The 57,671-nt window shown below is 62.7% G+C and carries 45 protein-coding genes and 9 pseudogenes (1 of these 54 running past the window's edge); 45 read left to right on the forward strand and 9 right to left on the reverse strand.

The genetic code is table 11. From position 1 onward, the window contains the following. A pseudogene (locus BM222_RS41715) lies at positions 1–214 on the reverse strand (IS110 family transposase); the annotation flags it as partial. Between the two features lie 131 nt (positions 215–345). Between BM222_RS41715 and BM222_RS33535 the strand changes: the two are divergent. The 6 genes from BM222_RS33535 (at position 346) to BM222_RS33560 (ending at position 8,883) form a co-directional block, all read left to right on the forward strand. Next, a complete protein-coding gene (locus tag BM222_RS33535; RefSeq protein ID WP_244547357.1) occupies positions 346–537 on the forward strand; it encodes a hypothetical protein in 192 nt (63 codons plus the stop codon). A 181-nt stretch (positions 538–718) separates the two neighbouring features. Further along, positions 719–5,041, forward strand: a complete 4,323-nt coding sequence (locus tag BM222_RS33540) for a strawberry notch-like NTP hydrolase domain-containing protein (protein ID WP_092238288.1) — start codon at positions 719–721, stop codon at positions 5,039–5,041. Then, entirely contained in the window at positions 5,041–6,102 is a 1,062-nt protein-coding gene (locus BM222_RS33545) for a DUF7146 domain-containing protein (RefSeq protein ID WP_092238291.1), read from the forward strand. Before BM222_RS33540 ends, BM222_RS33545 begins: the two co-directional genes overlap by 1 nt. Positions 6,103–6,472: 370 nt before the next feature. Beyond that, positions 6,473–7,396, forward strand: coding sequence for a DUF2493 domain-containing protein (locus BM222_RS33550; protein ID WP_092238294.1), 924 nt, complete (start codon positions 6,473–6,475; stop codon positions 7,394–7,396). 140 nt (positions 7,397–7,536) lie between these two features. Then, the gene (locus BM222_RS33555) at positions 7,537–7,986 is read left to right on the forward strand and encodes a hypothetical protein (protein WP_092238297.1); all 450 of its coding nucleotides are present in this window, start codon (positions 7,537–7,539) and stop codon (positions 7,984–7,986) included. Between the two features lie 576 nt (positions 7,987–8,562). Further along, positions 8,563–8,883: a DUF736 domain-containing protein gene (locus BM222_RS33560; RefSeq protein ID WP_092238300.1), complete on the forward strand. Its 321-nt coding sequence runs from the start codon at positions 8,563–8,565 to the stop codon at positions 8,881–8,883. A gap of 125 nt (positions 8,884–9,008) precedes the next feature. Here the strand turns inward: BM222_RS33560 and BM222_RS33565 are convergent. After that, a pseudogene (locus tag BM222_RS33565) lies at positions 9,009–9,226 on the reverse strand (helix-turn-helix domain-containing protein). A 145-nt stretch (positions 9,227–9,371) separates the two neighbouring features. On the opposite strand from BM222_RS33565, the gene BM222_RS42470 reads away from it, so the two are divergent. From BM222_RS42470 to BM222_RS33585, 5 genes are all read left to right on the forward strand, one after another. Next, positions 9,372–9,599, forward strand: coding sequence for a DUF2285 domain-containing protein (locus tag BM222_RS42470; protein ID WP_092238305.1), 228 nt, complete (start codon positions 9,372–9,374; stop codon positions 9,597–9,599). A gap of 196 nt (positions 9,600–9,795) precedes the next feature. Further along, positions 9,796–10,239 (forward strand): transcriptional regulator domain-containing protein, encoded by a 444-nt coding sequence (locus tag BM222_RS42475; protein ID WP_244547358.1) that lies wholly within the window; start codon positions 9,796–9,798, stop codon positions 10,237–10,239. 41 nt (positions 10,240–10,280) lie between these two features. Next, positions 10,281–10,466: a DUF2285 domain-containing protein gene (locus BM222_RS42480; protein WP_244547359.1), complete on the forward strand. Its 186-nt coding sequence runs from the start codon at positions 10,281–10,283 to the stop codon at positions 10,464–10,466. 131 nt (positions 10,467–10,597) lie between these two features. Next, positions 10,598–10,879 (forward strand): helix-turn-helix transcriptional regulator, encoded by a 282-nt coding sequence (locus BM222_RS33580; protein WP_036006809.1) that lies wholly within the window; start codon positions 10,598–10,600, stop codon positions 10,877–10,879. Positions 10,880–10,901: 22 nt separating this feature from the next. Further along, a complete protein-coding gene (locus tag BM222_RS33585; protein ID WP_092238308.1) occupies positions 10,902–11,780 on the forward strand; it encodes a replication initiator protein A in 879 nt (292 codons plus the stop codon). Positions 11,781–12,367: 587 nt separating this feature from the next. Here BM222_RS33585 and BM222_RS33590 read toward each other — a convergent pair. Then, positions 12,368–13,417 (reverse strand): IS110 family RNA-guided transposase, encoded by a 1,050-nt coding sequence (locus tag BM222_RS33590; RefSeq protein ID WP_092238311.1) that lies wholly within the window; start codon positions 13,415–13,417, stop codon positions 12,368–12,370. Positions 13,418–13,695: 278 nt separating this feature from the next. Between BM222_RS33590 and BM222_RS33595 the strand changes: the two genes are divergently transcribed. The 19 genes from BM222_RS33595 (at position 13,696) to BM222_RS33690 (ending at position 32,878) form a co-directional block, all read left to right on the forward strand. Continuing rightward, positions 13,696–14,160: a DUF2840 domain-containing protein gene (locus tag BM222_RS33595; protein WP_092238314.1), complete on the forward strand. Its 465-nt coding sequence runs from the start codon at positions 13,696–13,698 to the stop codon at positions 14,158–14,160. Beyond that, positions 14,157–14,669, forward strand: a complete 513-nt coding sequence (locus tag BM222_RS33600) for a S26 family signal peptidase (RefSeq protein WP_092238317.1) — start codon at positions 14,157–14,159, stop codon at positions 14,667–14,669. The genes BM222_RS33595 and BM222_RS33600 overlap by 4 nt, the downstream gene beginning before the upstream one ends. Positions 14,670–14,671: 2 nt before the next feature. After that, positions 14,672–15,502: a lytic transglycosylase domain-containing protein gene (locus BM222_RS33605; protein WP_092238407.1), complete on the forward strand. Its 831-nt coding sequence runs from the start codon at positions 14,672–14,674 to the stop codon at positions 15,500–15,502. A gap of 286 nt (positions 15,503–15,788) precedes the next feature. Continuing rightward, positions 15,789–16,877: an IS110 family RNA-guided transposase gene (locus BM222_RS33610; RefSeq protein WP_092238320.1), complete on the forward strand. Its 1,089-nt coding sequence runs from the start codon at positions 15,789–15,791 to the stop codon at positions 16,875–16,877. 556 nt (positions 16,878–17,433) lie between these two features. Then, positions 17,434–19,197, forward strand: a complete 1,764-nt coding sequence (locus BM222_RS33620) for a relaxase/mobilization nuclease domain-containing protein (protein ID WP_092238410.1) — start codon at positions 17,434–17,436, stop codon at positions 19,195–19,197. Between the two features lie 31 nt (positions 19,198–19,228). Further along, on the forward strand, positions 19,229–21,214 hold the full coding sequence (locus BM222_RS33625) for a conjugal transfer protein TraG (protein WP_092238323.1): 1,986 nt from the start codon (positions 19,229–19,231) through the stop codon (positions 21,212–21,214). Positions 21,215–21,220: 6 nt separating this feature from the next. Continuing rightward, complete coding sequence (locus BM222_RS33630; RefSeq protein WP_092238325.1) at positions 21,221–21,646, forward strand: ribbon-helix-helix domain-containing protein; 426 nt, start codon at positions 21,221–21,223, stop codon at positions 21,644–21,646. Between the two features lie 133 nt (positions 21,647–21,779). After that, positions 21,780–23,108, forward strand: coding sequence for an MFS transporter (locus BM222_RS33635; RefSeq protein ID WP_092238327.1), 1,329 nt, complete (start codon positions 21,780–21,782; stop codon positions 23,106–23,108). 230 nt (positions 23,109–23,338) lie between these two features. Beyond that, a complete protein-coding gene (gene trbB, locus BM222_RS33640) occupies positions 23,339–24,253 on the forward strand; it encodes a P-type conjugative transfer ATPase TrbB (protein WP_177243615.1) in 915 nt (304 codons plus the stop codon). A 1-nt stretch (position 24,254) separates the two neighbouring features. Next, entirely contained in the window at positions 24,255–24,578 is a 324-nt protein-coding gene (locus BM222_RS33645) for a TrbC/VirB2 family type IV secretion system protein (RefSeq protein ID WP_092238333.1), read from the forward strand. After that, positions 24,578–24,841, forward strand: coding sequence for a VirB3 family type IV secretion system protein (locus tag BM222_RS33650; protein WP_092238335.1), 264 nt, complete (start codon positions 24,578–24,580; stop codon positions 24,839–24,841). The genes BM222_RS33645 and BM222_RS33650 overlap by 1 nt, the downstream gene beginning before the upstream one ends. 10 nt (positions 24,842–24,851) lie before the next feature. Beyond that, positions 24,852–27,293, forward strand: a complete 2,442-nt coding sequence (gene trbE, locus BM222_RS33655) for a conjugal transfer protein TrbE (RefSeq protein WP_092238338.1) — start codon at positions 24,852–24,854, stop codon at positions 27,291–27,293. Beyond that, complete coding sequence (gene trbJ / locus BM222_RS33660; RefSeq protein ID WP_092238341.1) at positions 27,290–28,018, forward strand: P-type conjugative transfer protein TrbJ; 729 nt, start codon at positions 27,290–27,292, stop codon at positions 28,016–28,018. The genes trbE and trbJ overlap by 4 nt, the downstream gene beginning before the upstream one ends. Continuing rightward, complete coding sequence (trbK-alt, locus tag BM222_RS33665) at positions 28,018–28,386, forward strand: putative entry exclusion protein TrbK-alt (protein ID WP_092238344.1); 369 nt, start codon at positions 28,018–28,020, stop codon at positions 28,384–28,386. The genes trbJ and trbK-alt overlap by 1 nt, the downstream gene beginning before the upstream one ends. After that, positions 28,383–29,612 carry a P-type conjugative transfer protein TrbL gene (trbL, locus tag BM222_RS33670; protein WP_092238346.1) on the forward strand — a complete coding sequence of 410 codons (1,230 nt, stop codon included), beginning with the start codon at positions 28,383–28,385 and terminating at the stop codon, positions 29,610–29,612. Before trbK-alt ends, trbL begins: the two co-directional genes overlap by 4 nt. A 99-nt stretch (positions 29,613–29,711) precedes the next feature. Continuing rightward, positions 29,712–30,395 carry a conjugal transfer protein TrbF gene (gene trbF, locus BM222_RS33675; RefSeq protein ID WP_092238348.1) on the forward strand — a complete coding sequence of 228 codons (684 nt, stop codon included), beginning with the start codon at positions 29,712–29,714 and terminating at the stop codon, positions 30,393–30,395. Then, positions 30,392–31,426: a P-type conjugative transfer protein TrbG gene (gene trbG, locus BM222_RS33680; protein ID WP_177243616.1), complete on the forward strand. Its 1,035-nt coding sequence runs from the start codon at positions 30,392–30,394 to the stop codon at positions 31,424–31,426. The genes trbF and trbG overlap by 4 nt, the downstream gene beginning before the upstream one ends. Then, positions 31,423–32,634 (forward strand): TraB/TrbI/VirB10 family type IV secretion system protein, encoded by a 1,212-nt coding sequence (locus BM222_RS33685; RefSeq protein WP_092238351.1) that lies wholly within the window; start codon positions 31,423–31,425, stop codon positions 32,632–32,634. Before trbG ends, BM222_RS33685 begins: the two co-directional genes overlap by 4 nt. A 4-nt stretch (positions 32,635–32,638) precedes the next feature. Beyond that, positions 32,639–32,878 (forward strand): DUF2274 domain-containing protein, encoded by a 240-nt coding sequence (locus tag BM222_RS33690; RefSeq protein ID WP_092238354.1) that lies wholly within the window; start codon positions 32,639–32,641, stop codon positions 32,876–32,878. A 169-nt stretch (positions 32,879–33,047) separates the two neighbouring features. Here the strand turns inward: BM222_RS33690 and BM222_RS33695 are convergent, their stop codons facing one another. After that, entirely contained in the window at positions 33,048–33,944 is an 897-nt protein-coding gene (locus BM222_RS33695) for a TauD/TfdA dioxygenase family protein (protein WP_092238357.1), read from the reverse strand. Between the two features lie 1,118 nt (positions 33,945–35,062). Here BM222_RS33695 and BM222_RS33705 point away from each other — a divergent pair. The 8 genes from BM222_RS33705 to BM222_RS33740 all read left to right on the forward strand — a co-directional run bounded on the left by BM222_RS33705 (position 35,063) and on the right by BM222_RS33740 (position 43,923). Beyond that, a complete protein-coding gene (locus BM222_RS33705) occupies positions 35,063–36,268 on the forward strand; it encodes a cytochrome P450 (RefSeq protein ID WP_092238365.1) in 1,206 nt (401 codons plus the stop codon). 93 nt (positions 36,269–36,361) lie between these two features. Continuing rightward, the gene (locus BM222_RS33710; RefSeq protein ID WP_092238368.1) at positions 36,362–37,642 is read left to right on the forward strand and encodes a cytochrome P450; all 1,281 of its coding nucleotides are present in this window, start codon (positions 36,362–36,364) and stop codon (positions 37,640–37,642) included. A gap of 1 nt (position 37,643) precedes the next feature. Beyond that, a complete protein-coding gene (locus tag BM222_RS33715; RefSeq protein WP_092238371.1) occupies positions 37,644–37,916 on the forward strand; it encodes a ferredoxin in 273 nt (90 codons plus the stop codon). Continuing rightward, positions 37,903–38,742, forward strand: coding sequence for an SDR family oxidoreductase (locus BM222_RS33720; RefSeq protein WP_092238374.1), 840 nt, complete (start codon positions 37,903–37,905; stop codon positions 38,740–38,742). The genes BM222_RS33715 and BM222_RS33720 overlap by 14 nt, the downstream gene beginning before the upstream one ends. A 4-nt stretch (positions 38,743–38,746) precedes the next feature. Beyond that, complete coding sequence (locus BM222_RS33725; protein WP_092238377.1) at positions 38,747–40,084, forward strand: cytochrome P450; 1,338 nt, start codon at positions 38,747–38,749, stop codon at positions 40,082–40,084. A gap of 129 nt (positions 40,085–40,213) precedes the next feature. Beyond that, complete coding sequence (locus BM222_RS33730) at positions 40,214–41,203, forward strand: polyprenyl synthetase family protein (protein ID WP_092238416.1); 990 nt, start codon at positions 40,214–40,216, stop codon at positions 41,201–41,203. A gap of 279 nt (positions 41,204–41,482) precedes the next feature. After that, positions 41,483–43,033 carry a hypothetical protein gene (locus BM222_RS33735; RefSeq protein ID WP_092238380.1) on the forward strand — a complete coding sequence of 517 codons (1,551 nt, stop codon included), beginning with the start codon at positions 41,483–41,485 and terminating at the stop codon, positions 43,031–43,033. Further along, positions 43,030–43,923, forward strand: a complete 894-nt coding sequence (locus tag BM222_RS33740; protein ID WP_092238383.1) for a terpene synthase family protein — start codon at positions 43,030–43,032, stop codon at positions 43,921–43,923. The genes BM222_RS33735 and BM222_RS33740 overlap by 4 nt, the downstream gene beginning before the upstream one ends. 548 nt (positions 43,924–44,471) lie before the next feature. Here BM222_RS33740 and BM222_RS33745 read toward each other — a convergent pair. After that, positions 44,472–45,755, reverse strand: coding sequence for an HAD-IC family P-type ATPase (locus BM222_RS33745; protein WP_092238386.1), 1,284 nt, complete (start codon positions 45,753–45,755; stop codon positions 44,472–44,474). Between the two features lie 105 nt (positions 45,756–45,860). Continuing rightward, positions 45,861–46,389, reverse strand: a pseudogene (locus BM222_RS33750) (CBS domain-containing protein). 339 nt (positions 46,390–46,728) lie between these two features. Here BM222_RS33750 and BM222_RS33755 point away from each other — a divergent pair. The 3 genes and pseudogenes from BM222_RS33755 to BM222_RS33765 all read left to right on the forward strand — a co-directional run. Next, positions 46,729–47,749, forward strand: a pseudogene (locus BM222_RS33755) (poly-beta-hydroxybutyrate polymerase N-terminal domain-containing protein); the annotation flags it as partial. 161 nt (positions 47,750–47,910) lie between these two features. After that, positions 47,911–48,366 carry a hypothetical protein gene (locus BM222_RS43145; protein ID WP_349509894.1) on the forward strand — a complete coding sequence of 152 codons (456 nt, stop codon included), beginning with the start codon at positions 47,911–47,913 and terminating at the stop codon, positions 48,364–48,366. Positions 48,367–48,680: 314 nt separating this feature from the next. After that, positions 48,681–51,365 (forward strand): annotated as a pseudogene (locus BM222_RS33765) (bifunctional acetate--CoA ligase family protein/GNAT family N-acetyltransferase). Positions 51,366–51,405: 40 nt separating this feature from the next. On the opposite strand, the pseudogene BM222_RS33770 reads toward BM222_RS33765, so the two are convergent. Further along, a pseudogene (locus BM222_RS33770) lies at positions 51,406–51,902 on the reverse strand (phage holin family protein). Continuing rightward, a complete protein-coding gene (locus BM222_RS33775) occupies positions 51,903–52,178 on the reverse strand; it encodes a hypothetical protein (RefSeq protein WP_092238390.1) in 276 nt (91 codons plus the stop codon). 170 nt (positions 52,179–52,348) lie between these two features. Here BM222_RS33775 and BM222_RS42915 point away from each other — a divergent pair. The 4 genes and pseudogenes from BM222_RS42915 (at position 52,349) to BM222_RS33795 (ending at position 56,244) form a co-directional block, all read left to right on the forward strand. After that, positions 52,349–53,486, forward strand: a pseudogene (locus BM222_RS42915) (ABC transporter permease). Further along, positions 53,486–54,255: pseudogene (locus BM222_RS33785) on the forward strand (ABC transporter ATP-binding protein). Before BM222_RS42915 ends, BM222_RS33785 begins: the two co-directional pseudogenes overlap by 1 nt. A gap of 3 nt (positions 54,256–54,258) precedes the next feature. Next, positions 54,259–55,356 (forward strand): annotated as a pseudogene (locus BM222_RS33790) (ABC-type transport auxiliary lipoprotein family protein). Between the two features lie 192 nt (positions 55,357–55,548). Further along, positions 55,549–56,244 (forward strand): helix-turn-helix domain-containing protein, encoded by a 696-nt coding sequence (locus tag BM222_RS33795; protein ID WP_092238394.1) that lies wholly within the window; start codon positions 55,549–55,551, stop codon positions 56,242–56,244. A 272-nt stretch (positions 56,245–56,516) separates the two neighbouring features. Here the strand turns inward: BM222_RS33795 and hemN are convergent, their stop codons facing one another. Then, on the reverse strand, positions 56,517–57,671 hold the 3' portion of the coding sequence (gene hemN / locus BM222_RS33800; RefSeq protein ID WP_092238419.1) for an oxygen-independent coproporphyrinogen III oxidase. Its footprint extends 198 nt past the window's final position; the window shows 1,155 of its 1,353 coding nt (coding positions 199–1,353); its start codon lies beyond the right edge, outside the window — the gene reads right to left on this strand; its stop codon occupies positions 56,517–56,519.

Raw genomic sequence — 57,671 nt, forward strand, 5'->3', positions numbered from 1 at the left:
TTATCTTCCGGGCGAGCCACTGTGAACCGGCGCAGGATTCCATGCCAACTATGCTTGGTTGTGCGCGAGCAAAAAACTGAAGAAGCGTCTCCCGTCGAAGGCGAACTTTCTGAACAGGTGTGCCGTCGCAGCTTAGGCCAACGACGTGGAACAGGTTCTTGCCAATGTCGATTCCATAGACAGCCGCAGGTCGCGGCAAATTGCGATGGGCCATTATACTCTCCTCTTTTGATCTGACCTTCCTATAATGAGGCAGGAGGACGGGGCGGACCATCCCATTAGTGGTGACGCCCGCAGGGAAGCGGAAAGCTGTCGCCCATCTCGTGGACGCCCACGAAGGCCGATATGGCCAAAGAGGCTGAGCGTCTTCTGGATGGCTCGGGTTGGTTGCCGGAGCCGCTCCGTCTCGTCGCTCCCGATGCGGCGCCAGTGGAGCAGGAGGGCGAGGCGGGCCGTCTGCCCGAATTCCTCGCCGATGAGGAGGATCCCGAAAACGGCAGCGACGAAGATCCGCAACGGCTCGACGCGGCTGAGTGACATCATGGAGCGGGATGGACGGCCGTCCCGCAGTAGCTGGGGACCGGTCTGCAGCGCCGGTCCCCATTTTTATGCCTGAGATCTGAGAGGGAGAGCCGGGCCGGGAAGGGTTTGAGCCGTCGGGGTCAAAGGAGAGTGCCTGATGGTTCGACCTGTTCCTGCTCTCCGAAAGAATCCTGCCATGACCGAATCTCTCGTCGGTGGCGCTGCCGCCGCGCCGCTCTCGATGCGTGCCGCTGCAAGTCTCACCTCCGCGGCCGTCAGGGCCGCGCGACAGCTGCTGATCGAACTCGAACGCGGTCGTCGCATCGATGCCGCTGCCCTGCGTTGCGCCATGGAGGGAGCCTTCGATGCCTCCGAGGCGGCCGGCGCCTGGAACTGGAAGACCGCCTATGACGTCTGCGAGGCGGCTACCGTTCTGTTTCTTCGCAAGTTCGGACCGGCCATGCGGGCCAGGGCTGGCTCGACGGCCGCCATGCTGCCGATGCTGGCGAAAATCGCGAACTGTCTGCCGACCCACACGCGGCGTTCCGAAGACAGTCAGGCACTTCAGCAATTCTCGACGCCGATCCCGCTCGGGCTGGCAGCGTGTACCGCGGCCGGCATTATGCCGGCCGATCACGTTCTGGAGCCTTCCGCGGGGACCGGCTTGCTCGCCGTCTTTGCAGAGCTCGCCGGCGGCGCCTTGGTGTTGAATGAGTTGGCCGGGGCCCGGGCGGGGTTGCTCGAGCATCTATTCGCGGGCGTTAACGTCACGCGGTTCGATGCTGCTCAGATCGATGACCACCTGGACGTGAGTGTTGCGCCGAGTGTCGTTCTGATGAACCCGCCGTTCTCCGCATTGGCGAATGTCGATCGACGGATGACGGATGCGGCTCTCCGTCACATCACTTCAGCGCTCGCGCGTCTCTGCGACGGTGGGCGCCTCGTCGCCATCGCTGGTGCAAGCTTCGCGCCGGATAACCCGACATGGCGAGATGCCTTTGTTCGCATCCAGGAACGCGGGCGCGTGGTGTTTTCCGCCGCCGTCGATGGCGCCGTTTACGCCAAGCACGGTACTCAGACGGACACAAGGCTGCTTGTGATCGACAAGGTGCCCGCTGCCGATCCGACGGCTTTTCCTGCCTCGCCAGGCATGGCGGCCGATGTCGCTACCTTGCTAGGCTGGGTGAATCTGCATGTGCCTCCAAGGCTGCCCGTCGCCACGCCATCGGAGATCGTTGTTGTCGGGCGGCCAACGATGTCGCGATCGGTCAGCGCCGTTGCACCACGCATATCGTCCACTTCGAGAGACGCCGCGCCAGTAAGCGCAGAACTGATCTATGAGACGGTCGAATGGTCCGCGCCGGAAGGCGCCCGGCTCACCGATGCTCTTTATGAGGAATACGGACTACAGTCGATCCGCATTCCCGGATCGTGCGCACATCCGACCAAGCTCGTGCAGTCTGCCGCGATGGCGTCCGTTGCGCCACCGAAGCCATTCTATCGTCCGCACCTGCCGGCCAATGTGATGGCCGACGGAGTTCTGTCGGATGCCCAGCTGGAGAGTGTCATCTATGCCGGCGAGGCGCATTCCGAATTCCTGGCAGGCTCCTGGACGGTCGACACGACCTTTGATGTTGTGGCCGCTGCGCGCGACGACGCAGAGAATGCCGTCCGCTTTCGCCGCGGCTGGTTTTTGGGCGATGGCACCGGGGCGGGCAAGGGGCGGCAAGTCGCCGGGATTCTGCTCGACAATTGGCTCAAGGGCCGTCGTCGTGCGGTCTGGATCAGCAAGTCCGACAAGCTGATCGAGGACGCGCAGCGCGATTGGTCCGCGCTCGGCATGGAGCGCCTGCTCGTTACGCCCTTGTCTCGGTTTCGCCAGGGCGCGCCGATCCGGCTTGCGGAAGGCGTCCTTTTTACCACCTACGCCACGCTACGGACCGACGAGCGCGGCGAGAAGCTTTCGCGTGTCAGGCAAATCGTCGAATGGTTGGGCTCCGACTTCGACGGAGTGATCGTCTTCGATGAGAGCCACGCCATGCAGAATGCGGTCGGGGGCAAGGGCGAGCGGGGTGACCAGGCGGCCTCTCAGCAGGGGCGCGCTGGCCTTAGGCTCCAGCACGCCTTGCCAAATGCCCGCGTGGTGTATGTGTCGGCGACAGGCGCCACCACAGTTCATAACCTCGCTTATGCCCAACGCCTCGGCCTTTGGGGCGGCGCCGACTTTCCATTCGGCACCCGTGCTGAGTTCGTCGAAGCGATCGAGGAAGGCGGGGTCGCGGCGATGGAGGTGCTGGCGCGCGACCTCAAGGCGCTCGGTCTCTACGCCGCTCGCTCGCTCTCTTACGAGGGCGTCGCGTACGATCTCGTCGATCACCAGCTGACGCCGGAGCAGGTTCGCATCTACGACGCCTATGCCGGTGCGTTCAGCGTCATCCATAATAACCTCGATGCGGCGATGCGAGCCGCCAACATAACCGGCGCAACGGGAACGCTGAACGGGCAAGCCAAGTCTGCGGCACGCTCCGCTTTCGAAAGCGCGAAGCAGCGCTTCTTCGGCCACCTCCTGACTTCGATGAAGACCCCGTCGCTGGTCCGATCGATCGAGCGCGACCTTGATGCTGGCCACGCCGCTGTCATCCAGATCGTGTCGACGGGCGAAGCGCTGATGGAGCGCCGGCTCGCCGAGATCCCGACTGAAGAGTGGGGCGACGTCCAGGTCGACATCACGCCGCGCGAGTATGTCCTCGACTATCTCGCCCACTCCTTTCCGGTCCAGCTCTACGAGCCCTTCACCGACCCGGAGGGCAACCTCTGCTCCCGGCCTGCCTATCGCGACGGCCAGCCGGTCGAGAGCGGGGAAGCCGTCGCACGACGCGACCGTCTCATCGAGAAGCTTGCATCACTACCGCCGGTACCGGGCGCGCTGGATCAGGTGGTGCAGCGTTTTGGCACCGACATGGTCGCGGAAGTAACCGGTCGCTCGCGACGCATCGTTCGCAAGGGCGACCGGCTAGTGGTTGAAAATCGCGCGGGCTCGGCGAACCTCGCGGAGACCTCGGCCTTCATGGATGACGTCAAGCGCATTCTCGTTTTCTCCGACGCCGGCGGCACGGGGAGGAGCTACCATGCCGAACTGTCGGCCCGGAATCGCCGCTTGCGGGTCCACTACCTGCTCGAGCCCGGCTGGAAGGCCGACGCCGCAATCCAAGGTCTTGGCCGGACCAACCGGACCAACCAGGCGCAGCCACCGCTGTTCCGCCCCATCGCGACCGACGTGAAGGCCGAAAAGCGCTTTCTCAGCACCATTGCGCGCCGGCTCGATACGCTGGGTGCCATTACGCGAGGCCAGCGCCAGACCGGAGGGCAGGGCCTGTTCCGGCCCGAGGACAATCTCGAAAGCCAGTACGGACGTGATGCGTTGCGCCAGCTCTACACGCTGCTCGCGCGAGGCAAGGTCGACGGCTGCTCGCTCGAACGGTTCGAGGATGCGACCGGTCTGAAGCTCATGGATGCCAATGGGCTCAGGGATGACCTGCCGCCGATCACGACCTTTCTGAACAGGCTATTGGCGCTCTCCATTGACCTGCAGAATGTGCTGTTTACCGCCTTCGAGCAGCTCTTGACCGCTCGGATCGAAGGCGCGGTTGCATCCGGCACCTACGACGTCGGACTGGAAACCCTCCGTGCCGAAAGCTTTGTCGTCGCCGACCGGCGGACGATCTACGTCCATCCCGGCACTGGCGCCGAGACCCGGCTGCTCACGATCTGCCAGCGTCAGCGCAATCATCCTGTGGGTCTGGATGACGCTCTTGCTCGTCTTTCCGATCGTCAGGCCGTCCTGCTCGTCAATGAGCGCTCGGGACGAGCCGCCGTGCAGGTCCCCGCGGCGAGCGTCATGCTCGACGACGGCGAGATCGAGCGGCGCGTCCGCCTGATCCGCCCGATGGATCAGCACATGGTCCCCTTGACCATCATGGCCGAAAGTCATTGGGACGAAGCGGATCGTGAACGCTTCGGCGCGACCTGGCTGGCGGAACTTGCTGAGATCCCAGAGTTCACGGAAAGCACGATCCACGTCGTGGCGGGCCTGCTGCTACCGATCTGGAAGCGGCTGCCGAACGAATCGACCCGCGTCTATCGGCTTCAGACCGATGCGGGCGAGCGCATCATCGGCCGGAAGGTTTCGGCCGCGTGGGTCGCAAGCGTCCTTGCGACGGACGCGCCTTCGCTGACGCCAGACGCTGCCTTTGCCGCGCTGATGGAGGGACAAACCGTCCTCGATCTCGCGGAGGGGCTCCAGCTTCGCCGTGTCCGGGTAATGGGCGCATACCGCATCGAGCTGTCAGGTTTCAATGACACGATGCGCGATCGCCTCCGTGCTTACGGCCTCTTTGGGGAGATCATCTCCTGGAAGCTGCGCATGTTCGTACCCACGGACGCGAGCGGTGTGGAGGTCCTGTCGAAAGTGCTCGACACGTATCCGGTAGCGCGCATCGGCGAGCGGGAGGCCGCCTGATGTCCCGCGATGCATCCGAACTGGCACGACGCCTCGCGCGCGAGGCCGAGGCGGTGTGCCGACACTATCTCTCTCACGGCAAGCGCGCGGGGCGATACTGGGTGGTCGGCGACGTCCACAACACCCCGGGGCGCTCGTTGTTTGTACGGCTCCAGGAATCGCCGAAGGGACCCGCTGGGAAATGGTCCGATGCCGCGACCGGGGAACATGGCGATCTCCTCGACATCATCCGCGAAAGCCTTGCCTTGCGAGACTTCCGCGAAGCCGCCGAGGAGGCGAGGCGCTTTCTGAAGCTGCCTCGTTCTGAGGAGCAATCACTCCCGAGAACCGTTCGTCCAGTCGTGCCGGCCGGATCGCAAGAAGCCGCCCGTCGACTTTTCGCGATGTCCGGCCCGATCGAAGGGACGTTGGTTGAAACGTATTTGCAACGTCGTGGAATAAGCGAAATCCACCATGGTGGTAGCCTGCGCTTCCACCCACGTTGCTACTACCGACCGGACGAGCATTTGCCGACTGAAACCTGGCCGGCGATGATAAGCTCTGTCACGGACCTCGAGGGACGGATCACCGGCGTGCATCGCACCTGGCTAGATCCACACGGCTTTGATCGCGTGCGGCTCGGCAAGGCCCCGATCGACACGCCACGGCGGGCCATGGGCGATTTGCTCGGTAACGCCGTTCGTTTCGGCCTGGTCGATGACGTGCTCGCTGCCGGCGAGGGGATCGAGACCATGCTGTCACTGCGTTACGCACTGCCGGCCCTGCCCATGGCCGCCGCGCTTTCGGCTAACCACCTCGCAGCCATGTTGCTGCCGTCTGGCCTACGCCGACTCTATATCGCCCGCGATGAAGATGCTGCCGGAGATGCCGCACAGGCTATTCTCACCCAGCGCGCGGAAGCCGCCGGCATTGAAGCGATCGCATTGTCGCCCCGGCTGGGCGATTTCAACGAAAATCTGCACATCTTCGCCCTCGAGGCCCTCCGAGGAGCGTTGCTACTTCAACTCGTACCGGAGGACGTCGTCCGTTTCCTGCATTCGTCGATGGCAACCGCGGAATAGCCCCGGAAATTCGATAACCGTCGACAGGTCGGTCGCGGTGCGGCCACTGCCGGAAGAGGACGCGACCACGGCCTTCTAGAGGGCGATCGGACGGCAAGCGGCTCGAGCGGCAATGGCTGCGTCCGGCTATTTTCCGCCGCGCGCCGGCGACGAGAAGACACATTAGCCATCTGGCGAGCGCGCTTTGCATCGCGAAGCAAAATAGCCGGCCTCCGCCATCCTCCGCTGCGCTTCGGCCCTCCGCTTCCGCCTACGCCCGCTGGGCTTCGGCGGACAAGCTGCTTCGGGTTCTGGCCCGTTCCGCCCGCCGTCTGAGTGATCGCCACGAAGGCCGCGATGGTCGCGGCCGATCCGGCAAAGGATCGCCTCCATGACCGACCAGGATGACATCGAACCGCCGCACGCCGCATCTGCGACCGAACACGTTCTTACCGAATTGCAGCTCTTCGGTTACCGCCCCTTCGACGACGAGCCCGATCCGCGCCCGCTTCCTGAGGGCAGGATCATCACCGGTGCCGTCGCCGACATCTTCGATGCCCTGGTCGCCACGTTGAGCGACACGCGGCTCGAGCCGGACCTGGACGATCTGCTCTGGTCGACCGTCAACCTGTTCCATCGTGCCGTCGACCGCGTCGGTCGCCAGCTCGACGACAACGAACGGGCGCAGCAGAAGAGTCAGCGCGAGCAGGACGGCTCCGAAGTTCGATCCGTCGAACTCGAACGCATCACGGCGGAAGGCATCACGTTGATTGAGCGCCGCAACTGCCTGGAGCTCTTCCGTGATCAGGCCATAGAGCGATTCGAGACTCACACCGGCTCATTCTGGCGCCCCCGATCAGGATCGCTGGTGAACCACCGCACCCTGAGCGCGGCGATGATCGACTCCCGCGACTTCATCGCAGCCAAGCGCCGTGCCGAGACCGAAATCATGCTGCCGTCAGGGCCGAAGATTGCGCTCACCGGAGGGCTTGACTTCATTGATCATCGCCTGATCTGGGATCGCCTCGACAAGGTTCACGCCAAGCATCCCGACATGGTCCTGCTCCACGGCGGCTCCCCGAAGGGAGCCGAACTGATCGCCTCCAAATGGGCAACCACCCGCAAGGTGCCTCAGATCGCTTTCAAGCCCGACTGGACGAAACATGCCAAGGCAGCGCCGTTCAAGCGCAACGACGCCATGCTTGAACTCCTGCCGATCGGCGTCCTGCACTTCCCGGGCACTGGAATCCAGGACAACCTCGCCGACAAAGCGAAGCGGCTCGGCATCCCGGTCTGGAGGTTCGGCGGCGCGTGAGCGCCGTCTGCTTGACTGAGTCTTCGAGGCGAAATTGCTCACGCCGCAACTCTGCCTCCTTTTCGGTTTCATATCCAGAGTTGCGCCGTGGTGGTGGTGGAAGGTGCGACTGGTACATCTATGCACATGGAGCCACCACCATGCCCGCTCTTGGGCTTGTTCTCAACGCGCTCGGCATTGGCTTGTTCTGCTGGGCGATCTTTGCGCTCGCCGTGTATGCCCTGCCGTTTTTTGTCGCACTCAGTATCGGAATGACTGCATTTCAGAGCGGCGCCGGTCTCATTGGCGCGCTGCTTATCGCAATGGCCGGCGCTGCGCTGACGCTCGTCCTCGGCCAGGTCGCCGTCGCGGTTATTCGGTCGTTAGCCTTGCGTATCGCTATCGCGACAGCATTTGCTGTTCCCGCCGCGGTCGCCGGCTATCATGTGGTGTTCGCCGTGTCTCAGATCGGGGTGCCTTCGCTGGCTTGGCGTGAGATCTTCGCTTGCCTGGGCGCGGTTTGCATTGGCGTCACGTCATGGACGCGCTTGATGGTTTCGGCGGAGACCCGCCCGTTCGAGCCGGGTGGGGTGCTGGGGAACCCGTCCTAGCCCAGTTCTACGGCCGCATGGTGCGAGGGATGATCGTTTCCCGCCTTCATCGTCGTACAGGTGCGCGTAGATCTGGGCGGTGAACGGGGATGATCGAAACATGAGCGCGGGAGAGGCAGTCTCCTCGGAACGCGTCGATCAAGCTGCCGGCATTCGGTCAAGCCCACGCAGCCGCGGCAGAGCGATGTTACCTCGTTCGGTTCCTGGGAGACAATGCCGCCCTTTGCAGGAGATTGTTTCTCTTTCCGCGCTGAATCGTTCCGACCTCTTGTTCATCAAAACTGAGATAGCGACGCTTCTCCAGAGATTGTGGTTCAGCACGCGGAAGCACGTGGCCTCGTTGATGGCTTGATCTGGCCGAAGACCGGCTTCGCCTCGATCGTCTGAGCCGCAACGCCGTTGATGCGACTTTCTTCCCCTGGGCTTCGCCCATTCCTCGCGAGACAAGAAAGTCGCCACAACGACGTCCTCCGCTGCGCTCCGGCCCGAGCGGGTGCGTCGCCGATCGTCCTCGGCCCTAGATCGCCATCGAGGCCGCGGTGGTCGCGGGCTCGAAAACACAACAGGAGAAGTGACATGGCTAACATTGGTTCTTTCAAGAAAGTCGGCAATGATTTCCAGGGCGAGATCGTCACCCTGAGCCTGCAAGCCAAGGGCGTCCGTATCGTCGCCGAGACCAACCGCTCCAATGACAACGCTCCAAGCCACCGCATCTATGTGGGTCGCGCGGAGATTGGCGCAGCCTGGTCGAAGCGTTCCGAAGAGGGCCGCGACTACCTCTCGCTCAAGCTCGACGATCCCTCGTTCAACGCTCCGATCTACGCGAACCTGTTCGATGACGAGGGCGGTGAAGGGTACACCCTGCTCTGGTCGCGGGCGCGCAAGACCGGCGAGTAGGGCTCCAAGCCCCGTCCGGTCCGCCGGGCGGGGCTTCTCATCCTTCCAGGCGTCAGTGAGCGCAAACCGGCCGCTGGATCGAACGGCTCGAGATCAATCACTCGGCCTGCCCCCGAGTCCTTTTCTTAGTGCTTGTGGGCGGGCCAGTGAGCAGGTGGCGCCTCGACACCTAGGCTGCGCGCGAGTGATCGACAACGTCGATACCCGCCGCATACACGCTTCGCTCGAGTGCACTGATATAAGTGCGGTCAATCTCAGCACGATGAGCCAATTCCTCCTGTGACAGACCACGGGCCTGCCGGAGCTTCCGCAAATTGATTGCAAGTATCTCGCGTATATCCATGCGAAGAGGGCATGTTCTTGAAGAGTATTTCACCACGGAGTATTCTCGACAAAACGCGATCCGGACGGCTCCCGCGAAGATTTTGTCGCTTCTGCTCCTTGCTGCCCGCGTGTTAGAAATTGTCTAAACTAAGGCGTGGACTCTTATGAGGAAGCCGCCGCTCAACCCAGACGTCGCCGACGCTGCTCCTGCAGATCAAGTTCTCACTGACTGCGATGGGCAGCATGTGGTGACGTACATGCGTCTTCTTCAGGCCGATAGCGAAGGGGCTGACTGGATGGAAGTCGCTCGAATCGTGCTGCATATCGATCCGGTGCGGGAGCCGGACCGTGCGCGAAATGCATATCAGAGTCGTCTCGCGCGCGCCAAATAGGTGATTGAGCAGGGCCACCTACTACGCGGCACCGGCTCCAAATAGAAGAAAATCGGCGGGCTGCGATTTGCAGGCCGAAATATTTTCTTTTGCTAATCGGTAATCATTCCGGTGCACCACGTGGTGCCAAACTAGGGGCTTCCTACAACCACCTCGTTCATGCCTATTGCTTCGCAATCGTTGTTAGCAGTGTGCAATGTGGCGGAAGCAATGCCTGAATTCGACTGGGTCGCCGGAATCCTACCAGAGCCTACAAGACGCGGAAGTCACCGACATCGCCTGGGAATGTCTCCGCCGCAACGCCGACTATCGGCGTGAGTACGAGGTGATGAGGGCGCCTGAGGTTCTAGCGGCGGTCGTTCCGGTCAACGTCGCAATGGCCGACGACGGCAGCGCGCTGTCTCAGCCACTGCTTGGTCTTACGGCTGGCCAGGTGCGCCGTGCTGTTGACGGCTGGCATGCCGTGCTGCGCATCGGTTCAACGGACCACCGTGTCTGGTCCAAAGAGCCGCCGGTGCTCGGCGCGTCATATGCAGCCGACTTGCTGTTTGATGGCGATTTCGACCCGCCTGCGTATGCAGCCCGCCGGCTGTGGCGTGCGATGAATGGACGCGCGCCAAGTCCTTCCTTTCACTTCTAAACAGCGGCGCGAACTCCTGAGCGCCGCGATCCGCGCGCTCGATGCGCATAGCGCCGGCGGCGTTTATCGTCATCGCCGAAGCGCTGTTCGGCAAAAAGCGCATCCCCGATCGTGCCTGGAAGACGCATGATCTGCGCAATCAAACAATCCGCTTGGTGCAAGGCGGCCTCGCGTTGATGCGCGGTGGTTACCGCAAACTCCTGCATCCCGGGCGCAAGGACGAGTAGCGCAGCCCCGGAGGGTGCCGAAAATCGCTCCTCCATATTCGGCATCCCCGTCCGAGAACCTGCTCCTCCATGATGACCGCACACACGTCGGCCTAGCCAGGCGTCGTGCGCTGTCCTCTTGGAGTTCTCAAATGCCCGATCCGATGGCCGGTCTTCCCCCGCGGTTCCTGCGTACACCTGAGGCCGCGCGCTATCTTGGTCTGTCAGGCCGTACGCTGGAGAAGCACCGCACGTACGGCACCGGACCCACCTATCGGAAGATCGGCGGACGTGTTGTCTACGCCGTCGATGACCTGAAAGCGTGGGCCGATCTCGGCGCCAAAACGTCAACTTCAGATCCCGGTAAGGGCACTGTGCTGCCGGCCAAGAAGCATCCCGCGCTGCGCCCGTATGCAGGCCAGGAACGTCGCTGATCGCCGTGCGAGAGCAGTGACCATGCGGCGCAAACACCATTCCGAGCGCGAGCAGCTTGAGCTCTTTCGGGCTTTGCCCGGCGATCTCGCGCCCCGCGACGCGCAGGGTCTGATGGCATATCCGTTCTTCTCGCTTGCAAAGACCAAGCGGATCGTGCCCATCGATTTTCGTGCCGGTGCGATCGCAATTCGTGTCGAAGCCGTGCCGGAACACGGCATGGCGACCATTTGGGATGCGGACGTTCTGATTTGGGCCGCTTCTCAGATCGTCGAAGCCCGTGATGCGGGCTTCAAGACGTCGCGCCTGATGGCAGCAACACCTTACGAGATTTTGACCTTCGTGGGCCGCGGCACCAGCGCACGTGACTATGACCGCCTGAAGGCTGGTCTTGACAGACTTCAGTCAACGACAGTGCTGACGTCGATCCGCCAGCTCGCAGAACGGCGGCGGCACCGCTTCTCCTGGATCAACGAGTGGAAGGAGACAGCCGATGCAAGCGGCCGGCCTTTTGGCATCGAGCTGATCCTGGCTGATTGGTTCTATGCCGGCGTCATCGATGACGCGCTCGTGCTGACGATCGATCGCGCCTATTTCGGGCTGACGGGCGGACTTGAGCGGTGGCTTTATCGCCTCGTGCGCAAGCATGGCGGCCACCAGCATAGCGGCTGGAGCTTTGACCTTGTGCATCTCCATGCCAAGTCCGGCATCCTCTCGCCGCTCAAGCACTTTGCTTACGACGTACGTCAAATCGTCCAGCGCCAGACATTGCCCGGCTATCAGCTCGTGCTCACGCGCGATCCCGATGGCACCGAGCGGCTGAACTTCGCACCTGCTCCTGATCCCCTAACGGCCCGCTTGCGCCGCCGCGGCCTTATTCCGAATTCGGAGGACAACCTGTGAATCAGCTCGTGCTATCGGGGACCGCAACCCTCGTGCTATCGGGGACCCGATCCTCGTGCTATCGGGGACCGGAATCGAACTTAAGAGCTTGTTTCTGCGCGCGTTCCAGCCGCTCTAACTTTACTAACATACTGACTCTAACTTCTTGTTGTGAATCAGTGCGTTGTGAGCAAGTCGGCTGCGCGTGCAACGAGGATGCCTCATGCATCCACTCTCTCACGCGCAAAGCCTCTCCGCAATACGATTGTTGTCGCCAATGCACGCGCGTCAACGCGATCACGCGCAAGTCTGCGCGATCACCGACGTCAACATCATCGCCTGGTGCGCGTCACGTCCTTTTGCAGCCACTCGCTCGGCGAGGAGAACTCGCTAACATCCGTGGTTGGCACGATGGCCACCACAAGCCGGAATCTGAGGAATGGGCGGTCAGGCTAACCAGCGCCGTGCTTGATGGCTTCAAACGTCGTCATGAAGCCGCCGGCAAGAAAAGTTGCGATCTCACCCAAATCCCCGTCTCCTCGGGAGACGCCGCTCCGCCGTGGCGGAAGGCAAAGGCGCGCGTGGAAGCGGCCGGGTCGCGGAGGCTTTTAAGCCGCCGCAGCGACCCGGCCGCGCTTGCCGCCGGCGCCAAACCGGAACGTGGTGCCATCGATCCAGATCTTGTGCAGCAGCACAGCGAGCGCGCGCGCCACGGCGGTTGCTGCGCGCTTCAGACCCTTCTTCCTGGCCAGCCGCAGGCCCCGCAGCCGCAGCTTAAAGGTCTTCGGAATGCGCGTCAGGATCGCGACCGCCGCCTCGTACAGCATCGCCCGCGTCAGCTCGTCGCCGCATTTGGAGATGCCGCCGATCCGGTCGGTTTGTCCGGATTGGTAGCGCCGTGGCGTCAGGCCGAAATGGGCCCCCACATTGGTCGACTTCCTGAATCGGGCCGGGTCGTCGACGGTTGCGCGGAATGTCAGCGCCACGAGTGCGCCGACACCGGGTACCGTCATCATCCGCCGCACGGCATTGTCGCTCCGCGCCGCTGCCAGCGCGAGGCGCTGCAGCTTTGCCAGCTGCAGCCGCATCGCGCTTCTAGCGTCCAGCAACGGTGCGACAATGACCTCCAAATCCCTCTTCCCGGCCATGATCTCACGCACCCGCGCGTCAAAGCGGCCGACCGAGATTTCGCCAACTTTGAGGCCGAATGGGCGCAACACGCCGCGGATCATATTCTCCATGTCGAGCACCTTACCGAGCAGCGCCTTGCGGCCGACCAGCAGCGCCCGCAGCGTTTGCGCGCCCTCCGATTCGACATGGACGGCACGGAACCAGCCGGTCCGCATCATCTGGGCGATACCTTTGGCGTCGTTGCGATCGGTCTTGTTCAGCATCGCGTTCAGCGCCGCCTTGGCATGCCGGGTCTCGATGCAAATCACAGGCAGGCCCTTTTCGGCGAGCGCCGTGTACAGCCAAGCGCTGTACGAGAACGCTTCCAGCCCGACGCGCTTGAGATGGATTCCCCACTCAGCCAGGAACAGCTCGATCGCGTCCGGATCGGTCTCGAGTTTGGCCTCCCGAACGACGTTGCCATCGCCGTCCACCACGCAAATGTTCGTCGCCTCCAGCGACACGTCAAGCCCTGCATAGAAGTCCATCGTTCGCCTCCACCGCCGATCGCCAGACCGCCCCATGCGTTCCGTTCGCGAATCGTTGCGAGGCATTTTCGCAGCAGCATGGCCGGCGAGTGGGCACCGGTCAGTACCCCGGCTAACCGGAAATCCTTCGGATTTCTTCTAACGGAGCAGGCCGAAAGCCACGTTGGCGGCGCTCGGCAACGGCAATCCGATAGGCCAGCCTGCGTTTGCAGGCCAGACACACTCTCCACCGAGCCCCACGCTCACGGCTGCCAGCTCCAGCGTCGGGGTGCCGCCGCATGAGCGATCTCACGGACGTGGAAGTGTTGTGGCTCGAGAAGCGCATCGAAAACCGGATTCGGTTCGGTCGTATCGTCAACGAACGCAAGCTTGATCGCCACCGGCGCGTCCTTTCATTCGCGCCGGGCAGCATCTTTGCCTTCGTCCGTTGGACCTCCAACGACTTCGGCACGATCATTTCGCGGGTCGACATCTTGCGCGCTGTCGCTCCAGGACAGCGCTGCTCGACCGTGCCTTATGTGACACCCGGCGGAGAGATCTTGCTGCGGCTGTCAGGCTGGCGGAAGGTCGAGCGCGTGCTGCAGATGACCGATGCCATTGAGGCGCTCGGCATTGATCCCGCCGATGTCGCGCCTGATCATTGGCATCACATTCATAACCGTCTGTCCGTCACCGAAAACCCGCGCTCTTACACGAAAGCGCGCCACCAGGCATGGCTTCACCGGCAGAGGGCCATGCGATGACACCGCGCCTCAAGACGTTGACCGTCATGCTCAGCGGTGCCGTCGCACTTATCGCGCCAATTGTTCTGGAGATTACGCCGGCCTACATCTGGAATGCGTCCGACAGCGCACCGATCGGGCTCTACCGTGTGCAGCCGGCGCACAAACTATTCGTTACGGAACTTCTCGCCGTGCAGCCGCCGGAGCCGCTCGCGACCTTCCTCGACCTTAACGGCTATTTGCCCATTGGCGTCCCCATGCTCAAGCGCGTCCTCGCCCTTCCGGGGCAGAGTGTTTGCAGAACCGGCCTCACGATTTCAGTCGACGACGTCGCGCTAGGCTCGGCGAAGGATCACGACAGACGGGGCAGGCCGCTGCCGAAATGGCAGGGCTGCCGCGTCGTCGGCGACGGCGAGCTGTTTCTGATGAACTGGCAGTCGGACGACTCGCTTGATGGCCGGTATTTTGGATTTCTTCCGGCATCCAGCGTGATCGGCCGTGCGATGCCGGTGTGGACGTGGGATGAGTGATCATGCGTATTCGACGTGTTCTGCTCGCCATTCCCTTGTTCGATCGATTGCGGGATCATTCCTCCGTCTCAAGCGATGTCTGCAAGGCTGGCGCATGCGCGACAGAGTGCTTGGCTCAGTTGGGCACGTATGTTTGTGCTGTCCTGCCCTTACTGCTTCTTCTGACCGCGTCCGACAGTTCTGCTTTTGGCCAGAGCGCATCAGCCGGACGTCCGCCGACTAGTCAGACAGTAAAATCCTTTGAAGGCTTCATCATTGAAGCCTCCCAACGCTTCGCGATTCCTCCGAACTGGATCCGATCAGTCCAAAGCATCGAGAGTGTTGGTGACGTGCACGCCAGATCGCCAAAAGGCGCAATGGGCCTGATGCAAATCATGCCGGCGACTTGGGCGGAACTTCGCGAGCGCTACAATCTTGGGACCGACCCCTACGACCCGCACGACAACATTCTGGCCGGCACGGCGTACTTGCGCGAACTGCTCGATCGGTATGGCTCGCCTGGCGTGTTTGCGGCGTACAATGCGGGACCATCTCGCTATGAAGAGCATCTTGCAGGCGGCTCTTTGCCATCGGAGACGCGAGCATATGTCGCAAAGCTTGCAAGTATGCTTGCCATCGAACTGCCGCCGAGGTGGACGTCCAGCGGACAGTCATCAGCAGCTGCGACGCTATTCGCCACGCGATCCGATCACATGAAAACGCGCGATCGGTTGCTGGCGCTCATGCCGTCGAGCGGTGTCACGACAGCAATCTCGACACCCGATGTTTCGCCCATGGTTCCCCCGACAATTGGCATGTTCGTCCCTCGATCGGATTCGGGAGCATCCCAATGACCAAGTGTGCGGCTCCGCAGGCTGATGGCGTATGGGCGATGCCTTCCGCCCGCGCTCTACTCATCGCTTCGTTCCTCACCGAACGCAAGCGGTCGGAAGCAGTGGGGGCTTCGCGAGTTAGCTGCCAAGTCGCGGCGGCTGTTTCGGGAACTGGCAACCGGAAGACCACGACGGGAGGACGGCCGCCCGTAATCGGTCTGCGCCGGGAGTTGCGGCGGCCGAGCAAGTGGTCTGCGCGATGAATCACCGGCAAACTGCGCCGCCTCAGCAACGCGGGAGGCGAGCGATGGAATTGTTTTGTGGTTTGGATGTCGGCATGGACGAGACCGCGATCTGCGTGGTGGACGCCACCGGCAGGGCGATGCTGGAGACAGTGGTGGTGACCGATCCCGACGCGATCAAAGCGGCGCTCGCGGCCAATCTTGGCCGCTTGCGGCGGCTCGGCTACGAGGCGGGCTCGCTATCGCCATGGCTGCATCCGGAACTGTTGAAACTCGGCCTGCCGGCGGTCTGCCCGGAAACGTTGCACGTGCGTGCGGCGCTGAAGGCGCAACGCAACAAGACCGACCGGGCGGACGCGCTCGGCATCGCCCACATCATGCGCACCGGCTGGTTCAGACGGGCGCATATCAAGCGCGAGGCCTGCTACCGGCTGCGGCTGTTGTTGACACACCGACGCAATTTGAAGCGCAAGTTTCTGGACCTGGAGAATGCAATCCGGCACTCGCTGAAGGTGTTTGGCATCCGCCTGAACCGGGTCGGACGCGGCGGCTTTGCGCAGGCCGTGCGCGAGGCGGTGGCGCACGATGCGTTGGTCAGTGAGCTGATCGATACCATGCTGAACGCGCGCGCCGCGCTGTGGACGGAGTATTGCCGGCTGCACGATCTGGTGGTGCGCCTGGTTGCCGGGCACGAGCTGTGCCGGCCCTTCATGCAGATTCCCGGCGTCGGTCCGATTGCAGCGTTTAGCTTCATGACCGCGGTCGACGATCCTGCGCGCTTTAAGCGTTCGCGCGATGTGGCGGCGTATTTTGGCCTGACCTCGCGGCGCTGGCAGTCCGGATCCTCGGTTGACGTCAAGGGTCGGATCAGCAAGGCGGGGGACGGCGACGTGCGCCGGGCGCTTTACGAGGCGGCGAGTGCGCTGCTGACCCGCTACAAGAAGAAGGACAAGGTCAAAACCTGGGGTCTGGCGCTGGCCAAGCGCGCCTCGCACCGCAAGGCGACGGTGGCGGTGGCGCGCAAGCTGGCCGTGATCATGCATGCGATGTGGACCGGCGGCACGTTCTATTGCGGCGATCCGGACACATCTGCGGCGGAGATGGGCGCCGAAACCAGCGCCAAGCAGCGCAAATTGCTCGGGGCTTACGCATGAGCTGCGGGATCTCTCAAGCTGGTAGCAACGCGGCGATGGCCGCGACCTGAACATGGAGCTCCGCCGCTGGCGGATGAGGACTGGTGCAGCACAACGACGACGGAACGCACGTTATCTCGCCTGCGACGATGCATCTTCGGATGCCGACCGATCGCGCCGGATCGCCTGTGATGTGGCTCCGTCACACCGATGGAAAGATGCGCCGCGACGGTATCCGCGCTGCCTTGCTGCAGCGACCTTGTGCCCTCGACGAGCGCGGAAGACTGCACGGCGCATCAGGACTCGCAGCCATCGCGGCGCATCGTGTCATGGCGTGGATCAGAGCGGCTTGTCGAAGACGGGAAGGGAAGCGAGAATGGCTAAGATCAGAGAGACGACACGACCGATTAAGACGGCGAGATAAAAGGGGCTCGCCGGTCGAACCGCAAGCCATTGGCATGGCTTGGGTTCTGGCGTGCCGGTCGGTCGGGGCGCGTGCCGCGCCTTGCATTTTGCCAAATGCAATCAAAGGCGTTTTCGGCACCGTGCGTGTTTTTGATCGTTGGGAGGCCTTGCCGTGAGTGTGGGCGACAGTGACCTGCGTGTTCGGCCTGGGCGTATCCGCAGTACCCGCGCGCCGAAGCCGAAGAGCTTCATTAACCAGGTGCTGCGTGCTGCGAAGAAAGCAGGAGACGCCTCGGGTCAGGCCGCGGCCGGCAGACGTTCGGCGGCCTATGAGCGCTCGACGTTTGGCCGCGGCCGGCTCGCCTTTAGCCGCGCCAGATTGTTCAGCCCGACGCGGCGTGTGGTGGTGAAAGCACGCGTGGTCCGGCACAAAGGGCGAGCTTTCCGTTCAGCACCGCTGACCGCCCATCTTTCATATCTGAAGCGCGAAGGCGTGACCCGGAGTGGTGAACGGGCCGAGATGTTCGATGCCAGCAGTGACCGCGCCGACAGCGCGGCTTTCGCGGAGCGGTGCAAGGACGATCGTCACCATTTCAGGTTCATCGTCTCGCCGGAGGACGCCGGCGACATGACCGACCTGAAGGCCTTTACCCGCGACCTCGCCAAGCAGATGGAGGTCGATCTCGGCACGCGGCTCGATTGGGTGGCTGTCGATCATTGGAACACCGACAACCCTCACGTCCATCTTCTCGTTCGGGGAGTAGATGAGGAAGGGTCGGATCTCGTGATCTCCCGCGACTACATCAGCCAGGGCCTGCGCTCACGTGCCCAGGAACTGGTCGCCATCGAGCTCGGTCCAAAACCGGAGCACGAGATCCGCAATTCGCTGGAGAGGGAAGTCACCGCGGAACGATGGACGCGGCTCGATCGGGAGATCCGGCTGGCGGCCGATGAGACCGGGCTTATCGATCTTCGCCCGGAGAATCCCGGCAAGTCCGATCCCGAGATCCGGCGCCTCATGATCGGTCGCCTTCGACACCTGGAGAAGATGGGCCTCGCCGCATTCGAGCTACCCGGGGAATGGATGGTTGGGCTCGAGGCCGAGCGTAGCTTGCGCGATCTCGGTATGCGTGGTGACATCATCAAGACCATGCACCTCGCCTTCACCGAGCGTGGGGAAGCGCGCGGCGTTGCCGACTACGTTATCGAGGGTGAACAACCAACGTCCGCGATTATCGGACGGCTGGTCGATCGCGGATTGCATGACGAACTGACGGGCGAGGCCTACGCCCTGATCGACGGAACGGACGGACGTGCTCACCACGTGCGCTTTCGAGGGGTCGAGGCCTTCGATCATGCACCACCGATCGGCGGAATCGTCGAAGTCCGCCGCTTTGGGCAAGCCGGCGATCCGCGGTCGACCATCGTGCTCGCAACCCGTTCCGATCTCGACCTTGATGGCCAGATCACCGCACGAGGAGCAACCTGGCTCGACCATAGACTGGTTGAACGCGCCCCCGTGCCGCTCGCCATGGGCGGGTTCGGTCGCGAAACCCGCGACGCCATGGAAGCCCGTACCGAGCATCTGATCCAGGAGGGCCTGGCGCGGCGACAGGGTCAACGCATCATCTTGCAGCGCGACCTCCTGAACACGTTGCGCCGGCGTGAACTGGACGGGCTGGCCGCAAAAGTCTCGGCCGACACCGGCCTGCCTCATGTGAACGCCGCCTCCGGGGAGCATGTGACAGGCACGTATCGCCAGCGGCTGACGCTCAGTTCGGGGCGCTTCGCCATGATTGACAACGGTCTTGGCTTCCAGCTCGTGCCCTGGTCGCGCGAACTCGAAAAAAAGTTGGGCCAACACGTCAGCGGCGTCGTGAAGGACGGCGGTGGCATCGAGTGGGGCTTTGGCCGCAAGCGCGACCTGGGCCTCTAGCTATCTCACCAATTGCGGAAGGACGTTCGGGATGTCCGGAACCAAAATCCTCTGGGGTCAGGTGATCGTTGTCGGCCTGATCGTTTTGCTGGCCATCTGGGGAGCGACTGAGTGGACAGCCTGGCGGCTCGCCTATCAACCGGAGCTTGGGCGGCCTTGGTTCGAGCTGTTGGGCTTCAAGATCTATTACCCGCCAGTCTTCTTCTGGTGGTGGTTCGTCTATGATGCCTATGCGCCTCAGGTCTTTGTCGAGGGAGCCTTTATCGCGGCGTCGGGGACCTTCGTGTCCATCGCGGCGGCGATCGGCATGTCGGTTTGGCGCGCTCGTGAAGCCAAAAATGTCGAGACCTATGGTTCGGCGCGCTGGGCTGGTCTGAAGGAGGTTCGAGCGGCCGGACTTCTTAGTCCGGATGGTGTGGTGCTGGGCAAGCTCGACCGCGACTACCTCCGCCATGATGGGCCGGAGCACGTGTTGTGTTTTGCTCCCACCCGGTCCGGCAAGGGCGTCGGCCTCGTCGTCCCTTCGCTTCTGGCTTGGCCCGGCTCGGCCATCGTTCACGACATCAAGGGCGAGAACTGGCAACTGACCGCGGGCTTCCGTTCGCGGCATGGCCGCGTCCTGTTGTTCGACCCCACCAACCCAAAGTCCTCAGCCTACAATCCGCTTCTCGAGGTCCGGCGCGGGGAATGGGAGGTTCGCGATGTCCAGAACGTGGCCGACGTTCTGGTCGACCCCGAGGGCTCGCTCGACAAGCGGAACCACTGGGAGAAGACTAGCCATTCCCTCCTGGTTGGCGCCATACTCCATGTTCTCTATGCCGAGACAGACAAGACTCTGGCCGGCGTGGCGGCCTTTCTGTCCGACCCGAAGCGGCCGATCGAGGCGACTTTAAAGGCGATGATGACCACCGCGCATCTCGAGCATGCCTCTCATCCCGTCGTGGCTTCGACCGCACGCGAGCTCCTCAACAAATCCGAGAACGAACGCTCCGGCGTCTTGTCCACTGCGATGTCGTTCCTCGGGCTCTACCGCGATCCCGTCGTGGCCCGGGTGACCTGCCGCTGCGACTGGCGCATCGCCGATCTGATCGCAGATAACCGCCCGACGACGCTTTACCTGGTGGTGCCGCCTTCCGATATCTCGCGGACCAAGCCGCTGATCCGTCTTGTGCTGAATCAGATCGGCCGTCGCTTGACCGAGGACTTGCACGCCCGCGACCGCCGGCATCGCGTCCTGATGATGCTCGACGAGTTCCCAGCACTTGGGCGGCTTGATTTCTTCGAGTCCGCGCTTGCCTTCATGGCGGGGTACGGCATCAAGAGTTTTCTGATCGCGCAGTCGCTCAATCAGATCGAGAAGGCCTACGGGCCGAACAATGCGATCCTGGACAACTGCCACGTCCGAGTCAGCTTCGCGACCAATGACGAGCGCACGGCCAAGCGGGTGTCCGACGCGTTGGGCACGGCCACCGAGATGCGGGCGATGAAGAACTATGCCGGCCACAGGCTAAACCCATGGCTGGGGCACCTGATGGTCTCACGGCAAGAGACGGCGAGGCCACTGCTGACCCCCGGCGAGGTCATGCAGCTTCCGCCGATGGACGAGATCGTCATGGTGGCGGGCACGCCGCCGATCCGGGCAAAGAAGGTCCGCTACTACGAGGATCGGCGGTTCACGGAGCGGGTTGTGCCGCCGCCCGATGCGGCGAGCACCAGCCGATCACAGCAAACGGACGGATGGTCGACCCTCGGACCGCTGAAGTCGATGCCAGATCCAACTGACAAAGCCGCGGAGGCCCAGGAAGACACGGCGAACAGCGGGCTCCGTCGTGAGCCCGAACTCCCCGACCACGTTGCGATCGCCAAGGAGACGACCGAACCGGCACCGGCAGAAGAATTTGCTGCCGTTCTAGATGATGACGAGGATGCGGTCCGTCAGTCCCGGCTCATACGCCAACAGATGCGCGGTGTCGCCCAGCAGGTCGCCCTGGACCCGAATGACGGTATGGAGCTCTGAGGCAATATGCGCGACCGGATGAATGTCTATTTTCCGCCAGAGCTGCTGAAGCAGATCTCGGAGCTCGCCGATCGCAAGAAGCTTTCCCGGTCTGCGATCGTGGAAGCGGCGGTTGCTTCGTTCCTGTCGCCGGACGGCGCGGACAGGCGGGAGGCGGCGTTTACCCGTCGCCTCGACCGGCTGTCGCGTCAGATGCAGAGACTCGAGCGCGACGTTGGTTTGACGGCCGAGACCTTGGCTCTCTTCATCCGATTTTGGCTGACGATCACGCCGCCGCTGCCCAACGACGCGCAGGCGGCCGCGCAGGTAAAGGGCAGGGAGCGCTTTGAAGGATTTGTCGAGGCGCTTGGACGTCGTTTGCAAAAGGGGCAAAGCTTTCTCCGGGAGATTCCAGAAGATATCCGCCGTCAGGAACCGGCCGAGGAAACCTGAGCGAACCGCGTAGACAGACCATTTCGCCGGTCCTCCTTTTTCTACGCCAGCCTACGACCGCGGCGATTTACCCGAACTGACGAAAAGCTGGTCGCGCTATCGGCTTGCACGAGCTGACAGCAAGAGGGCCAGCATGCAAATTTCCGGGACATGGCGTCTCATCGCGCGCGTTTTTCTACCGTTTGCTGCTGGATACTATCTTTCGTATCTGTTTCGAACGATCAACGCTTTGATCGCCAGTCATCTCAGCTCGGATACCGGGCTCGGGACTGCCGACCTCGGATTGCTGACGTCAGTCTATTTCCTGGTATTCGCGGCGGCTCAAATCCCCGTCGGCATATTGTTGGATCGATTTGGACCGCGTCGCGTCCAGAGTGCTCTGCTCTTGCTCGCAGCAGGGGGTGCCGGACTGTTCGCGGTATCGAGCGGCTTCTTGTCACTTTTGATCGCGCGTGCGATGATTGGGCTTGGCGTGGCGGCGGCGCTCACGGCAGCTCTGAAATCCATCATCCTTTGGTTCCCCAGGGAGCGGGTTGCCTTGCTGAACGGCTACATGGTCATGCTCGGCTCGCTAGGAGCGGTGACCGCTACTGCTCCCGTCGAACACTTGCTCGCCTGGATGGGCTGGCGGCAACTCTTCGAGATCCTGGCGGCCGCCACCGGTGCGACGGCCATCCTCATCTACGTCGTTGTGCCTGAACGAGGCATCGCCCTGTCAACAGCGTCCACCAGCCTGAGCTCTGTTTTCAGCGATCGACGGTTCTGGCGAATGGCCCCGCTATCGGCGACTTGCATTGGATCATCTTGGTCTCTGCAAGGTTTGTGGGCGTCGCCGTGGTTGATAGACGTAGAAGGATTCGATCGCGCTAGTCTCGTCAGACAGCTTTTTATGATGTCTGTCGTACTGAGCGGCGGTGCATGGTTGTTCGGTATGGCCGTCCATCATGTCAAACGCAGAGGAATCGGGGCGGAGACGATACTAGCGATTGTTGCAGTGCTGTTCATCGCAGCTGAGTCAGCCTTGGTCCTGCGGGCGCCTCTACCATCCATCTTGCCCTGGTCCGTTGTCGCAATTGTCGGAACAGCAACCGTTGTCAGCTTCGCGGTGATCGCAGATTACTTTCCGGCGGAGCTTGCTGGTCGTGCCAACGGCGCTTTGAACGTCTTGCACTTTGGTTGGGCATTTCTGGCGCAATACGCGACAGGTCTTATCCTGGAGCAATGGTCTGCGAATGATGGCCATAGGACCGTCCAAGCCTATCAGGTCGCATTCGATGTCAACATAGTGCTGCAGATCGCGGCTTTGGTCTGGTTCGCGCTGCCTTCGCGCCGATCCATCGCTTCGTGGATGAGTTCAATCCTTGTCGTCAAGCAGGCGGATGTTTCCAATGGTGTCGAGTCGGTAGGCTTGTACGAGAATTCGCCCATCCTGGTACCCGCGGATGACGACACGGAGTGGTGAGCGATATCTCATTGCGAACCGGTTGGATTGAGTAGGCCTCCAATATCAGTTCCCAGTCTTCCTTTTTCTACGCCAGTCTACGATCACCGAAAGCGCTTGTTGCGCCAAGTCCACAGGTGCTTCTTCTAATCATCCCCATCTGAGGGCCCTTTGCGGGCGCTCTCACTGGTTGGGGACGAACGGTGGCAATCCATTCCATACAATCGGAAGCGAGTTCGCGCGGTGCGCGAATGCTACGCAGCGCGCTTGGTTCTGCGATTGCCGGCTACCTCGAAGACGAAGCGATCATCGAGGTGATGCTCAACCCAGATGGGCGGCTGTGGATCGACCGGTTATCACATGGCCTGATCGACACAGGCGAAACTCTGTCGGCTGCGGACGGCGAACGCATTGTTCGCCTGGTAGCGCATCACGTCGGCGCAGAGGTGCATGCAGGCTCGCCACGGGTGTCGGCCGAATTGCCTGGGACCGGCGAGCGCTTCGAAGGTCTGTTGCCTCCGGTCGTGGCCGCTCCGGCCTTTGCTATCCGCAAGCCGGCCGTCGCTGTGTTTACGCTCGAAGACTACGTCGCCAGGGGGATCATGACCTCGGAGCAGGCCGAGATCCTGAAGAAAGCGGTCGCCGCACGGAAGAACATCCTTGTCGCCGGTGGAACGTCGACCGGCAAGACGACTCTGACAAATGCACTCCTGGCCGAAGTGGCAAAAACTGCCGATCGGGTCGTGCTGATCGAAGATACGCGCGAACTTCAGTGCACAGCGCCCAATCTCGTGGCTTTGCGGACCAAAGATGGTGTGGCCACGCTATCGGACCTCGTTCGCTCCTCGCTGAGACTGCGTCCTGATCGCATTCCGGTTGGCGAGGTTCGCGGTGCCGAAGCCCTCGATCTGCTCAAGGCCTGGGGCACCGGGCATCCCGGTGGCATCGGCACCATTCATGCGGGCACTGCGCTCGGCGCGCTGCGGCGCCTCGAACAACTCATCCAGGAAGCCGTCATCACGGTACCGCGTGCCCTGATCGCCGAGACCATCAACGTTATCGCCGTGCTGGCGGGGCGTGGCGCTGATCGTCGCCTCGCTGAGCTCGCGCTCGTCTCGGGGCTTGGAGCCTCCGGCGACTACAGCCTTTCAACAGCAGGAGACTGACATGCGTCAGCAATTTCGCGTTTTTCAAGGTGCATCGTTGTCCGCCTTCGGCACGGTGCTTTTGGCAGCGGCGCCGGCATGGGCCGCTGGTTCGAACATGCCATGGGAGCAGCCGCTCAATCAGATCTTGCAGTCGGTTGAGGGGCCCGTCGCCAAGATCATCGCCGTCATTATCATCGTCGTGACCGGGCTGACGCTCGCGTTTGGGGATTCGTCTGGCGGTTTCCGCAGGCTGATCCAGATCGTGTTCGGTCTGTCGATCGCGTTTGCCGCCTCGAGCTTCTTCCTGTCGTTCTTCTCCTTCGGCGGCGGCGTGGTGATCTGATGGATGAACCGGTCACAGGCTTTGTCGTGCCCGTTCACCGCGCGCTCACTGAGCCAATCCTGATGGGCGGCGCGCCGCGGTCGGTTGCGATCTTTAACGGCACGCTTGCGGCAGCCCTTGGGCTCGGACTTCGGCTGTGGGTCGCCGGTCTTGTCCTCTGGTTCATCGGCCATATGGCCGCCGTCTGGGCCGCCAAGCGCGATCCCGCCTTCGTCGATGTGGTGCGCCGGCATCTGCGAATTCCCGCACATCTGAACACCTGAGCTTTCAGTCATGATGAACCTTGCCGAATATCGTCATTCCAACGCGCGTCTCGCCGACTTCCTGCCCTGGGCAGCCCTGGTCGACGAGGGAATCATCCTGAACAAGGACGGCTCGTTCCAGCGGACAGCAAAGTTCCGGGGGCCTGACCTCGACAGCGCAGTGCCGGCCGAACTTGTCGGCGTCGCCGGTCGCCTGAATAACGCCCTGCGCCGTCTGGGATCTGGTTGGGCCGTATTTGTTGAGGCGCAGCGTCATTTTGCTGGGGCCTATCCTCCGAGTACATTTCCGGACGTCGCGTCAGCGCTGGTCGATGCCGAACGTAGAGCCCAGTTCGAAGAGGCCGGCACTCACTATGAGTCCAGCTATTTCCTAACTTTCCTCTATCTGCCACCGGAGGAGGCGGCCGCCAGGGCAGAGCGCCTGCTCTATGAGGGCCGCGATCGGAGTGTTGGCGCAGACGCGCGCGAGGTGCTCCGCGGGTTTGTCGATCAAACCAACCGCGTGCTGCAGCTCGTCGAAGGGTTCATGCCAGATTGCAACTGGCTCGATGATCAGGACACGCTGACCTACCTGCACTCGACGATCTCGACCAAGCGTCACCGCGTTCGCGTGCCCGAAATTCCCATGTACATCGATGCGATGTTGGCAGATCAGCCGCTGACCGGCGGGCTAGAGCCGATGTTGGGCTCAGCCAATATTCGGGTCCTGACGATTGTTGGCTTTCCGGGCGCCACGACCCCGGGGATCCTGGACGACCTGAATCGTCTGGCGTTTTCATATCGGTGGTCGACGCGCGCGATCATGCTCGACAAGACCGACGCCACCAAGCTCCTGACCAAGATTCGCCGGCAGTGGTTCGCCAAGCGAAAGTCGATTGGCGCCATTCTCAAGGAGGTCATGACGAACGAGGCGTCGACGCTGCTCGATACCGACGCACACAACAAGGCGCTTGATGCCGACGCGGCGTTGCAGGAACTAGGGTCGGATCAGATCGGGCAAGCCTTTGTCACGGCGACCATCACTGTTTGGGACCGCGATTCCAATGCTGCCGATGAAAAGCTGAGGCTGGTCGAGAAGGTCATCCAGGGACGCGACTTCACGTGCATGATCGAGACGGTGAACGCCGTCGAAGCCTGGCTTGGCAGCCTGCCGGGGCACGTCTACGCCAATGTGCGGCAGCCACCGGTTTCGACCCTCAACCTCGCTCATATGATTCCGATGTCGGCCGTCTGGGCGGGTGAGGCGAGGGATCTGCACTTCAAGGGTCCGCCGCTTTTGTTCGGCAAGACCGAGGGATCAACGCCGTTCCGATTTTCGCTCCACGTCGGTGACGTCGGCCATACCCTGGTGGTGGGACCGACGGGTGCTGGGAAGTCGGTCCTTATCGCTCTGATGGCGTTGCAATTCCGCCGTTATCCGAACTCTCAGGTCTTTGCGTTTGACTTCGGTGGTTCGATCCGGGCGGCCGCCCTCGCAATGAGCGGTGATTGGCATGACCTCGGTGGCGCATTGTCCGACGCAGGTGAACAAGCCGTCGCCCTGCAGCCCCTGGCCTGGATCGATGATCCTTCCGAACGCGGATGGGCCACGGAATGGATCTGCGCAATCCTTGCTCGGGAAAAGGTCGAGATCACCCCGGACGTCAAGGATCATCTGTGGTCGGCGCTGACATCTCTCGCTTCGGCGCCGAGAGAGGAACGCACCCTCACGGGCCTGTCAGTCCTTCTTCAATTGAACTCCTTAAAGCGCGCCCTGCAACCATACTGCCTGGGCGGACCTTCCGGGCGTTTGCTCGATGCCGAATTCGAACGTCTCGGCGAGGCGTCGGTCCAGGCCTTTGAGACCGAAGGCTTGATCGGAACGAGTGTCGCGCCGGCCGTGCTGGCATACCTCTTCCATCGTATTGGTGATCGTCTCGATGGCCGGCCGACACTCCTGATTGTTGACGAGGGTTGGCTTGCCCTCGATGACGAGGATTTTGTGGGGCAACTGCGGGAATGGCTGAAGACGCTTCGGAAGAAGAACACGTCCGTCATCTTCGCCACCCAGTCGCTTTCGGACATTGATGGCTCTGCGATAGCGCCGGCTATCATCGAAAGCTGCCCAACGCGATTGTTGCTGCCGAACGAACGGGCGATCGAGCCGCAGATCACTGCCATCTACCGCCGCTTCGGCCTCAATGACCGCCAGATCGAGCTTCTGAGCCGGGCAACGCCAAAGCGCGACTACTATTGCCAGTCTCGTCGCGGCAACCGGATGTTCGAACTTGGCCTTGGTGAGGTTGCGCTCGCATTCACCGCAGCCTCGTCCAAGACAGACCAGGCTGTCATCACGCAACTCATCGCCGAACATAGAGCCGACGGCTTCGTGCCCGCCTGGCTCCAGCACCGCGGCGTTGCCTGGGCCCTCGACCTGATCCCCAATCTCGTCAATCTGGAGAAATCCCTATGAGGCGTCTTGGCCTATTGGCGACCACGGCCGCTTTCGCGTTGATGCTTGGCGTTACGCTACCTGCACGGGCGCTGATCGTCTTTGATCCCACCAACTATGTCCAGAACGTCCTGACGGCCGCGCGGGAGCTCCAGCAGATCAATAATCAGATCACCTCGTTGCAGAACGAGGCACAGATGCTTATCAATCAGGCCCGGAATCTGGCAAGCCTGCCGTATTCGTCGCTGCAGCAACTGCAATCATCGATCCATCGTACCCAGCAACTACTGGCCCAGGCCCAGCGCATTGCCTACGACGTGCAGCAGATCGATCATGCCTTCTCGACGAGCTACGCGCCAGCGACCAGCAGCCAGTCGAACCAGTTGCTGATCTCCAACGCTCAATCGCGATGGCAGAATTCCTATGCCGCGACACAAGACGCACTTCGTGTCCAGGCTGGCATCGTTGGCAACCTCGACGCCAATCGCATCCAGACGTCTGCCCTCGTAACCTCGAGTCAGAGTGCCAATGGCGCCTTGCAGGCAACTCAGGCCGGCAACCAGATCCTCGCGCTTCAAGCGCAACAACTTGCCGATCTCACGGCGGCCGCGGCGGCGCAGGGAAGGGCGCAGAGCCTCGAAGCGGCTCAGCGCGCTTCGGCTCAAGATCAGGGGCGAGAGCAGCTCAGGCGTTTCCTGACGCCAGGACAGGGCTATCAATCCTCCAATGTGCAGATGTTCCACTGATGACCGATGTAAGGGCATTCAAGGCGCTGTCGCTGCTTACGACAATCGGTCTGGTGGCCGTCGCGGCTTGCACGATTCAGCTGCGTGGCCGCGACGAATCTGGGGCGGCGCCGAAGGCGGAGCAGAGGACCGATGCAGCCAACGCCGACCTCGTACACTGCCGCGGCGTCATTCCAGAGGAGACGGCAGATTATCGCCACTGCCAGCAGATTTGGGCTGAAAACCGGCGCCGCTTCCTTGGCAGGAAAGACGGCGTCGTAACTCCCAGCCACGATGACCCAACCAACTCGATACCTGCCCAAAAGGACCAAAGCCGGATCCCGCAGGGATATCCGAACGCCGCGACACCCGAGGCGAACAAGCCATGACTGGTACGGGGATCATTGACCAGTTCCTGGAAACGTTCACGCGTTATATCGATAATGGCTTCGGGCTGCTGGGGAGTGATGTCGGATATCTCGCAACGACCCTTGCTGCGATCGACATCACGCTCGCCGCGTTGTTCTGGAGTTGGGGAACTGACGAAGACATCATCGCGCGCCTCGTCAAGAAGACGCTCTTCGTGGGGCTCTTCGCCTACCTCATCGGCAACTGGAACAGCCTGGCGCGCATTATCTTCGAGAGCTTTGCCGGTCTTGGACTGAAGGCATCGGGCGCAAGCCTGTCCGCATCCGACTTCCTCAGACCGGGTAAGATCGCCCAAGTCGGACTCGATGCCGGCCGACCGCTACTCGATTCGATCTCGAACCTGATGGGCTACATCAGCTTCTTCGAGAATTTCGTCCAGATCGTTGTTCTCCTGTTCGCATGGGTCGTGGTCCTGCTCGCCTTCTTCATTCTGGCGATCCAGCTCTTTGTCACCCTGATCGAGTTCAAGCTCACAACGCTGGCCGGCTTCGTGCTCATCCCCTTTGGGTTGTTTTGCAAGACAGCCTTTGCGGCGGAGCGGGTGTTGGGCAACGTTATATCGTCAGGTATCAAAGTTCTGGTCCTTGCCGTCATCGTCGGCATCGGCTCGACCCTGTTCTCGCAATTCACCACTGGCTTTGGCGGCAATCAGCCGACCATTGAAGACGCGATGACGTTGGTGCTCGCGGCGCTGTCCTTACTGGGACTCGGTATCTTCGGTCCGGGTATCGCGAACGGCCTTGTGTCAGGTGGACCGCAACTCGGCGGTGGCGCCGCAATTGGAACAGGGCTTGCTGCTGGCGGCATTGTTGTTGCGGGCGCGGGTCTTGCCGCCGGTGGTGCCGGTCTCGCTGGCGGCGCGATTGCAGGCGCCGCGCGCGGTGGCGGCGCTGTCATAAGCGGAGCATCAGCCGCCTATCGAAGCGAGGGCCTTGCTGGCGTTGCGGAAGCTGGCACTTCGGCTGCGATGAGCCCGTTGCGTCGTGCAGCCGCTGCGCTCGGCGGAGGTGCGGAAGCCGGCGCGCAGGGCGCGAGCACTTCGGCCGAAGGGCAGCCCGATTGGGCGCGGCGCATGAAGCGTGCCGAGACTGTTCGGCACGGTGCGTCGGCCGTCAGCCACGCAGTCCGCTCAGGTGATCACGGTGGCGGCGGCTCTTCCGTCGATTTGTCTGAAGGAGAGCGCTGACACTCAGCCACTGCGCCTTCGCGACTCGCTGCGTGGGTGACTGAAACGCAGACACCACACAACTCGAAACCGATCACTTGATCTCAGGGGCAATAATCGATGTTCAAACGACCTTCCGTACACTACGGGCGTATCCCCGAGCCGATCACGCCTTACCAAAAGGCAGCGCAGGTGTGGGACGAACGCATTGGATCCGCCCGCGTGCAGGCCAAGAACTGGCGCTTGATGGCGTTCGGCTGCTTGATGTTATCAGCCGGTCTCGCAGGGAGCCTTGTTTGGCAATCGAGCCAAGGCTCGATCACGCCCTGGGTGGTTGAAGTGGACCATCTCGGCGAGGCCCAAAGGGTTGCGCCGGCCAACATCGACTATCAACCCACTGATGCGCAGATCGCCTACCATCTGGCGCGCTTTATCGAGGATGTCAGAGGTCTGCCGGCGGACGGAATCGTTCTGCGGCAAAACTGGCTCAGAGCCTATGATTTTACAACCGATCGCGGCGCCGCCGCGCTTAACGACTACGCGCGCAACAATGATCCGTTTGCCAAGCTGGGAAAGGCGCAAATCTCCGTCGACGTGTCGAGCGTCATTCGCGCCTCTTCGGAAAGCTTTCGCGTCGCGTGGACGCAGCGCACCTACGACAACGGTGCGTTGAGCTCGACTGAGCGCTGGACTGCAATTCTCTCGATCGTCATCGAGGCGCCCCGCGACGCCGAACACCTGCGCAAGAATCCGCTTGGCGTTTACGTCCGCGCCATCAACTGGTCAAAGGAGTTGAGTCAGTGACCAAGACGCTGTTCGACGTTTATTCGAAGCGCCCCGTCCCGCACGGCGGGATCGGTCCCAATTGGCCCGAATTCTTGATGGCGAAGCGATCGCTTTTGTTTGCTCTCCTGCTTTGTTCGTCAATGCTTGGCGGGTGCGCGACCTACATTCCCCCGGAGATCAGCTATGATGCTGAAGTTCCTCCGTTGCCGGCGCCTCCGGTGGCCCTAGACGACAGACCGAGACCGCTGCACGTTCCACCCCTTTGGAAGCCGGCTCTCGGCGGCAAGTCGGGAGGAAAGGAAGAGCTCGAGCCTGTGAACCGGGTGGAGACCGCTAACAGCGCCGCCCGTGTCGAACCGCGCAAGCGGGGGTATTTTAACGCGGCGCAATTCTACGCCTACAGTCCCGGTGCGCTCTATCAGATTTACGCAGCACCGGGGCAAATCACAGATATCGCGCTCGAGGAAGGAGAGCAGCTAACGGGATCAGGGCCCATCGCGGCCGGAGATACCGTCCGGTGGGTCGTGGGGGATACCGAGAGCGGGAGCGGCGACGCGCGCCGCGTCCATATCCTGGTCAAGCCGACCCGCGCATCGATCGAGACCAATCTTGTCGTCAATACCGATCGGCGCACGTACCTGATTGAGCTCCGCTCCCGCGAGCGGCCTTATATGCCATCCGTTGCCTGGTACTATCCTGAAACGGTACGCGAACGATCGCGTTCAGCTGCGGTGAAACCCGTTCTTCCGGATCCGGCGCAGCGCATCTCCCGCTATGCCATCGAAGGGGACAGTCCTCCCTGGCGGCCGATTGCCGCATATGACGATGGCCGCAAGGTCTATGTCGAATTCCCGCAGGGCATTGTGCAGGGCGAGATGCCTCCGCTCTTTGTGATTGGCCCTGACGGCAAGACCGAACTGGTCAACTATCGCGCTTACGGCAACGTACTGATCGTCGATCGACTGTTTGCGGCCGCTGAACTTCGGCTCGGCAGTGAGCACCAGCAAAAGGTCAGAATTGTCAGGACCGACGGGAGGCCGTCATCATGAACGCTCGGAACGAAGACGATCACGAGCAGGCAGTTCCGTCGAAGACGCAAGGGGAGCAGTCCGAAAGCTTCCGCTTGAGAGCGGAGAATCCGCCCGTGACACGGTTGTCGCGGAAGATTCTGGCCGGCGGGAGCGCGGCTGCACTGCTTGTCATCGGCGGAGCGGTGCTGTGGTCGCTGCTGAACAATCACTCCCGCAATCAAGCGGCTGATGAGCTTTACAGTACCGACCACCACAATGTTGCCGACGGTATTACGGCGCTGCCCAAGGACTATGCTGGGGTTCCGCGCCCGCCAATCCCGCAGCTTGGTCCGCCGCTCCCTGGGGACCTCGGTCGACCGATCCTTGCCGCTCAAGGCCAGTCACCGACGATCGGCGCTGATCCGGAACAGCAGCGCCGGGATCAAGAGACCGAAGCAGCCCGCATCAGTCATCTGTTCGCTTCGACCAATGGACGCGAAGTGCGTCCGCCCACCGCTGTGGCGGTTGGAAGCGATCGCGTCGTGCCGCCGAGCGCTACGAGCACTAGCAACGATGGATCGACGCAGAACGGTCAAGACCTGAAACTTGCGTTCGTTAATGCTTCTGTGGATCGTCGCACGGTAAGCCCTGACCGCATTACCAAGCCTGCTTCACCTTATATCGTGCAGGCCGGGACGGTGATACCGGGAGCTCTGATCACGGGGATTCGGTCCGACCTGCCAGGCCAGATTGCCGCGCAGGTAACCGAGAATGTTTATGACACTCCGACCGGTCGCTTTCTCCTTGTGCCTCAAGGAGCGCGTCTGATTGGTATCTACGATAGCCAGGTTACTTTTGGTCAGTCCCGTATCCTACTCGTCTGGACCCGGCTGATCATGCCGAATGGACGTTCAATCGTTCTCGAGCGGCAGCCTGGCGCTGATACGGCAGGCTATGCAGGCCTCGAAGACCAAGTGGACAATCACTGGGGCGAGCTATTCAAAGCTGCGGCGCTTTCGACATTTCTGGCTGTCGGCACCGAACTTGGGGCTGGCTCGGACACCAACAGCAACGACAGCGCCATCATCCAGGCATTGCGGCACGGCGCTTCGGACTCCCTGAACCAGACCGGACAACAGGTGGTTCGGCGCAGTCTCAACATCCAGCCCACGCTGACAGCCCGACCTGGTCTCCCGGTTCGGGTCCTTGTCAATCATGATCTGATACTTACCCTGTATAGAGGGTGACAACATGCCAAAACTTAAATTAGGAAAACTTACGGACGACAAGCCGATCAAAGTGACTGTGGAGCTGCCCGCGGCTGTGCATCGTGACCTCATTCTATATGCAGAAGCGCTCACTCGTGCGGGTGGTCAATTGATCGATCCGACTAAACTAATCGCCCCCATGTTGGCGCGCTTTATGGCCTCTGATCGAGTATTTTCTAAACTAAAACGTGAAGGCCACATACCGACCGCCGACGAAGGATAGTAATGCTCGAGTTTTGTCTAAGCCGTTGTCCACACACATAGTTGCCAGTAGCCGAGCACTGCCGAGTTAGAGCTGAGATACGGCGTTCGAGTGTACTTCTGCCTTTGCCCGAAAAAACTCCGACTACCAATTTGTCCGGGTTTCGGGGAGAGTGCTGGGCGTCGGCGTGCTATTCGGTCACCTTCATGCGCGTTACGCTGCTCCGACCGTCCACGCTGACGGGGACGTCGCCCTCGATCGTGGCCCTGTGTACGACGCGATGTTGGTCGCCGTAATCGTTGACCGCGTAATGCTGTGTCGCGCGGTTATCCCAAATCGCAATATCCCCTTGTAACCAATTCCATCGTACAGTGTTTTCGGGTGCGGTGATGTGAGATTGGAAAAGGTCGAACAGCTTTTGTCCGTCGTATTTGCGGATCCCAACAAAGTGTTTAACCAAGGCGCCAAGCACTAGCGTCCGCTCGCCCGTTTCGGGATGGACGCGTACGACTGGATGCTCGGTCTCAAAAACTGTCCTGGTGAACACCTCGTCAAAGTGTTTCTTGTCAACCTCGCGAACACGCGCGATCCCGGGGTAATCGAAAACATTGCTGTGAACGGCCCAAAGATCCTCGGCAAGCCGTTGCAGCGCAGGCGGCAAGCCATAATAGGCGGCAGCTGTATTCGACCACACGGTGTCGCCTCCGAAAGCTGGCGTAATAACGGCCCGCAGGACCAAAATCTTGGGATAGGCATCGGCGAAGGTCCCATCCGCATGCCAAACGTCGGCGCGACCACCGCCGCGAGTTGAGTCCAATTCGAGGATCGAAGCCATTCCCTTTGTAGCGCCGAGCATCGGATGTGGCACTAGCTTTCCGAGACGAGCGGCAAAGCGCTCCTGCTCGGCGTCGTCGAGATGTCCTTGGTTGCGAAAGAAGATCACCTTGTGCTTTAGCAATAAGCGTTTGATCTCGGCGATCGCGTGATGCGGTAGATCGCCTGATAGCTTGATATTTTTGACTTCGGCTCCGATGCGCGCCGCACGTTTCACAACAGCGTTGCTCGGAATGACGTCGCAGATGCTCATCTTGCTTTTCCAAGCCCTCGCAGGTCTCCCTCGCGCCTCGGGAGCTGATTAATGTCAGCAAGCATCGTGCCATCTAAACACAAATGTACTCGACAATGGCAGCGAACGAATTTGGGGTTTGGCGCGAGTCCTCGAACCAAGCGAGTGGTTGGGCCGAGTAACGAGGAATTGGATCACGATGTCAGCCTGTCGGAGCGCAAGGCGTGAACTGAATGAATTTTCTATGATGTCAACGCTTACAATGCGTGCGCTGGACCTGACACGAGATGCCGCCACTTTCAGAATACGGACAACTGATACAGCGCGGCGTCCCGGCCAAATTCTGCCGACGTCGGAGAGGTTTCCGGCGAACCACACCTGCTGCGACCAATCCGGCTGCTTGAAATCTAGAGCAGAAGCCGCCCCGCACATTGGGCGCGAGTGCAGGCCTTTGTCGGACACTTGCTGCGGTTGTCGGTACTGAGCCTCAATGCAGGAAATCCGACACTTCGCGCCGCCAGGAAGTGCCCTGATAGCCTGCGAAATCACATCGGCACGCGATTTGCTCTGTTTGCGGCATCATCACCGATCGCCTTGTGATGGTCTTCGAGGCGCGTCGCTGTTCGCCTCTGGTCTTTTCCGAAGGTTCGCTGCGGAAATGACCTGCTGCTCGGCTGTGGACCGATAAAGAGCAGGGAAGTGTTGGATGCGGTCCGGAATTCTTCTTTGGGAAACCACAACATTTGCGCTCGTCGCAAGCGGTGCAACCAAAGCGGCAAGACCTTGAGTTAGGAGTGATGGCAATCAGCGATGTTGACTGGTCCGGGGGCTATATTGGCGAGACTTCAGTCGTGGGAATGGTCGCCCCCTCATCAATCCCCAGGTTTGCGATGCCGAGAGGTTCAATGTCACTCGGCCGCGTAACCCACACCAGTCGTTCGGCCAGGGCCCGTGCGGCACCGTGCTGGCGCGCTTGGAAATTGCTCCTAGGCTTACCCACGCTGTTCGTGCGGTTGGAGGATCTGGCGCTGACCATCGCCGCGGGGATCTCGGCTACATGCCGTCTTACGTCACGAGCTGCCCACAGCGCCTGCTGGTCACACTTTACCCTTCGATCGCCTAGAGAGTGAAGTGCCACTATGTCCGAACAGCTGCCCTTGCCGGCGCTACCGATGTGGCGCGTCGATCACATCCAGCCCTCGGTCGAGATGTTGGCGCTACGCGCTAAGGGTCCGATCCACCGCGTGCGCTTTCCGTCCGGGCACCAAGGCTGGTGGGTGACAGGCTACGACGAGGCCAAGGCCGTGCTGTCGAACGCAGCGTTTCGACCCGCGGGAATGCCGCCGGCGGCATTCACGCCTGATTCTGTGATTCTCGGTTCGCCCGGGTGGCTGGTCTCGCACGAGGGGGGCGAGCATGCTCGCTTACGCACGATCGTGGCGCCGGCCTTTAGCGATCGCAGGGTGAAACTGATGGCGCAGCAGGTCGAAGCGATTGCCGCCCACTTGCTTGAGACGCTCGCGGCCCATCCCCAGCCCGCCGATCTGCGGCGGCACCTCTCCTTTCCGCTTCCGGCCATGGTCATCAGCGCGCTGATGGGCGTCCTCTACGAGGACCACACCGTTTTCGCGGGGCTGTCCGACGAGGTGATGACGCACCAGCATGAATGCGGCCCGCGCAGCGCGTCGCTCCTGGCCTGGCAAGAACTGCGCGCCTACATTCGCCGCAAGATGTGGGACAAGCGCAAAGATCCCGGCGACAACCTGCTTACGGATCTGCTCGCGGCGGTCGATCAAGGCAAGGCGAGCGAGGAAGAGGCGGTCGGCCTTGCGGCGGGCATCTTGGTGGCGGGGCACGAGAGCACCGTCGCGCAAATCGAATTCGGCCTACTGGCCATGTTCCGCCATCCGCGACAGCGCGAACGCCTGATCGGCGATCCATCCTTGGTGGACACCGCCGTGGAGGAAATCCTGCGGATGTACCCCCCGGGCGCTGGCTGGGACGGCATCATGCGTTATCCGAGGAGCGACGTGACCATCGCGGGTGTGCATATTCCCGCGGAGAGCAAGGTACTGGTCGGCCTGCCAGCAACGTCGTTCGATCCGCGCCATTTCGATGACCCGGAAATCTTCGACATCGGACGCGATGAGGCGCCGCACCTGGCGTTCTCCTGCGGGCCGCACTCCTGCATCGGCGGGGCGTTGGCCAGGCTGGAACTCAAGGCGGTTTTCGGTTCGATCTTCCAGCGCTTTCCCGCGCTGCGCCTGGCTGTACCGCCCGAAGAGCTGAAGCTACGCAAGGAGATCATCACTGGCGGCTTCGAGGAGTTCCCAGTGCTCTGGTGATGTGCGGACGCCACTGGGGATGGGATCGTCTCCGTGATTTGCCGACGCGCCGGCCGCGTACGAGTCAGATGAGCCAGCCAACAGGTAACTAAGATGGACGTTAAAGAAGAATGCCGGGATGCCTTCGCCGAACTGGCGTCGCCGGCGTGGATCCACGACCCATATCCGTTCATGCGGTGGTTGCGCGAGCATGATCCAGTGCATCGCGCGGCGTCGGGCCGATTTCTGTTGAGCCGCCACGCCGACGTCTACTGGGCGCTTAAGGCTACGGGCGATGCGTTTAGGGGACCGGCGCTTGAAGAATTGGTACGCTATTTTCCGCATGCGGCGGCCAGCCTGTCGCTTAATCTGCTGGCCTCCACGCTAGCGATGAAGGACCCACCGACCCACACGCGTCTGCGCCGGCTGATCTCGCGCGATTTCACCATGCTCCAGATCGACAACCTGCGGCCGAGCATAGCGCGCATTGTCGCAGCACGCCTGGACAGCATGGCCCCAGCGCTGGAGCGCGGGAAGACCGTGGACCTGCATCGGGAATTCGCGCTGGCCTTGCCCATGCTGGTCTTCACCGAAATGTTTGGCATGCCCCAAAACGACATGTTTAACCTCGGCGCTGGGATCGGCGCCATTCTGGAGGGCCTGAGCCCGCACGCCAGCGATCCCCAGCTCGCCGCCGCGGATGCGGCCAGTGCCAGAGTGAAGGCCTACTTTGGGCGGCTCATACAGCGCAAGCGCGCCGCTCCCTGCGACGACATCGTGTCGATGCTGGTCGGCGCACATGACGATGACGTCGACACGCTATCGGATGTCGAGTTGATCAGCATGTTGTGGGGCATGCTGCTGGGCGGCTTCGCCACAACTGCTGCAACGATCGACCATGCGGTCCTGGCGATGCTGGCGTATCCCGAACAGCAGCACTGGCTGCAGCGAGACGCCATGGGGGTCAAGGCATTCGTCGAAGAAGTGCTACGCTACGACGCCCCGGCCATGTTCAGCTCCATTCCGCGTATCGCCCAACACGACATCGAATTAGGCGGCGTGGTGATCCCGGCGAATGCGGATGTGCGAGTGCTGATCGCGTCGGGCAATCGCGACCCGGACGCCTTTGCCGATCCTGACCGATTTGATCCCGCGCGGTTCTACGGCACCAGTCCCGGCCTGTCGACCGACGGGAAGATCATGCTGAGCTTTGGCCACGGCATCCACTTCTGCCTTGGTGCGCAACTGGCCCGGGTTCAGTTGGCTGAAAGCCTGCCGCGGATCCAGGAGCGCTTCCCTACGCTGGCGTTGGCCGAGCAGCCGATCCGAGAGCCCTCTGCATTCCTCAGGACGTTCCGAGCTCTGCCGGTGCGGCTGCAAACATACGGAGGCTGAGATGCGCGTCGTGGTTGACCAGGATCTGTGCGGAACCACCGGTCAATGCGTTCTGACGCTGCCGGGCACCTTCCGCCAGCGCACACCGGACGGCGTGGCCGAGGTTTGCGGGGTGACAGTCCCGCAGGCGCTGCACGCCGCCGTGCGGCTCGCGGCCAACCAGTGCCCGGTCGCCGCCATTCGGGTCATCGAAAGCGAAGCTGGCGATGACGAGGCCGAGCGGCATGACGAAGGAGACCAACGCAATCCAGGAAGACACGATGAGACGGTTTGAAGGCAAGGTGGCCGTGGTGACCGGCGCCGGGGCTGGTATCGGTAAGGCATGCGCCCTCGCTATCGCGCGCGAGGGCGGTAGAGTGGTGGTTGCCGACATCGATGGCTCGGCGGCCACGGCGTGTACCTCGCAAATCGCGGCCGAAGCGGGCCAGGCGCTGGCTCTGGCCATCGACATCGCCGAGGCGCAGGCTGTGGCAGCGCTGTTCGAGAGGACGGATCGGCACTTCGGTGGGGTCGACCTGCTGGTGAACAACGCGAGCGCCATGCATCTAACTCCGCGCGACCGCGCGATCCTCGACCTGGACCTGGCGGTCTGGGACCAGACTATGGCGACCAATCTGCGCGGCACATTGCTCTGCTGCCGGCAGGCCATACGAGGGATGATCGCTCGCGGCGGTGGCGCAATCGTCAATATGTCGTCGTGCCAGGGGCTCAGCGGTGACACCGCGCTGACGTCCTACGCCGCATCGAAGGCCGCGATGAACATGGTATCGGCTTCGCTCGCCACCCAGTACGGTCATGCGCAGATCCGCTGCAACGCGGTTGCGCCGGGTCTCATCATGACCGAGCGTCTCGTGGCCAAGCTTGACGAGTGCACGCAACGGCATCTGCGCCGGCACCAGCTGCTGCCGCGAGTCGGCCGCCCCGAGGACGTGGCCGCGCTGGTGGCATTCCTGCTTTCAGACGATGCTGCCTTCATCACCGGCCAGGTCGTCTGCATCGACGGCGGCATGCTGGCGCATGTGCCGACGTACGCCGACGGGGGGAACGCCGCGCGAACTTCCCGCGAGACCGCCGAAGCGGCTGAGTCGCCGCGTCGCTGATGACATGCTGCTCAACCCGCTGAACCGTCGAGATCGGCTGTGGCACGACATCCCGGTCATGCCCGGCGCTTTCCCCCTAGTCGGGCATCTTCCCGCCGTCGTCTACGACCTGCCGCGCCTGCTGCGGCGCGCGGAACGAACGCTGGGCAGCCACTTCTGGCTGAATTTTGGCCCCGCCGGACATATGGTGACCTGTCTGGACTCAGATGCGATCGCGCTGCTCCGGCACAAGGACGTGTCCTCCGCGCTGATCGAAGATATCGCGCCCGAATTGTTTGGTGGAACGTTGGTCACCCAGGACGGCGGCGCGCACCGGCGGGCGCGCGGTGCGATCCAAGCAGCGTTTCTGCCCACGGGGCTGACCCACGCCGACATCGGCGAGCTGTTCGCGCCAGTCATCCGAGCGTGGGTGCAGAGGTGGCGCGACCGCGGCGACGTAAACATCCTGCGCGAAACGGGCAATCTGACGCTCAGGCTCATCTTCAGCCTCATGGGAATCCCGACGCAAGACCTGCCGCAATGGCGTCGCAAGTACCGGCAATTGCTGCACTTGATCGTCGCGCCTCCGCTCGATCTGCCCGGACTGCCGTTGCGGCGCGGCCGCGCCGCGCGCGACTGGATCGATGCGCGGTTGCGCGAGTTCGTTCGCGACGCGCGCGAACATGCCGCGCGCACCGGGTTGATCAACGACCTGGCGAGCGCCTTCGATCGCAGCGACGGTGCGCTCTCCGATGAGATCCTTGTCGCAAATATCCGCTTGCTGCTGCTTGGTGGTCACGAAACCACCGCCTCGACGATGGCCTGGATCGTGATCGAACTGGCACGGCAGCCTGGGCTGTGGGACGCTCTGGTCGAGGAGGCGCATCGCGTGGGCACGGTGCCGACCCGGCACGCGGACTTGGCGCAGTGTCCCGTCGCCGAGGCGCTGTTCCGCGAGACGCTGCGCTTGCATCCGGCGACGCCGCTCCTGGTGCGTCGCGCACTGCGTGAATTGCGAGTCGGCGAACGGCGCATTCCCGGCGGCACGGATCTATGCATCCCACTGCTGCATTTCTCAACCTCGGCGCTGCTGCACGAGGCCCCCGCTCAGTTTCGCCTGGCGCGGTGGCTGGAACGCACGGAGCCCATTCGGCCGGTGGACATGCTGCAGTTCGGTACCGGCCCACACGTGTGCATGGGCTACCACCTGGCATGGCTGGAACTGGTGCAGTTCTGCATCGCCTTGGCGCTGACCATGCACGAGAGCGGGGCGCGGCCGCGATTGCTGAGCAACGCCGAAAAAGGCCGGCGCTATTTCCCGACCGCACATCCGTCCATGAACATCCGCATCGGATTTTCATGAGGTGGCATCGCACGCCCTGTGCCGAGGCAGCGGCACCAGCGCTGCGCGGCATTGCCGCACCCGGCCGGCATGATGCAATCCCGACAACACCTCGGCGACCCGCCTGTGAAGGACAAGGACGTGAACAACATGAGCACCGGTCACACGCCACAGGACGATAGCACTCGTCACGCCGCGCTCGGCGGATTGGGCACCCAGGCGCGCGGCGAGCTGCAGTCCGAGATCTGGATGCAGGAAGGCGCAAAACGGGTCGAACAGGTGATGGCGCGTCTTCTCTGCGCCGAACATGACGGTGAGACCGAGCTGATGGCGGCGATGCGCTACGCCACCTTGCATGGCGGGAAGCGCACCCGCGCCTTGCTGTGTCTGGCAGCCGGCGCATTGGCCGGCAAACCGGCGCACATGCTCGACGAGGTCGGCGCCGCCATCGAGATGATGCACGCGTGTACCCTGGTCCATGACGATCTGCCCGCGATGGACGACGACGTGCTTCGTCGCGGCCTTCCGACCGTGCACGTCAAGTTCGGCGAAGCTACTGCGATCCTCGTCGGCGATGCGCTGCAGGCGCACGCCTTTCTGACACTAGCGAGGCTGGATGCGCCGGGCGACAACCGTGTCGCGCTCGTGCGCGAACTGGGGCAGGCGGTGTCAGCCGAGGGTGCCGCAGGCGGGCAGGCCATGGATCTGTCGCTGGTTGGAAAGCACGTCGACTTGGGCAGGATTGTGGCGATGCACCGGATGAAGAGCGGAGCTCTCGTGCGCGCGTCCGTTCGCATGGGCGCACTATGTGCTGTCGCGGAGGATGCTTCGCACGCTGCACTATACCGAGCGCTCGATCGCTACAGCGCCCGTTTCGGCCTGGCTTTGCAAGTGATCGACGACATTCTCGACGTGACAGCTGATACGGCTACACTGGGCAAGACCGCCGGCAAGGATGCGGCGGCACAGAAGCCGACCTGCGCGTCGATCATGGGACTGCAGGCAGCACGTCAGTTCGCGCTGGATCTGTTGCGCGATGCCGGGGAGGCAATCGCGCCGATAGGGTTGCATGCAGAACGGCTGGCGCAACTCCTACGGCGGGCCAAGGCGTATCTCGTCCAGCACGCGCCATGCGCTTGAACGCGCCCCTCCGCATTAAGCTAGGGCTGTGCAGCTGCGTCTGCCGGCGACAGCCTTGCATGCTGCACTTTGTCCGAGTCCGCGCCAATTGCAGCGGCCGCCGGCCGCGGGGCGCACCGTGCCCAGCCCTATGCGGCGGACCGTAGCGAGCATCGGGCGCGTCGCCGAGCCGCAGCAGGTCGGCCGTCTGGTGCCCCCTAAGCTACCTGCCTGCGGCGACATGCGGGGGCAACTGCCGGATCCCGGTTCTCTTTAACTTCTGCAAAAGGAACTTCCTTCGTGAACGCGCTGCCCGAGCAGATCCTTTCCGAATTGCGCCGCCTTCTTTGCGAAATGAGCGATGGCGGCAGTGTCGGTCCGTCCGTCTACGACACGGCGCAAGCGCTGCGCTTCTACGGCATCCTCACCGGTCGGCAAGAAGCATACGCGTGGCTCATCGCGCAGCAGCAGCCCGACGGTGGATGGGGAAGCGCGGACTTCCCGCTGTTCCGGCATGCGCCCACGTGGGCGGCATTGCTGGCATTGCAGCGCGCTGATCCTCTACTCGGTGCTGCCGACGCACTCCGGGCTGCGACCCGTTTCCTCCAGCGCGAGCCCGATCCCTACGTGGATGCGGTCCCGGAAGACGCGCCGATCGGCGCGGAGCTGATCCTACCGCAATTTTGCGGCGAGGCCGCATCCTTGCTGGGCGACATAGGGTTTCCGCGCCATCCAGCGCTATTGCCCTTGCGGCAAGCGCGCTTGGCCAAGCTAGGAGCGGGGCCGATGTTGCCGAGCGGCCATCCGATGCTGCACTCTTGGGAGGCCTGGGGGACGTCGCCGACCACCGCATGTCCGGATGACGACGGCAGCGTCGGCATCAGCCCGGCGGCTACTGCCGCGTGGCGTGCGTACGCTGTGATACAGGGGAGCACGCCGGAGGTCGCGCGCGCCGATGCGTATCTGCAGACGGCGTCGCGGGCGACGCGCTGCGGCATCGAAGGTGTCGTCCCAAACGTCTGGCCGATCAATGTGTTCGAACCATGCTGGTCCCTGTACACACTGCATCTCGCGGGGCTGTTGGCGCATCCCGCGCTCGCTGAGGCGGTCCGCGTGATCATCGCGCAGCTCGAAGCCCGTCTGAGCGTGCGCGGTCTGGGGCCGGCCTTGCACTTCGCGCCTGATGCGGACGACACCGCCGTTGCATTGTGCGTCCTGCAGCTTGCGGGCCGCGCCCCGGCTGTGGATGCGTTGCGCCGTTTCGAAAGGCGCGAGCTTTTCGTGACCTTTCCCGGCGAACGCAACGCCTCAGTATCAACCAACATCCATGCCCTGCATGCGCTGCGACTGTTGGGCAAGCCCTCCGCGACCACCTGCGCGTACGTTGAGGCCAATCGTAGTCCGCGCGGGCTATGGGACAACGAAAAATGGCACGTTTCGTGGCTGTATCCCACCGCGCATGCTATCGCTGCGCTGGCGCAAGGCAAGCCCCAGTGGCGGGACGAGCGCGCGCTAGCGGCGCTGCTGCAGGCGCAGCATCACGACGGTGGCTGGGGCACTGGTCGCACGTCCACGTTTGAAGAAACCGCCTATGCGCTGTTTGCTTTGCGCGTGATGGACCGGAACCAAGAGGCGACAGAGCGCCGACGCATCGCGCAGGGAGTGGCGCGCGCGCTGGAGTGGATGCTCGTCCACCATGCTGTGCATGCATTGCCGCACACCCCTCTGTGGATCGGCAAGGAACTGTATTGCCCCACTCGGGTCGTGCGGGTGGCTGAACTCGCCGGGTTGTGGCTGGCGTTTCGTTGGGGGCGGCGTGTACTGGGCGAAGGAGCAGGAGCGACGCAATGATCCAGACCGAACGCGCGCTGCAACACGTGTTGGAGTGGGGACGGTCCTTGACCGGGTTCGCTGACGAGCATGCCGCGGAAGCGGTGAGGGGCGGCCGGTACATCCTGCAGAGCATCGACCAGGGCCTGCGCGACGTCAGCGCCCGCACCGGTCGTCATCCGCAGGACGAAATGCTGATTGTGGCGTTCTATCGCGAATTGGCGCTGCTGTTCTGGCTCGACGACTGCAATGACCTTGGCCTGATCGCGCCTGAGCAGCTCGTCGCGGTGGAGCAGTCGGTGGCGCAGGGCGAGCCGTGCGCGCTTCCCGGATTCGAGGGCTGCGCTGTGCAGCGTGCTTCGCTGGCCGCGCTCGCCTACGATCGTCGCGACTATGCTCGGCTTCTAGAGGACACCCAGTGCTACTGCGCGGCGCTGCGCGCCGGGCACGCACAGGCGGAACGCCGCTCCTACGCCGAGTACCTGCACAACGGCACCGTTTCGATCGCCTACGCGAACGTGCTCTGTTGCCTGTCGTTGCTGTGGGGGCTGGATATGGCAACTTTGCGCGCGCGCCCGGCGTTTCGTCACGTCCTGCGGCTCATCTCCGCGATAGGGCGCCTGCAGAACGATCTGCATGGATGCGACAAGGACAGTTCGGCCGACGAGGCCGACAACGCAGTGGTCCTGCTGCTGCACCGCTATCCAGGTATGCCGGTGGTGAAGTTCCTCGAGGACGAGCTGGCCGGCTATACGCGCATGCTGCACCGGGTGATGGCGGAAGAACGCTTCCCGGCGCCCTGGCAATCGTTGATCGAGGCTATGGCGGCGATCTGCGCGGAGTACTACCAGACCTCACCCAGCAGGTACCGCAGCAACTCCGCGGGGGCAGGGCATGGTTCGCTGGCCTGAACGCGCAGGAGGCGGCGCCGGACGCGCGCTGCCGCGGTCCGGGTCCGACTCAACGCTGTCGCCCGATAAGCGGATTGAACGAGCATGAGCGACGCCGCCCTAGCGGGGCTAAGCCGATCATCTGGACACCGTACTGGATCGGCGAGAACATTCAGGTGTGACCTTTTCCTTCGTGGACGACCTCGGTCAAGGCGCCAGACACCCGGTCCTTTCCAAATAGACAGTGAGCAGCCGTGAATATGACTCTTTTTGACGGCGGCTAACACGCGCTACGCTTTGACCTTTCGCGAATTGGCTTCTAGCTTGATACTGAGGCTCGCCGATCTTCAAACTAGGCCTCCCGACTATACAGTTCGGCGTGTTGCATGCCTCACATATTAGCTCACGCGTAAGATTGCATGAGGTATCGTAAGTTCGGCTGGTGTGGGGAAAGGCGGTAGCGCCTCCGGGGGGGGGGGGCCCAGTGACTTGAACCGCCGATTGTATCGATCCGCCAACCGCGACACGGCTTGCGGTTGGATTGCCGGTTGCAAGCCATTGATCTCTAATCACGGGCTTTTGGCGCCAGGATGGCTTCCGGAGCCCCCTTTTGCGATCAAGATGTGTTCGTCGCCTCGTGACACCAGCACCGACAAGCACCTCCCCTCGAAGTCGAACGGCACTTCCGAGAGTCGAACCCAGCCGCCTACGGTGCCGTTCCGCGCGGAGAGTATCGCATCGTCGAGGGGACTTCTGACGCCAGACTGGAAGGTGCTGTTAAGGTGCGCGAGGCTCAAGACGCGATCGCTAGGTCGCCCCTTAGGATCGATATGTGCTTCGAGCGTGATTTTAGCTTCGGTCAGTGTGCCGGTCTTGTCCACGCAAAGCGTGTCCATGGCCCCCAGATCATCGATTGCGGACAATCGCTTAACGATAACTTTTCGGTCAGCCATGCGCAACGCGCCGCGGGCCAGCGTCACCGTCATCACCATGGGCAGCAGCTCAGGCGTCAGGCCGACGGCGAGTGCGACCGCGAACAGGAAGGATTCCAGTGCGGCGCGTGGCGCGACGAGATGAGCCAACAAGACAAAGAGGGTCAGAAAGAGCGAAAGCCGAAGGATCAGGAGTCCAAGCTTGTGCACACCCTGTTCGAGAGCCCTTGGCGGAGCATTGGCCGCCAGTGCAGCAGCGATCGCGCCAAACCGGGTCCGGCCCCCAGTTTTTACCACCAACATCCTGCCGCTTCCGCCGACGGTACTGGTTCCGGCGAACAGGGCATTCGTCGCCTCGGCCGGCAATGCCGCGGAGCAGCAGGGGGCGTCGGTCTTGAAAGCAGGAAACGGCTCACCCGTCATCAAGGCCTCATTGACCTGCAATTCCTGGGCATCAAGGACGATGCCATCGGCGGGTATGAGGTTGCCGACACGGAGCTTCACGATGTCTCCGGGAACGAGCGCCGTCACCGGTACCGTAATATCCCTGCCATCCCGGACGGCGTCGGCCCGAATGGCCACCGATTCGCGCAACGCTTCGGCCGTCAGCTCTGCGCGATGTTCCTGAACGATGTCCAGCGTGATGGACAGAGACAGCACCGTTGCGATAATCACGAAACTGCCAACGTCGCCGCTTAATCCGGATACGAGGGCGGCCGCCAGGAGCATCGCAATCAAGGGATTCCAAACGCGTTGCCCCAGCTTGCGCAGGAACGATCGGCTTTGAGAGGCATCAGCGTGGTTTGCTCCGAAGATCGCCAAGCGCCGGTCCGCTTCGACCTGCGATAGTCCGTTCGGACCGGAGCCGAGCGCACAGCAGAGGATATCTCTTGGTGTTTGCCAGAACTCGGCAGCGGCCAAAGCGTTGTCCGCGCTAGGCTATTCGATCATCGAAGGGCTCGCCGAGCTGTTTGTCACTAGGCCAGGAAGGCCGCCGCCGTCATTCCGCGCTGATCAGCTTGTCTTTTAGCTCGCTTTGGCAAGATCGTCGTCCTCCGGCGAGTTCAGATAGATTCCCGACATGGTGTCGACCCAGCGGATCCGGGACCTGGCGGGCGAGGCTTGCTACGGCTTGCAGCAGATTGGCGCGCGAGACGATGCCGACGAGCTTGTCGCCGCGGACGACCGGCAGGCGCTTGATGTTGTTCCGCTCCATCAGATCGACGATCTCCGCGAGCGCGGTGTCCTCGGTGATGGTGGTGGGTTGCTTGGTCATCACCTCCGAGATCTTGCGGCCATGCTCCTGGACGAAGTCACTGGCCGATCTGCCGGGGCCGAGAATAAACCGCAGGAAGCCGCGCCGTATGCGCCCGGTCCCGATTTCGCTGCGGCGGAGGAAGTCCCCCGCCGACACGATGCCGACGAGCTTGCCGGCAGCGTCGACCAACGTGAGGCCGCTGACGTGCCGTTTCAGCATGATGTTGGCCGCCTCGACGATGCTGGTGTCGGGCGTGACCGAAATGACGGACCGGGTCATGATCTGGTGGGCGCGCATGGCATGCTCCGCAAGTTTCGCGAATTCGAAGGCGGAAGTGTAATCCAGGCGCGAAAGGCCGATTTGACCCAGGTCAACCCGGCGGGGCCGTCGATACCGGCCAGGCAATCGTGACCGGGCGCGCAGTTGATGCAGCTCAACGCAGCGCCCGGAGGGAATGATCATATCCCATTATGGACATCGACATGCCCGGGACCATTCAGCCATGAACGTCGTGCAGACTTTCCAGCGGACCGACCAAGAGATAGCCCCGGCAGGCTCCCCCGATCCAGCCGTGAGCATCGTCCCGGCGACGACTCGCGAACACGTTCAGCCCGAGCCACGGGCGGCTGCGATCGGCCCGCGCCGGATCCATATCCCATCGACCGCGCAATTCACGCGATGCTCGCGCGACTGACGGGAGGGTTGTCGCCGCTTGCGCTGTCGCTCGCTTATCTGGATTGGGCTACGCATCTTGCGGCTGCGCCACAGCGCCAGACCGAGATTGTCCGCAACGTCGTTCGGGATACCGGCCGGCTCCTCGATGCCGTGGTGCATGCGGTATCGCCGGGCCGAAAGCCTTGGTCGGTGATTCAGCCGCAGGCGGGCGATCGCCGTTTCTCGGAGCCGCAATGGGAAACGCCGCTGTTCAACCTGCTGGCGTAGGCGTTCCTGCTCGGTGAGCAATGGTGGCACGACGCGACGACGGGCGTGCGTGGCGTCGCGCCGGCGAACGAGGCGATCGTCGAGTTCTCGGTGCGCCAGATGCTCGACATACTGGCCCCGTCGAATTTCGCAGCGACCAATCCCGAAGTCCTAGAGAAGGCGTTTAAGAGCGGCGGCGAGAATTTCGTCTTCGGTTGTGGTGCAACGATCTGATGCGCTCGCCCGGAAAGCAACCCGACGACGGCGGCTTCATCGTCGGCGAGACGGTTGCGGCTTCGCCCGGCAAGGTCGTCTATCGCAACGATCTGATCGAGCTCATCCAGTATCTTCCGACAACCGACAAGGTTCGACCTGAGCCGATCCTGATCGTGCCGGCCTGGATCATGAAGTACTATATCCTCGATCTTTCCCCGCAGAATTCGCCGTCGATGCCGACGTCACTTACCTGCTGACCAGCGGCGGTCACAATGCCGGCGTCGTCGCGCCCCCGGACGAGGCGGGACACAGTTATCAGGTAGTGACCAAGCCTGCGGACGCCCCCTATGTCGGCCGTGACGAATGGCTGAAGCTGGCCCCGCGTTATGAGAGATCGTGGTGGCCCGAATGGACCAACTGGCTTGCGGCGCGTTCTGGCGAGCCATGCGAGCCGCCGCGGATCGGGTTAGGCAACGCAACCGGTTTGCCTGACGTTCCGGGAAACTACGTTCGTACCTAGAGCATGATCCAAACCCGCAGGCTGTTGATGCGGATCAAGCGCCCCCATCGCGGGATCGCCTAGTCTGGCTGCCAAGGAGAACTCTGATGCCCATCAAGGATGTCCTTCTGCCACTCATTGGCGAATCGTACGAGCCGACGCTTGCCGCGATCGAGAAATGTGTGGCGCTCGCCGCCGGTCTCGGCGCCAGGGTCACGGCGCTCGCGCTTGAGGATCAGGTCCTCGTGCGACCGAAAGTGGTGTCGCCGGACGGTCCTGCTGCCGCCAAGCCGGCCGAGACCAGTGATATGCAACGGCTGCTGAATGCGCTCAACGATGCGGCCTCGCGCAAGAACGTTCGAGCCGAGCGGCGATCCGGCAAGATGCCGGTGGAGCAGATTGCATCAACGCTGGCCGAACACGCGCGTTTCAACGACCTTACGTTGGTGACGGTGCGGCCGCATGACAGTTGCACCGAGCGCGTCATCGAGACGCTGCTGTTCGAATCCGGCCGACCTCTGCTGCTTTGCCCGGAACACCGCGCGGCTGAACTGCGCGCCAATTTCGAGAACATCGTGATTGCCTGGGACAATTCCGCGCGCGCGGCCCGTGCGGTCGGATGCACTGCCGTTCCTTAGGGACGCCGCCTCCGTTCGCGTCCTCACGGTGACGGACGGCAACACCGAGACCATCCAGCGTTCCGGCGCGGATCTCATCGACCACCTCAAGGAGCATGGCGTCCGCGCCTCCTTCGAGATGGTGAACGGCAGCGGGAGCTCGACAGGCAAGGTGATCGGAACCTGGGCGCAGGCCCATGAGATCGATGCTCTGGGGCGGCGTGACCAAAACGGTCATCGGCCAGCCACCGTGCTGGGTTATGATCTCGCACTAGCCGGTTCCGTCATAGATCCGAGTAGCTGTCGGATACCCGCCCGATCGGACGATTGCAGCCATGTCGACCTACCGCCTGAAAAATCTGCTCTCGCCCAGATCGGTCGCGCTTGTCGGAGGGAGCGCTGGGCGCGCGTCCGGCGTGCCGTTCTGGAGAACATCGCCAACGCAGGGTTCAAACGTCAGTTCGCACTGGTCAACCCGCGCTACGCCGAGATCGGCGGCATCGCTGCCGTGAACAGGCTCGACAAGTTGCCATTGTTCCCGAGCTGGTCGTGATCACCGCGCCCGCCGGCGAGGTTCCCGCGATCATCGACCAGGCCGGGCGCCTCGGTTCGGCCGGAGCCCTTATCGTATCGGCCGGGCTCGGCCATGGACCGGGATCTCTGCACGAGGCGACGCTCGCGCCGCGCGAGAATACGGCATGCGGCTGGTCGGGCCCAACTGCCTCGGGATCATGATGCCGGGCGCGAAGCTCAATGCCAGCTTCGCCGCGCATATGCCGGGCGCGGGAACCTCGCGCTGATCTCGCAGTCAGGCGCGATTGCGGCCGGCATGGTCGATTGGGCCGCGCAGCGCGGCGTCGGCTCTTCCGGTATCGTGTCAATCGGCGACCAGATCGATGTCGACATTGCCGACCTGCTTGATCATTTCGCGCTGGACCACAAGACGCGGGCGATCCTGCTGTACATCGAGGCCATCAAGGATGCGCGCAAGTTCATGTCGGCGGCGCGCGGCTGCGCGCGTCAAGCCCGTCGTTGTAGTGAAGTCCGGCCGCATGGCGCAGGGCGCCAAAGCGGCGGCGACACATACGGGCGCGCTGGCGGGCTCGGATGCGGTCTATGACGCGGCGTTCCGCCGCGCCGGCGTGCTAAGGGTCGCGGATCTGCGCGAGCTGTTCGATTGCGCCGAGACGCTCGGCAGGGTCGAGTCGCCGGCGGGAAAGCGCCTCGCCATCCTGACCAATGGCGGCGGCATCGGCGTCCTCGCCATCGACCGGCTGGTCGAGCTTGGCGGCATCCCCGCGCCGATGACGGACGAGACGCGGAGCAAGCTCGCTGCGGTGTTGCCGTCGACCTGGTCTGGCGCCAATCCGGTCAATATCGTCGGCGATGCGGATGCCGGGCGCTATGCTGCGGCGCTGGAGGTCTTGCTCGCCGACCCCGGCAACGATGCAATCCTGGTGCTCAACGTGCAGACCGCAATCGCCTCTGCGGTCGACATCGCCGAGACCGTCACCGCGCGGGTCAAGACCTATCGCGAGCAGCATCGCAGCTGGGCAAAGCCGGTGCTTGCCGCCTGGGTCGGTGCCGATCAGAGGATCATCGAAACGCTGAGCGGTGCCGGCATTCCGAACTATCCGACCGAGGACGACGCGGTCCGGGGCTTCATGCATCTGGTCCGGCACCGCGAGGTCATCGAGGAGCTGAGCCAGGTGCCTCCGGCGATGCCCGACACTTTCGTCCCCGATGTCGAAGCAGCCAGGACGATCGTGACAGGCGCCATCGCCGACGGTCGCAAATGGCTCGAGCCGGTCGAAATCAAGCATCTGCTCGAGGCCTACGACATCGCGATGGTGCCAACCTATGCGGCCGCCAATGTCGAAGAGGCCGTGAGTTGCGCCAACGAGATGTTCGCGCAAGGCTCGACCGTGGTGCTCAAGATCATGTCGCGGGACATCGTGCACAAATCGGACGTCGGCGGCGTCGTTCTCAACCTGACCACGCCCGAGGCGGTGCGCGCGGCGGCGGCCAATATTCTTGCCCGGGCGAGGAAGTTGCGCCCCGAAGCCCGCATCGCCGGTGTCATCGTGCAGGCCATGGTCGTCAAGGCGAAGGCGCGCGAGCTGATCCTCGGTCTTGCCGACGATCCGATCTTCGGCACCGTCGTCGTCTTTGGCCGCGGCGGCACTGCTGTGGAGATCATCAACGACAAGGCGCTCGCGCTGCCTCCGCTCGACCTTCAGCTCGCCCGCGACCTGATCGAGCGCACGCGGGTCTCGCGCCTGCTGCGCGCCTACCCGGACGTGCCGGCCGTCAAGCAGGACGCCGTCGCCACGGTGCTGGTCAAGCTGGCGCAGATGGCCGCCGATATCCCGGAGATCCGCGAATTCGATATCAACCCGCTGCTCGCGGACGAAACCGGCGTGACGGCGGTCGACGCCCGCGTCGCGGTGGGATCGCCTCAGCGCCTGTTTGTCGGTCCTGGCCTCGCCAATTTCGCCGTTCGCGCCTATCCCTCGCAATGGGAGCGACATTTGCAGCTCAAGGACGGCTGGCGCATCTTCGTGCGGCCGCTTCGTCCCGAAGACGAGCCGACCATCCATGAGTTCCTGCGCCACGTCACCTCGCACGATCTCCGTCTGCGCTTCTTCGCGCCGATGAAGGAGTTCACGCACGAATTCATCGCGCGTCTGACCCAGCTCGACTATGCGCGCGCGATGGCGTTCATCGCACTAGACGAGGCCACCCATGAGATGGTGGGCGTGGTCCGGATTCACTCCGACTCGATCTACGAGAGCGGCGAATACGCCATCCTGCTACGGTCCGACCTCAAGGGCAGGGGGCTCGGATGGGTCCTGATGCAGCTCATCATCGAATATGCGCGGTCGGAGGGGCTGAAGGCCATATCTTGCGACGTGCTCCAGGAGAACACCGTGATGTTGGACATGTGCCGCCAGCTCGGCTTCGACGTGAAGCCGGATCCGGCCGAGCCGGACATCTGCGACGTTAGGCTGAAGCTCTGAACAGGATCGTTGCGGTTGGCGGGTCGCCGACCCTCCGGGCTTAGGCGGGCGTTTCGTTTGATGCCACAGCAGCATGCGGCGCAGGCTCCGTAGCCGGCTTCTTCAGGCTCTTGACGATGATGGCAATCAGGGGGACCAGGACCGGCACGAGTCCCGTTAGGGGATGGTGCACCGCTCCGCTCACCTGGGCCTGGAGCGCCCGAGCTTCCAGTTGCAGGGCTTCGACCGAGGCGCCATGGATTTCGCTTGCGAGCTCGATTTCGCGGCCCGAGGGCGGCCTGCCCGCGATGATGAACAGGACCGCGGCAATGGTGAAATTGAGCGCGCCGAGAATGGCTGCCGCGACAATCGCGCTCCAGATCTGGATCAGGGCGAAATAGGCGGACAGCTCGAGCATCAACAGACCGAAGGCGGCGATCAGCACCGCGAAGGCCCGCAAGCCCAGCCCGACCAGCAGATGGCGCAGACGGATATCGGCGTGATCCTGTCGGTGCGCCAGAGCGCGCGCAGGTGTTTGATGACGTTTTCCGTATTCACCTAGTGTCTCCTCAGCATGAAGCCGACGACCACCCCCAGCGCGAAGGCCGAGGCCAGTGATGCTACGGAGCGCTCCGTCATGAGACCCTGAAGCTGCTCCCGCTCTTCGCTGACGGTCTCGCCGAGCTCCGCCAGCGCAGCCTTGATCTGGTCGGCCAAGGCGGCGGTGCGCTCCCGGGACGTGTCGAACATCTGCTGACCGGCCATGCTCAAAAGGCGCGCGACATCGACCTTCATCGCGTTCAGCTCATTGCTCATGTTGCCGGTGTCGAACATTGGCGGTCTCCTTTGCATCGAACAAACCTATGCGAGCGCGCATGAGGGTCGTTGATTTGCGTCAAGGAGGTGAGCCCGCGTCCCGGCTGCTCTTTGAGGTAGGTCAATCGGGTCCCTCCATGACGACCTAACCTCGAAGCTATCGGGGTCGGTCCCATGAGGATTTAGGCGTGAATTCGGAACCTCTGCTGCTGGCAACGCCCTCCGGCGAAGCGCTCGAATTGCGGCCGGAAGGGCCTTGGAACGCCGCCAATGTGGGTAAGCTCGAAGCGCTGTCGCGAGCGGTCAGGGCAGATGTCGATCGCTCGAAGCTCGTCAGGCTCGACATGGCCGGCATCAGCGACCTCGACACGCTCGGCGCCTGGCTTCTGGAGAGACTGTCGCGCGGGGGTGCATCGTCGGGTCGGTCCTCCGAGTTTGTCGGAGTGGCCGATCATTTCAGCGGTCTGATAGACGAGGTTCGCCAGGTCAACCGGCACACGCCACGGCCGGCACCGGCGCCCAATCCGGTTGTGGGCAGACTGCACGATCTCGGCAAGTCCACGGTCGAGGCCCGGGAGGATGTGACCGTCTTCCTCGGAATGCTCGGTGCGCTCTTCATGTCCCTGATCGGCGTGCTGCGGCGGCCCCGGTCACTGCGGCTGACCTCGCTGATCTATCAGCTTTATAGGATCGGGTGGCAGGCAATCCCCATCGTCATGCTGATCACCTTTCTGATCGGCGCGATCATCGCGCAGCAGGGCTTCTTCCATTTCCGCAGGTTCGGCGCGGAATCCTACACCGTTGACATGGTCGGCATTCTGGTGCTGCGCCGAGCTCGGCGTGCTCATCGTCGCGATCATGGTCGCCGGCCGTTCGGGCAGCGCCTATACCGCCGAGCTCGGCTCGATGAAGATGCGCGAGGAGATCGACGCGCTCGCGACCATGGGCCTCGATCCGGTCGACGTCTTGATCCTGCCGCGGGTGGCTGCCCTGGTCATCGCGCTTCCGATTCTCGGCTTCATCGGATCCATCGCCCCGCTCTATGGCGGCGGCCTGGTCGCGCAGTTCTACGGCGACATGGGACCGGCGATCTACATCGCGCGGCTGCATGAGGCCATCTCGGTCACTCACTTCGAGGTCGGCATCCTGAAGGCTCCATTCATGGCGCTGGTGATCGGGATCGTTGCCTGTAGCGAGGGATTGCGCGTGAAAGGCAGTGCGGAGTCGCTCGGCAGGCAGACGACGACATCGGTGGTCAAGTCGATCTTCCTGGTGATCGTGCTCGACGGCCTGTTCGCGATTTTCTTCGCCTCGATCGAGATGTGATGATGCCCGAGACACAGCAGTTTGCGATCCGCGTTCGTGAGTTGGTGGTCGGCTTTGGCCGTCACACCGTGCTCGATCATCTGTCGCTGGATGTCCTCCGGGGCGAAATTCTCGGCCTCGTCGGCGCGTCCGGAGGCGGCAAATCGGTCCTGATGCGGACCATCATCGGCCTCGTTCCGCGCCAGAGCGGCACCATCGAGGTGATGGAGCGGCCAGTCGGCGGCATACATGACGGCGGGACGCAAACTATCGCGGGGCAATGGGGCATCCCGTTTCAGCGGGGCGCGCTGTTCTCCTCGTTGACGGTGCGGCAGAATGTCCAGTTTCCGCTGCGCGAGAACTTGGCTTTGTCGCCAGAGCTGATGGACGAGATGGCGATTGCCAAGCTCGGTCGGGCTGCGGGCCGAGGATGCCGACAAATCCGTCAGAGTCCGGAGGCATGACCAAGCGCGTGGCGCTGGCGCGCGCGCTTGCGCTCGATCTGCCGATCCTGTTTCTGGACGAGCCGACCTCCGGCCTCGATCCGATCGCCGCCGGTGATTTCGACGCTCTCATCAAGACCCTGCAGACGACTCTCGGCCTCACCGTATTTATGGTGACCCACGATCTGGCGAGCCTGACGACGGTCTGCGACCGAGTCGCGGCGCTGGCCGACGGCGGGATCGGGGCGATCGGTCCGATGCGCGAGCTGCTTCAATCCGAGCATCCCTGGGTGCGCGCCTATTTCCACGGCAAGCGCTCGCAGATGCTGCAACCTCATATGAGATGAGACATGGAAACGCGCGCTCCCTATGTGCTGATCGGTGCCTTCGTGCTGACGGCAATCCTTGCGGTGTTCGGCTTCGTCTACTGGCTCAACAACGCCGGCGGCATCGGGCCGCGAACGGCCTACCACGTCCAGTTCCAGGGGCCGGTGCCCGGTCTCCTGGTCGGCGGCGGCGTACTGTTCAATGGCATTCGTGTCGGCGAGGTGACCGCGCTCGGGCTCGCACCGGACAATCCGCGCATCGTCAATGCAACGATTGCGGTCGCATCGACGACGCCGGTGCGTGCGGATACCAGGGTCGGGCTCGAATTCCAGGGCTTGCGTGCCGGTGGTAACGCTGGAAGGCGGCACGATCGTCGCGAAGTCGGGCGAACCCCCGACCTTGCTTGCCGAGGCGAGCGCAGGCCAGAGCATGACGCAGGCGGCGCGCGACGCATTGCGGCGGGTCAATAGCGTGCTGGAGGACATTCAGATCCGCTGAAGGATACGATCGCCAATTTCAAGACGTTCTCGGATGGACTTGCGCGCAACGCCGGCAAGCTTGACGGCATCCTGGCCGGCCTCGAGAAGATGACCGGCGGTGGCCAGCCAGCCCAGAAGATAACCTGCGATCTGCGCGCGCCGCAGGATCTTGGGCCGGCCGGCAAGACGCTGGCGGTCTCCTTGGCGATTCCCGAGCCGACCGCCGTCGCAATGCTCCAGACCCAGCGCATGCTGTTCTCGCCGGTTCGCGACACCCCTGGCTTTGCCGAGTTCCTTTGGGCGGACAGCATTCCAAAGCTGGTGCAGGCGCGCCTGATCGACAGCTTCGAGAACTACGACATCGCGCACGCGCCGTTGCGCACGACAGATCTGGGCCAGGCCGACTATCAGCTCCTGATCGACGTCAGGCGGTTTCGGATTGAGACGGAGGGAGAGCCGCAGGTCGAGATCGGGCTGTCCGCGAGGATCGTCGACAAGAACGGCAAGGTGGTCGCCTCGCGCATCGTGGAGACGAGCGAAAAACTCGACAAGGTCGAGCCGGCCGCGGCAGTGTCCGCTTTCGACGCCGCCTTCGCCCGCATCGCAAAGGAGCTGATCGGCTGGACGGTCGGATCGGCCTAGAGCGTGAAGCCTGACGACGATTCGTCCCGATCTCATCGGGGCGAGAGCGTCTTTAGAAAGCGGCAGCGTCCGCCGAATTGATCTGTATCAACTGCCTTTGCCACGGTGAAGTAAAATGCATCGCGCGGTGGACCCGGGTTCGATGCGATGGCCGGCTGGTGCTTGGAGCGGTGAACGAAGGCTTCCTTGGTCATGATTGAACCGGACGGGCATTTTTGCAGCGACTGTGCAGTGCGCGCCACGGCAGTCTGTTCATCACTCGATCGCGCCGAGCTGAAGGAGTTCGAGCGTCTGGGCCGCCGCGTGAGTTTTGCCGCAGGAGAAACGGTCTTCTCCGAGGAGGACATCACGACCTCGTTCTACAACCTCCTCGAGGGCGTGATGCGGCTGTACAAGCTCCTGCCCGATGGCAGGCGGCAGATCGTCGACTTTGCATTGCCCGGTGATTTCCTGGGGATGAACATTGCGGGACGCCACAATTTTTCCGCCGATGCCATCGGCGCGGTCACCGTGTGCCAGTTCGCCAAGACGGCGTTCGGCCGCTTCGTAGAGGACCGGCCGCATCTGCTGCGCCAAATCAACGAGCTTGCGATTCGCGAACTGAGCCAGGCGCGCGACCACTTGGTCCTGCTTGGCCGCCGTTCGGCTGAGGAGAAGGTCGCAACCTTCCTTCTCAATTGGCGCGCGCGGTTGGTCTCGCTCAGGGGATCGTCGGATACGGTTCCGCTGCCGATGAACAGGCAGGACATCGCCGACTATCTCGGACTGACGATCGAGACCGTCAGCCGCACCTTCACCAGGCTGGAGCGGCTCGGTGTCATCGAGATCATCCAGGGGGGCATCAGCCTGCTCGATCCTGCACGCGCCAAAGCCCTGGCCGCCGCTTGAGGCTTCCCGCAGCTGTTCCGATTTTTGATCCCGATCAATCACGGCGCGCGCGGCCCCGTAAAAAATGACGCAAACGACCTTGGGAGGAGCGTGATGCCGATTGACGCAATACTGGTGGCCGTCGCCGTCGAGGCTGTCTTTGTCGGATCCGCCGGGGCTCTGGCATGGGCGGACCGACAAACCAGCGCAAATATTGCTACTCGCACAAAAGTCTGAGCGAGAGCCCGGCAGGCTCGCACACGATCCGCGAGCGCTCGCAGTCCGATGAGGCTTCAGACGGCGCGGCTGTGAGTGGCCTGGGAGCGTGCAAGATGCGCGTCGAAAGCTGACGCGACGCTCCGAACCAGGAACTCTGCCCCGCCGCTGACGGCTAACCTGTCGCCGATCATCGTCACCACCCCATCGGCAACGAGACTGTCGATCCGCGATCGATCGACGATCGCCGATCGTGGATCCCGACCGTGACGATGGGACACTTGAGGTAGATCGACGGCCATGTCGCACATGACGCGCTCGATGATGTCGGCTCGGAAACGGTCTTCCTCGGTGAATGCATAGCCCTTCACGGTCGCGAGACGTTCATCGGCGATATGCGCGAGATAGTCCTTGGTGGCCACGACGTTCTGCACAAATCCCTGCGGCAGGCGACTGATCGAACTCGAGCCGAGGCCGATGAGAGCTTCAGCGGCGTCGTCCGTGTAGCCCTGAAAGTTCCGCCGCAGTCGGCCTTCCCGTTTCGCGACGGCGAGGTCGTCGTCGGGCAAAGCGAAGTGATCGAAGCCGATCCGGACGTAGCCGGCATCGACCAGCGCCTCGGCGATGGTCTCCGCCTGCAGATGACGATCGAGGCTGTCAGGAAGCGTACTTTCGTCGATCTTGCGCTGATGCTTCTTGAAGGATGGGACGTGGGCGTAGCCGAAGACGGAGAACCGGTCCGGGCGCAGCTCAATGCACTTGGCGACAGTGCCCAGGCAGGAGTCGACGGTCTGCAGCGGTAGGCCGTACAGCAAGTCGAAATTGATCCTGCCGATGCCAGACCGTCGTAGTCGTTCGACGCACTGGGCGGTCTGCTCGAAGCTCTGCAGGCGATTGATGGCTATCTGGACGTCCGAATCGTAGCTCTGCACGCCCAAGCTCGCGCGGGTGACGCCGCTGAAGGCCAAGGCTTCCGCCATCGGTTCGGTCAGGGTGCGCGGATCAATCTCCACGGCAACCTCGGCGTCCGGCAGCACGAAGTACGAGTAGCGCAGCGCGCCGACGAGGTCGGCGAAGGTCTCCGGCGCCATGATCGTGGGCGTGCCGCCGCCGAAGTGGATGTGCGAGACCGGAAGTCGCTGGCCGATCGTCTCAGCCACGATGTGCGCTTCGGTGCGTAGGCCGGAGGTGTAGATCGCGATGGGATCGTCTTTCTTGGTAATGGAGGTGTG

It is taken from the genome of Bradyrhizobium sp. Gha (assembly GCF_900113735.1).
In the GTDB taxonomy this organism is placed as follows: domain Bacteria; phylum Pseudomonadota; class Alphaproteobacteria; order Rhizobiales; family Xanthobacteraceae; genus Bradyrhizobium.

What these genes read in the sequence shown, in the direction of transcription:
- BM222_RS33535 (WP_244547357.1), top strand. Translation starts at nt 346, where the DNA reads ATGGCCAAAGAGGCTGAGCGTCTTCTGGATGGCTCGGGTTGGTTGCCG.
- BM222_RS33540 (WP_092238288.1), top strand. Translation starts at nt 719, where the DNA reads ATGACCGAATCTCTCGTCGGTGGCGCTGCCGCCGCGCCGCTCTCGATG.
- BM222_RS33545 (WP_092238291.1), top strand. Translation starts at nt 5,041, where the DNA reads ATGTCCCGCGATGCATCCGAACTGGCACGACGCCTCGCGCGCGAGGCC.
- BM222_RS33550 (WP_092238294.1), top strand. Translation starts at nt 6,473, where the DNA reads ATGACCGACCAGGATGACATCGAACCGCCGCACGCCGCATCTGCGACC.
- BM222_RS33555 (WP_092238297.1), top strand. Translation starts at nt 7,537, where the DNA reads ATGCCCGCTCTTGGGCTTGTTCTCAACGCGCTCGGCATTGGCTTGTTC.
- BM222_RS33560 (WP_092238300.1), top strand. Translation starts at nt 8,563, where the DNA reads ATGGCTAACATTGGTTCTTTCAAGAAAGTCGGCAATGATTTCCAGGGC.
- BM222_RS42470 (WP_092238305.1), top strand. Translation starts at nt 9,372, where the DNA reads ATGAGGAAGCCGCCGCTCAACCCAGACGTCGCCGACGCTGCTCCTGCA.
- BM222_RS42475 (WP_244547358.1), top strand. Translation starts at nt 9,796, where the DNA reads ATGTGGCGGAAGCAATGCCTGAATTCGACTGGGTCGCCGGAATCCTAC.
- BM222_RS42480 (WP_244547359.1), top strand. Translation starts at nt 10,281, where the DNA reads ATGCGCATAGCGCCGGCGGCGTTTATCGTCATCGCCGAAGCGCTGTTC.
- BM222_RS33580 (WP_036006809.1), top strand. Translation starts at nt 10,598, where the DNA reads ATGCCCGATCCGATGGCCGGTCTTCCCCCGCGGTTCCTGCGTACACCT.
- BM222_RS33585 (WP_092238308.1), top strand. Translation starts at nt 10,902, where the DNA reads ATGCGGCGCAAACACCATTCCGAGCGCGAGCAGCTTGAGCTCTTTCGG.
- BM222_RS33590 (WP_092238311.1), bottom strand. Translation starts at nt 13,417, where the DNA reads ATGGACTTCTATGCAGGGCTTGACGTGTCGCTGGAGGCGACGAACATT.
- BM222_RS33595 (WP_092238314.1), top strand. Translation starts at nt 13,696, where the DNA reads ATGAGCGATCTCACGGACGTGGAAGTGTTGTGGCTCGAGAAGCGCATC.
- BM222_RS33600 (WP_092238317.1), top strand. Translation starts at nt 14,157, where the DNA reads ATGACACCGCGCCTCAAGACGTTGACCGTCATGCTCAGCGGTGCCGTC.
- BM222_RS33605 (WP_092238407.1), top strand. Translation starts at nt 14,672, where the DNA reads ATGCGTATTCGACGTGTTCTGCTCGCCATTCCCTTGTTCGATCGATTG.
- BM222_RS33610 (WP_092238320.1), top strand. Translation starts at nt 15,789, where the DNA reads ATGGAATTGTTTTGTGGTTTGGATGTCGGCATGGACGAGACCGCGATC.
- BM222_RS33625 (WP_092238323.1), top strand. Translation starts at nt 19,229, where the DNA reads ATGTCCGGAACCAAAATCCTCTGGGGTCAGGTGATCGTTGTCGGCCTG.
- BM222_RS33630 (WP_092238325.1), top strand. Translation starts at nt 21,221, where the DNA reads ATGCGCGACCGGATGAATGTCTATTTTCCGCCAGAGCTGCTGAAGCAG.
- BM222_RS33635 (WP_092238327.1), top strand. Translation starts at nt 21,780, where the DNA reads ATGCAAATTTCCGGGACATGGCGTCTCATCGCGCGCGTTTTTCTACCG.
- trbB (WP_177243615.1), top strand. Translation starts at nt 23,339, where the DNA reads ATGCTACGCAGCGCGCTTGGTTCTGCGATTGCCGGCTACCTCGAAGAC.
- BM222_RS33645 (WP_092238333.1), top strand. Translation starts at nt 24,255, where the DNA reads ATGCGTCAGCAATTTCGCGTTTTTCAAGGTGCATCGTTGTCCGCCTTC.
- BM222_RS33650 (WP_092238335.1), top strand. Translation starts at nt 24,578, where the DNA reads ATGGATGAACCGGTCACAGGCTTTGTCGTGCCCGTTCACCGCGCGCTC.
- trbE (WP_092238338.1), top strand. Translation starts at nt 24,852, where the DNA reads ATGATGAACCTTGCCGAATATCGTCATTCCAACGCGCGTCTCGCCGAC.
- trbJ (WP_092238341.1), top strand. Translation starts at nt 27,290, where the DNA reads ATGAGGCGTCTTGGCCTATTGGCGACCACGGCCGCTTTCGCGTTGATG.
- trbK-alt (WP_092238344.1), top strand. Translation starts at nt 28,018, where the DNA reads ATGACCGATGTAAGGGCATTCAAGGCGCTGTCGCTGCTTACGACAATC.
- trbL (WP_092238346.1), top strand. Translation starts at nt 28,383, where the DNA reads ATGACTGGTACGGGGATCATTGACCAGTTCCTGGAAACGTTCACGCGT.
- trbF (WP_092238348.1), top strand. Translation starts at nt 29,712, where the DNA reads ATGTTCAAACGACCTTCCGTACACTACGGGCGTATCCCCGAGCCGATC.
- BM222_RS33685 (WP_092238351.1), top strand. Translation starts at nt 31,423, where the DNA reads ATGAACGCTCGGAACGAAGACGATCACGAGCAGGCAGTTCCGTCGAAG.
- BM222_RS33690 (WP_092238354.1), top strand. Translation starts at nt 32,639, where the DNA reads ATGCCAAAACTTAAATTAGGAAAACTTACGGACGACAAGCCGATCAAA.
- BM222_RS33695 (WP_092238357.1), bottom strand. Translation starts at nt 33,944, where the DNA reads ATGAGCATCTGCGACGTCATTCCGAGCAACGCTGTTGTGAAACGTGCG.
- BM222_RS33705 (WP_092238365.1), top strand. Translation starts at nt 35,063, where the DNA reads ATGTCCGAACAGCTGCCCTTGCCGGCGCTACCGATGTGGCGCGTCGAT.
- BM222_RS33710 (WP_092238368.1), top strand. Translation starts at nt 36,362, where the DNA reads ATGGACGTTAAAGAAGAATGCCGGGATGCCTTCGCCGAACTGGCGTCG.
- BM222_RS33715 (WP_092238371.1), top strand. Translation starts at nt 37,644, where the DNA reads ATGCGCGTCGTGGTTGACCAGGATCTGTGCGGAACCACCGGTCAATGC.
- BM222_RS33720 (WP_092238374.1), top strand. Translation starts at nt 37,903, where the DNA reads ATGAGACGGTTTGAAGGCAAGGTGGCCGTGGTGACCGGCGCCGGGGCT.
- BM222_RS33725 (WP_092238377.1), top strand. Translation starts at nt 38,747, where the DNA reads ATGCTGCTCAACCCGCTGAACCGTCGAGATCGGCTGTGGCACGACATC.
- BM222_RS33730 (WP_092238416.1), top strand. Translation starts at nt 40,214, where the DNA reads ATGAGCACCGGTCACACGCCACAGGACGATAGCACTCGTCACGCCGCG.
- BM222_RS33740 (WP_092238383.1), top strand. Translation starts at nt 43,030, where the DNA reads ATGATCCAGACCGAACGCGCGCTGCAACACGTGTTGGAGTGGGGACGG.
- BM222_RS33775 (WP_092238390.1), bottom strand. Translation starts at nt 52,178, where the DNA reads ATGTTCGACACCGGCAACATGAGCAATGAGCTGAACGCGATGAAGGTC.
- BM222_RS33795 (WP_092238394.1), top strand. Translation starts at nt 55,549, where the DNA reads ATGATTGAACCGGACGGGCATTTTTGCAGCGACTGTGCAGTGCGCGCC.